Origin of the sequence: Alteromonas sp. ALT199, from assembly GCF_018619335.1 — a bacterium.
Taxonomy (GTDB): domain Bacteria; phylum Pseudomonadota; class Gammaproteobacteria; order Enterobacterales; family Alteromonadaceae; genus Alteromonas.
In genome coordinates, this window is record NZ_JAHHDX010000149.1 from 1 (window position 1) to 57,671 (window position 57,671).

At 43.1% G+C, this 57,671-nt stretch carries 48 protein-coding genes and 1 pseudogene (1 of these 49 running past the window's edge); 30 read left to right on the forward strand and 19 right to left on the reverse strand.

Features of this window, described 5'->3' with window-relative positions:
• From KL866_RS16270 to KL866_RS16290, 5 genes are all read left to right on the forward strand, one after another.
• Positions 1–945 (forward strand): hypothetical protein (locus KL866_RS16270; RefSeq protein WP_214996024.1); only part of this gene is annotated, 945 nt, incomplete at its 5' end.
• 405 nt (positions 946–1,350) lie between these two features.
• On the forward strand, positions 1,351–1,917 hold the full coding sequence (locus KL866_RS16275) for a hypothetical protein (protein WP_214996026.1): 567 nt from the start codon (positions 1,351–1,353) through the stop codon (positions 1,915–1,917).
• Positions 1,918–2,060: 143 nt separating this feature from the next.
• A complete protein-coding gene (locus KL866_RS16280; protein ID WP_214996028.1) occupies positions 2,061–2,813 on the forward strand; it encodes a hypothetical protein in 753 nt (250 codons plus the stop codon).
• Between the two features lie 422 nt (positions 2,814–3,235).
• Entirely contained in the window at positions 3,236–4,036 is an 801-nt protein-coding gene (locus KL866_RS16285; protein ID WP_214996030.1) for a restriction endonuclease, read from the forward strand.
• Positions 4,037–4,122: 86 nt separating this feature from the next.
• Entirely contained in the window at positions 4,123–4,989 is an 867-nt protein-coding gene (locus KL866_RS16290; RefSeq protein ID WP_214996032.1) for a hypothetical protein, read from the forward strand.
• Positions 4,990–5,256: 267 nt separating this feature from the next.
• Here the strand turns inward: KL866_RS16290 and KL866_RS16295 are convergent, their stop codons facing one another.
• Together KL866_RS16295 and KL866_RS16300 are read right to left on the reverse strand one after the other, a co-directional pair.
• A complete protein-coding gene (locus KL866_RS16295; RefSeq protein ID WP_214996034.1) occupies positions 5,257–6,165 on the reverse strand; it encodes an alpha/beta fold hydrolase in 909 nt (302 codons plus the stop codon).
• Positions 6,166–6,246: 81 nt separating this feature from the next.
• Positions 6,247–6,936, reverse strand: coding sequence for a Crp/Fnr family transcriptional regulator (locus KL866_RS16300; protein WP_025255662.1), 690 nt, complete (start codon positions 6,934–6,936; stop codon positions 6,247–6,249).
• 189 nt (positions 6,937–7,125) lie between these two features.
• On the opposite strand from KL866_RS16300, the gene KL866_RS16305 reads away from it, so the two are divergent.
• From KL866_RS16305 to purF, 11 genes are all read left to right on the forward strand, one after another.
• On the forward strand, positions 7,126–7,881 hold the full coding sequence (locus tag KL866_RS16305; RefSeq protein WP_025255661.1) for a class II aldolase/adducin family protein: 756 nt from the start codon (positions 7,126–7,128) through the stop codon (positions 7,879–7,881).
• Positions 7,882–8,120: 239 nt separating this feature from the next.
• Positions 8,121–9,329 carry a 4-phosphoerythronate dehydrogenase gene (locus KL866_RS16310; RefSeq protein WP_214996036.1) on the forward strand — a complete coding sequence of 403 codons (1,209 nt, stop codon included), beginning with the start codon at positions 8,121–8,123 and terminating at the stop codon, positions 9,327–9,329.
• A gap of 26 nt (positions 9,330–9,355) precedes the next feature.
• Entirely contained in the window at positions 9,356–10,372 is a 1,017-nt protein-coding gene (locus tag KL866_RS16315) for an aspartate-semialdehyde dehydrogenase (protein WP_025255659.1), read from the forward strand.
• A 575-nt stretch (positions 10,373–10,947) separates the two neighbouring features.
• Complete coding sequence (locus KL866_RS16320; RefSeq protein ID WP_214996038.1) at positions 10,948–15,408, forward strand: FimV/HubP family polar landmark protein; 4,461 nt, start codon at positions 10,948–10,950, stop codon at positions 15,406–15,408.
• Positions 15,409–15,613: 205 nt separating this feature from the next.
• A complete protein-coding gene (truA, locus tag KL866_RS16325) occupies positions 15,614–16,408 on the forward strand; it encodes a tRNA pseudouridine(38-40) synthase TruA (RefSeq protein ID WP_025255657.1) in 795 nt (264 codons plus the stop codon).
• Between the two features lie 27 nt (positions 16,409–16,435).
• Positions 16,436–17,248 (forward strand): hypothetical protein, encoded by an 813-nt coding sequence (locus KL866_RS16330; RefSeq protein ID WP_214996040.1) that lies wholly within the window; start codon positions 16,436–16,438, stop codon positions 17,246–17,248.
• A gap of 281 nt (positions 17,249–17,529) precedes the next feature.
• Complete coding sequence (accD, locus tag KL866_RS16335) at positions 17,530–18,375, forward strand: acetyl-CoA carboxylase, carboxyltransferase subunit beta (RefSeq protein WP_025255655.1); 846 nt, start codon at positions 17,530–17,532, stop codon at positions 18,373–18,375.
• Positions 18,375–19,706, forward strand: a complete 1,332-nt coding sequence (gene folC, locus KL866_RS16340) for a bifunctional tetrahydrofolate synthase/dihydrofolate synthase (RefSeq protein WP_214996042.1) — start codon at positions 18,375–18,377, stop codon at positions 19,704–19,706. The genes accD and folC overlap by 1 nt, the downstream gene beginning before the upstream one ends.
• 45 nt (positions 19,707–19,751) lie before the next feature.
• Positions 19,752–20,375 (forward strand): SPOR domain-containing protein, encoded by a 624-nt coding sequence (locus KL866_RS16345; RefSeq protein WP_214996044.1) that lies wholly within the window; start codon positions 19,752–19,754, stop codon positions 20,373–20,375.
• 161 nt (positions 20,376–20,536) lie between these two features.
• The gene (locus KL866_RS16350) at positions 20,537–21,025 is read left to right on the forward strand and encodes a CvpA family protein (protein ID WP_025255652.1); all 489 of its coding nucleotides are present in this window, start codon (positions 20,537–20,539) and stop codon (positions 21,023–21,025) included.
• 13 nt (positions 21,026–21,038) lie between these two features.
• Positions 21,039–22,562, forward strand: a complete 1,524-nt coding sequence (gene purF, locus KL866_RS16355; RefSeq protein ID WP_214996046.1) for an amidophosphoribosyltransferase — start codon at positions 21,039–21,041, stop codon at positions 22,560–22,562.
• Positions 22,563–22,648: 86 nt separating this feature from the next.
• On the opposite strand, the gene KL866_RS16360 is transcribed toward purF, so the two are convergent.
• Both KL866_RS16360 and miaE read right to left on the reverse strand, forming a co-directional pair.
• Positions 22,649–23,248, reverse strand: coding sequence for a Yip1 family protein (locus tag KL866_RS16360; RefSeq protein ID WP_025255650.1), 600 nt, complete (start codon positions 23,246–23,248; stop codon positions 22,649–22,651).
• Positions 23,249–23,459: 211 nt separating this feature from the next.
• Positions 23,460–24,242, reverse strand: a complete 783-nt coding sequence (miaE, locus tag KL866_RS16365; protein ID WP_025255649.1) for a tRNA isopentenyl-2-thiomethyl-A-37 hydroxylase MiaE — start codon at positions 24,240–24,242, stop codon at positions 23,460–23,462.
• Positions 24,243–24,438: 196 nt separating this feature from the next.
• On the opposite strand from miaE, the gene KL866_RS16370 reads away from it, so the two are divergent.
• Both KL866_RS16370 and KL866_RS16375 read left to right on the forward strand, forming a co-directional pair.
• Complete coding sequence (locus KL866_RS16370; RefSeq protein WP_025255648.1) at positions 24,439–25,035, forward strand: ACP phosphodiesterase; 597 nt, start codon at positions 24,439–24,441, stop codon at positions 25,033–25,035.
• 332 nt (positions 25,036–25,367) lie between these two features.
• Positions 25,368–26,876, forward strand: a complete 1,509-nt coding sequence (locus KL866_RS16375; RefSeq protein WP_214996118.1) for a S10 family peptidase — start codon at positions 25,368–25,370, stop codon at positions 26,874–26,876.
• Between the two features lie 71 nt (positions 26,877–26,947).
• Here the strand turns inward: KL866_RS16375 and KL866_RS16380 are convergent, their stop codons facing one another.
• Positions 26,948–28,738 carry an ATP-binding protein gene (locus KL866_RS16380; RefSeq protein WP_214996048.1) on the reverse strand — a complete coding sequence of 597 codons (1,791 nt, stop codon included), beginning with the start codon at positions 28,736–28,738 and terminating at the stop codon, positions 26,948–26,950.
• A 117-nt stretch (positions 28,739–28,855) separates the two neighbouring features.
• Between KL866_RS16380 and KL866_RS16385 the strand changes: the two genes are divergently transcribed.
• Positions 28,856–29,272 (forward strand): BLUF domain-containing protein, encoded by a 417-nt coding sequence (locus tag KL866_RS16385; RefSeq protein ID WP_214996050.1) that lies wholly within the window; start codon positions 28,856–28,858, stop codon positions 29,270–29,272.
• A 37-nt stretch (positions 29,273–29,309) separates the two neighbouring features.
• Here KL866_RS16385 and KL866_RS16390 read toward each other — a convergent pair whose 3' ends face one another.
• Entirely contained in the window at positions 29,310–30,251 is a 942-nt protein-coding gene (locus tag KL866_RS16390; RefSeq protein ID WP_214996052.1) for a LysR family transcriptional regulator, read from the reverse strand.
• 99 nt (positions 30,252–30,350) lie between these two features.
• Between KL866_RS16390 and KL866_RS16395 the strand changes: the two genes are divergently transcribed.
• From KL866_RS16395 to KL866_RS16405, 3 genes and pseudogenes are all read left to right on the forward strand, one after another.
• Complete coding sequence (locus tag KL866_RS16395; RefSeq protein ID WP_214996120.1) at positions 30,351–31,364, forward strand: zinc-binding alcohol dehydrogenase family protein; 1,014 nt, start codon at positions 30,351–30,353, stop codon at positions 31,362–31,364.
• 283 nt (positions 31,365–31,647) lie between these two features.
• Positions 31,648–33,716, forward strand: a pseudogene (locus KL866_RS16400) (catalase).
• A gap of 388 nt (positions 33,717–34,104) precedes the next feature.
• Positions 34,105–35,007: an SDR family oxidoreductase gene (locus tag KL866_RS16405; protein ID WP_214996054.1), complete on the forward strand. Its 903-nt coding sequence runs from the start codon at positions 34,105–34,107 to the stop codon at positions 35,005–35,007.
• 107 nt (positions 35,008–35,114) lie between these two features.
• On the opposite strand, the gene KL866_RS16410 is transcribed toward KL866_RS16405, so the two are convergent.
• Together KL866_RS16410 and KL866_RS16415 are read right to left on the reverse strand one after the other, a co-directional pair.
• Positions 35,115–35,765, reverse strand: coding sequence for a peroxiredoxin-like family protein (locus KL866_RS16410; protein ID WP_214996055.1), 651 nt, complete (start codon positions 35,763–35,765; stop codon positions 35,115–35,117).
• Positions 35,766–36,011: 246 nt separating this feature from the next.
• Entirely contained in the window at positions 36,012–37,001 is a 990-nt protein-coding gene (locus KL866_RS16415; protein ID WP_214996057.1) for a YhdH/YhfP family quinone oxidoreductase, read from the reverse strand.
• 199 nt (positions 37,002–37,200) lie between these two features.
• Here KL866_RS16415 and KL866_RS16420 point away from each other — a divergent pair, with 199 nt between their 5' ends.
• On the forward strand, positions 37,201–37,641 hold the full coding sequence (locus KL866_RS16420; protein ID WP_251140114.1) for a helix-turn-helix domain-containing protein: 441 nt from the start codon (positions 37,201–37,203) through the stop codon (positions 37,639–37,641).
• A 140-nt stretch (positions 37,642–37,781) separates the two neighbouring features.
• Here KL866_RS16420 and gtfA read toward each other — a convergent pair whose 3' ends face one another.
• Positions 37,782–39,278 (reverse strand): sucrose phosphorylase, encoded by a 1,497-nt coding sequence (gtfA, locus tag KL866_RS16425; protein ID WP_025255637.1) that lies wholly within the window; start codon positions 39,276–39,278, stop codon positions 37,782–37,784.
• Between the two features lie 386 nt (positions 39,279–39,664).
• Positions 39,665–39,844 (reverse strand): oxidoreductase-like domain-containing protein, encoded by a 180-nt coding sequence (locus KL866_RS16430; RefSeq protein ID WP_025255636.1) that lies wholly within the window; start codon positions 39,842–39,844, stop codon positions 39,665–39,667.
• On the opposite strand from KL866_RS16430, the gene KL866_RS16435 reads away from it, so the two are divergent.
• Positions 39,843–40,007 (forward strand): hypothetical protein, encoded by a 165-nt coding sequence (locus tag KL866_RS16435; RefSeq protein WP_155852422.1) that lies wholly within the window; start codon positions 39,843–39,845, stop codon positions 40,005–40,007. The genes KL866_RS16430 and KL866_RS16435 overlap by 2 nt on opposite strands.
• Positions 40,008–40,050: 43 nt before the next feature.
• On the opposite strand, the gene KL866_RS16440 is transcribed toward KL866_RS16435, so the two are convergent.
• The 4 genes from KL866_RS16440 to KL866_RS16455 all read right to left on the reverse strand — a co-directional run bounded on the left by KL866_RS16440 (position 40,051) and on the right by KL866_RS16455 (position 43,973).
• A complete protein-coding gene (locus KL866_RS16440) occupies positions 40,051–41,820 on the reverse strand; it encodes a flotillin family protein (protein ID WP_214996059.1) in 1,770 nt (589 codons plus the stop codon).
• A gap of 18 nt (positions 41,821–41,838) precedes the next feature.
• Positions 41,839–42,453 (reverse strand): OB-fold-containig protein, encoded by a 615-nt coding sequence (locus KL866_RS16445; protein WP_025255634.1) that lies wholly within the window; start codon positions 42,451–42,453, stop codon positions 41,839–41,841.
• 175 nt (positions 42,454–42,628) lie between these two features.
• On the reverse strand, positions 42,629–43,357 hold the full coding sequence (gene lpxH / locus KL866_RS16450; protein WP_025255633.1) for a UDP-2,3-diacylglucosamine diphosphatase: 729 nt from the start codon (positions 43,355–43,357) through the stop codon (positions 42,629–42,631).
• A gap of 124 nt (positions 43,358–43,481) precedes the next feature.
• Positions 43,482–43,973: a peptidylprolyl isomerase gene (locus KL866_RS16455; protein WP_025255632.1), complete on the reverse strand. Its 492-nt coding sequence runs from the start codon at positions 43,971–43,973 to the stop codon at positions 43,482–43,484.
• A 184-nt stretch (positions 43,974–44,157) separates the two neighbouring features.
• Between KL866_RS16455 and cysS the strand changes: the two genes are divergently transcribed.
• Entirely contained in the window at positions 44,158–45,540 is a 1,383-nt protein-coding gene (cysS, locus tag KL866_RS16460) for a cysteine--tRNA ligase (protein WP_025255631.1), read from the forward strand.
• A 126-nt stretch (positions 45,541–45,666) separates the two neighbouring features.
• Here cysS and ctlX read toward each other — a convergent pair whose 3' ends face one another.
• Positions 45,667–47,676 (reverse strand): citrulline utilization hydrolase CtlX, encoded by a 2,010-nt coding sequence (gene ctlX, locus KL866_RS16465; RefSeq protein WP_214996061.1) that lies wholly within the window; start codon positions 47,674–47,676, stop codon positions 45,667–45,669.
• Positions 47,677–47,899: 223 nt separating this feature from the next.
• On the opposite strand from ctlX, the gene KL866_RS16470 reads away from it, so the two are divergent.
• On the forward strand, positions 47,900–48,334 hold the full coding sequence (locus KL866_RS16470; protein WP_025255630.1) for an Lrp/AsnC family transcriptional regulator: 435 nt from the start codon (positions 47,900–47,902) through the stop codon (positions 48,332–48,334).
• 22 nt (positions 48,335–48,356) lie between these two features.
• Here KL866_RS16470 and KL866_RS16475 read toward each other — a convergent pair whose 3' ends face one another.
• From KL866_RS16475 to gloB, 3 genes are all read right to left on the reverse strand, one after another.
• Positions 48,357–49,394 (reverse strand): hypothetical protein, encoded by a 1,038-nt coding sequence (locus tag KL866_RS16475; protein ID WP_025255629.1) that lies wholly within the window; start codon positions 49,392–49,394, stop codon positions 48,357–48,359.
• Between the two features lie 79 nt (positions 49,395–49,473).
• A complete protein-coding gene (locus tag KL866_RS16480) occupies positions 49,474–51,138 on the reverse strand; it encodes a LysM peptidoglycan-binding domain-containing protein (protein ID WP_025255628.1) in 1,665 nt (554 codons plus the stop codon).
• Between the two features lie 64 nt (positions 51,139–51,202).
• Complete coding sequence (gloB, locus tag KL866_RS16485) at positions 51,203–51,994, reverse strand: hydroxyacylglutathione hydrolase (RefSeq protein ID WP_025255627.1); 792 nt, start codon at positions 51,992–51,994, stop codon at positions 51,203–51,205.
• Positions 51,995–52,078: 84 nt separating this feature from the next.
• Here gloB and KL866_RS16490 point away from each other — a divergent pair, with 84 nt between their 5' ends.
• Entirely contained in the window at positions 52,079–52,936 is an 858-nt protein-coding gene (locus KL866_RS16490) for a class I SAM-dependent methyltransferase (protein ID WP_025255626.1), read from the forward strand.
• Positions 52,937–53,144: 208 nt separating this feature from the next.
• Here KL866_RS16490 and metG read toward each other — a convergent pair whose 3' ends face one another.
• Positions 53,145–55,172 carry a methionine--tRNA ligase gene (gene metG / locus KL866_RS16495; RefSeq protein ID WP_214996063.1) on the reverse strand — a complete coding sequence of 676 codons (2,028 nt, stop codon included), beginning with the start codon at positions 55,170–55,172 and terminating at the stop codon, positions 53,145–53,147.
• A 108-nt stretch (positions 55,173–55,280) separates the two neighbouring features.
• Between metG and apbC the strand changes: the two genes are divergently transcribed.
• The 3 genes from apbC to KL866_RS16510 form a co-directional block, all read left to right on the forward strand.
• The gene (apbC, locus tag KL866_RS16500) at positions 55,281–56,387 is read left to right on the forward strand and encodes an iron-sulfur cluster carrier protein ApbC (protein ID WP_214996066.1); all 1,107 of its coding nucleotides are present in this window, start codon (positions 55,281–55,283) and stop codon (positions 56,385–56,387) included.
• A gap of 226 nt (positions 56,388–56,613) precedes the next feature.
• The gene (gene dcd / locus KL866_RS16505) at positions 56,614–57,207 is read left to right on the forward strand and encodes a dCTP deaminase (RefSeq protein WP_025255623.1); all 594 of its coding nucleotides are present in this window, start codon (positions 56,614–56,616) and stop codon (positions 57,205–57,207) included.
• A gap of 142 nt (positions 57,208–57,349) precedes the next feature.
• Positions 57,350–57,671 carry the beginning of a DASS family sodium-coupled anion symporter gene (locus KL866_RS16510; protein ID WP_214996068.1) on the forward strand. 1,109 nt of this gene lie beyond the right edge of the window, so only the first 322 of its 1,431 coding nucleotides appear in the window; it begins with the start codon at positions 57,350–57,352; the stop codon falls past the right edge of the window.

Consider the following 57,671-nt stretch of genomic DNA (forward strand, 5'->3'; position numbering starts at 1 on the left):
GTTATGGATAACAAAAGCCTCTTTAAACTTTATTCATTCCAACTTTCTATTGGTATACCTTTTCTCATTTCAATTTTTACGGCTCTATACATATTTCTAACATCGGATTTGGAATATGAGTCAGGATATTCTGGCATAAATAACTTAATTGAATTTTATAAAGTTCCTCTCGGAATATTAGCGCTAATTTTTCCAACTGTCGCACTTGTTACTGCCAATCATCGTTCAGAATTGACCTTGAGACAAATTCAAGAGTCGCAAGCCCAAAATGATTTTGCAAATTATTACAAACATTTAGAAGAGTTTAATAAGTATGTTAGTGGATTTGAATCTAAATTTATCGTGTTAGAGGATAGTAAGTTACTTCATGACAAGTTGTTTGGCCATCATATGGAGTTCGCTTCTAATGTAAGCTCTGCTGTCGTAAGAGAGATAAAACTAAACTCAATCGTTTTATACAAAGTGCTTTGCAAAATCAATAACGGGACTTCAAAGAACTTATGTTCGGATGCATTGAGTATTTTATTTGTTTTAGGGCCGCTAACCAAAGATATGGGAGTGCTATTTAGAAATGCTGATTGGGATTATGTCACTGTACCTGAGTCCTTTTGTCTAGATACACCGCAACCATTATTCAATGCATTTAAAACATCAGAACAATTGTTCAACTCTGTTAGAGAGCTTGCTCATTTAATAGAACTTGCTATGTCATTCTCAATGGGTAAAGAAAAAATACCAACACTTCAAGCTATTGCTGGTATGAATACTTCTCAAATGAAAAATGTACGGTTTGAATACGAGACTTCAAGACCATTTGATTCACAACTTAATGTTAAGATGGATGATTGTGGCTCAGAGGGCAAAGAGATTGAGAAAAAAGTTGGAAGTGAGCCTGGGGAGGCACTTTCAGAAGAACAGCTTTTAAAGCTGATTAAAAACCTTTAGTTCTCATGAAAGTACATGTTGTTAAGACAAACTTTAATGTCTGCAATTGGCACAACTCGGAAGTTTAAAGTGTAAAAGCTGAAGATCCGCTCCTTGTCTATTGATGCCTGACGACGCCAGTGATTAGACGGCTACATACGTGAAGCGGAAGTTGGCAATAAGAAAAATTAGCGTCAGCAACGAGCGAATAGTGGAAATAGGTACAGTTAGGAGAATAAATTGACAATCGGAATTGCACTAATTGTTCCGGATGGTGTCATCTTAGTTGCGGACGGTAGGCGAACACACCCACAATCGCCCAATCCAAGTGAAGGCGTAGAAGACAATACGGACAAAGTTGTTTCGTTAACAGATCATGTTTATGCCATACCATTTGGTGTTGTCCAAGCAACAGATTTAGCAACAATGTCTCTTAAGGCGTCGCTTAACCACGACTCATCTCCGGAACATATACGATATGAGACTGACGCGTCAGTCAAGTTGTCATGGAATCAACTTCTAGGAGTATTGGCTTCAGACGTAGATGTTAACCATCCATCTATGCGAGCTGCTCTTATCGTTGGGGGTATATCACGAGACGAAATATTTATTTCTGCTTCATTGCACGGGTCTGGTGTAAATCAGCCCCCTCTATTGCTAAAGAACAACTTTCAATACATATCTCTTGGGGGTGAGCAGCACCGAGCCGACACTCACTTTGCTCAACAACTCAAGGATATTGTGAGAAATCACCCATGGAGTTACTCCGAAGGGCCGTACAATATTTGCACAAAGAAAATTCTTCAGGGGGTAAACAACACTATTCAGCATATTGCAGAACTGGATCCTTCTATAGGTGGAGTTGTAAGATATGCAATTATTAGAAAAGGGTTTCCAGTCATAAAGGGTATCTACAGCTCTGATTACAAAGAGTCTATATCACAAACGGATCCAACGAGACGGCACAGAGGCCGCCCTGATTCATCACGTTAGGCCCGTATAGAGTTAGCTATAAACCAGAAACGTTGGGCTTAAATAAGGATCTTGTCATGAACTCAATAATACTTTCAAAGCTGCTATACCAAAGAGCTGTAGAGAGTTATGTTCCTTCTGATCCCTTTTCACATGGATTAACAGTGTCGTTATTGCAGGATTCTGCTGAGATGCTTGTTTGGGAAATAATCAAGCGCGTAAACGCCAACGTTAAATCGAAAGATGGATTTGTCACCCTAGTAGAAAATCTCGACAAAAATCACTGTGGAATTGATCTTAAGCCCCAGATTTTTGAGCTTAATAATGCAAGGGTAAATTTCAAACACTATGGAAATATTCCATCTAGCATAGACGTCCCCAAATTTATCAACAATTGTCGTGAGTTTTTAAGTCTTAATGCTAGAAAGATTGATGTCGATTTGGAGACAGTCTCTTCGTTTGATCGCGTGCCCTTCCCTAAGATTAGAGAGCGCCTAAAGAAATCTGAGCATTATATAAAAAGCGAAAATGTGCGAGATGCACTAATTGAAAGTAGCATCGCATTCAGTGAACTAGAGAAAATCGCATACTCTAAGATTAACGTCGATGACTATGCCATAGATAGAATGAGAGAGAGTCATGATATATGGCCAGAAGAAAATCAGGATTCAGCACGAGAGTTCACACATTCACTAACTGCCACATTAGAAAATACACTTAATTACATATCGCTTGGTCAGTTTGGTTATAGTCCTGAATATGTACTTTCAGTAAAAAGTATGTGCTACTCAGTAAACCTCTCTGGTACAGAGAAAATACTTGGCGTTACCAGCAACGGTAGGGTGCGCGAGAAAGTAGAGTCCGTGACATTTATTAATAACCTCATCGTTGAAGCATCAAGAAAGCTTGGGTTTTGAATGATAAGTGGCGGCCCAAAAGGCGCTCTTGCCGACCCATCTCTGCCGTCGGTTGAGCTAAAATATTGATCTCCGCTTTTGCAAGATTAATAGTTCTTAAGTCAGGTTGTAGACTTTATCGAAACTTCCGCTTCCGACCAATGGCAGAAATCCAGTGTCAGAAGCCTGAACGTCCGTTCCTTGTCTATTGATGCCTGACGACGCCAGTGATTAGACGGCTACGTACATATAACTGCCGCTCAGAGTGTCGCTGAATGCATCAAGTCGCTTTATTTTGACTCACCAGTTTTGCGAACGCCTAAGTGTATGACTTGGCGCCGTAAAGCTGTACTATGTCAATAGCAATTGACTTTATATGGCTCTTAAGTTTTGCATCATTTAAATGTTAGTGTCATGTAGTAAACAGGCCGAGGATTTAGTACATGAATGTAAGTTCCGATTGGTATCAATTTCAAGAAGAAATATGTGCCTATTTTGAATCAATTGGTGCTTCAGCCAAAACGAACGTTACCGTTCAAGGCGTCCGAACTTCACATGATATAGACGTGTTGGTTAAAAGCAAGTTTTTGGGTGAGGACCTAACTTGGATTGTTGAGGCTAAGAAGTGGAAGAAAAGAGTTAATAAGCTTCAGGTTCTTGGCTTAAGAACTATTGCTGATGATATTGGCGCAGATAAAGCCTTTATCATTTCTGAGGCGGGATTCCAGAAAGGCGCTTATGAGGCCGCTGAAAAAACAAATGTAAAATTGAAAACCTTTGCTGAGCTAAAGCTTGATACAAAAGAACTGGTTGAAGCAGACATCATAAAGACATTTAAAAAACGATTAGAGATTCTGGAGATTAAATATTGGTCACACAGTAAGAAAACAAGGAAGGATTACGATTTGAGAGAAGAGCTTTGGGAGTTCCCAATTAGGTATTCAGGTCAGTTATTACTTAAAACTGCGCATGAAGCTTTGATTGAAGCAGAGAACAAAAGGTATCCAATTAATCTAGAAACCTACCTGCAAGAAAAGCAAGGTGATCTTATAGCTCATAATTTCCAACAACTGTCCAATTGGCTAAATGTTAATCTTAACCATATGGATGAGAAGATTTATCTTGCTGAAGCAAGAATGATCGAAAATGGAGACTTTAATCCAGATATTCGGTTTAAAAATGATAACGAAATGTCCACTGTTGAGATGATGGCTAAAGCTATTGCCACGGCCCGTAATCGATAATGCCAACGAGTCAAAGCCCGCGGGCACAACAATGTTGTGTCGGTGCTTGAGGCTTAAGGTTCAATAACTAGTGAGTAGGAGTATTTTTGGTTACGCCTCTAGATAAAAAAGAATACCAAGAGTCCTTGATTTGGGCGCGGAAAGCTGAGAAAGGAGAGCTTGAGCCAATACCTTGTATTTCTGGTTGGATGGATGTCTGCGGTTTCGGTTCTGCTTTGGAGCTTGGACACTGGGATTTAATCAATCTACAAAAAGGCGGGGTGTTAAACCTGCTGAGCGCTATCTATCAGAGGGCTGGACACCCTTACCTGATTGGAGTGGAGCCAATTCCATACGAAACGGTTCTGGTGATAAATGATGGTATAGCTAGGACGATAGACCTAAATCGTACGGACCTTGCTGATGCAGCGCAGATCATATTTTACCTTCGCGATATTTTCTTCTTACATGCGCATCTCGTTGATTATACGCGGAAGCATGGTTATGGTTTTCGAACTGTTCTTGCTGGAGGGGAAAGGGTTCAATATTCGCCAGAAATATTTACAGGCAACTCCGTGCTGCAGCACGATGAACATAACACTAGTAATTTTGGAAGGGCTCTTCTTAACACAAATTTTTTACATAACCCATCACAGTTTCAAATGAACACAGCCTTCGCTAAGGCGTATTCCATTGATTCACTTGGTAGTAGGAGTGGTTTCTCAGTAGATCGTTGCTATGTCGAGTCATCATTTTGGGAAAAGCTTAGAGGTATACCTTACCTTGATGTGGAGGATGGGGATAATTCGATTTTGCTATATTTTCGTTCTAATCCCGCTTTCGAAATATATACAGATAAAACTATTACTACCTCTTTTAAAGGTATTGATATGCAAGTAAGGCAAGTGGTTCGTGTCAGAGTGGATGAAAGCTTTGAAGGGGAAGAGACTTTCCGTGATATCCCCAAAGCCTAGCTAGCGGCTGCACCGGAGCGTGTTGCCGATGCGATGCGTGTCCAAATCAATCACAGAGAACAGGAATTGACCGTCTGCTCCTTGTCTTAAGCAGACCCTAGAGACGGAAACGAAGTTGCACTGCTCTACACAGTGCGTCACGTACAAATCCATATCTAACTAAGTTAAACCTTAAGCTCAACCTAATATTAATAGAGGGCTACTGTATCATTACTAAGTTTTCGGAAAATAACTACAAGACATTCCACAGCGGAATTCTGGTATTACTTAAAGCTTTTCAGCTAACTTTTGAATTGCTTCAACAACTATTTCTGGTTGCCTTTTGTGAATAGAATGCTGAGGTTCACCTGAAAAAATTATCGTGCTATTGGTAGAGCGAGTGGCAATATTTTCCTGCAAAGTCGCCCATACCAAATCTCTGGTTTTTGTCTTATCGATTTCAGAAGACGCTTTATTTCGAGCTACAACCACCAAAGGCAAATTGCCAAAGTTAGGCGTTAATTCATTTAATTCACTAAGGCTTATTGGAAAGTATTCGGCTTCATCTAAGCTGGTATATTGATGCTTGGTTGTACTTTTTTTGGCTTTTTCTTCTGGATAAGTGTTGGAAAGATACAATCTGGGAATACCGACAGGGGCTGCCCACATTCCAAATTTAAAAAGGTATTTTTGAAGAGAATTCGTTTGAGGCATCTCATCTATCTGATCTTCATGGGCTGAGTCTACCAACACCAAAGCGGCTATATATTCGGGATAGGTGAGGGCATAGCGTTGCATGTTTACCCCGCCAAATGAATGGCCTACAAGGATAATTGGTCCGGTAATATCTTTTTTTTCTAGAACCGAGTGAAGTTCAGCGACAATGACTTTACTGTCTCTTTCGCGCGGGCTTTTTTCACTCCACCCAAGGCCAGCTCTATCATAGGTAATGACCCGAGAAAACTGTGAGACTTCATCTGCTACTTTGTTCCAGACTGATGAGTCATCACCCATACCAGCATCAAAAATAACGGTAACTTTTCCTGTGCCAGAATCCTCGACATAAAGACTGTAGCCACCGACGTTTATCATTTCTCCACGCTTGTCAAAAGAGGTGGAGTCGACATAGCTTGAATATGACTGATAAACAAAACCAACCAATAAAATCAAAACTATGCTGGCAGATAAAATTTTCAATGCGAACTGTCCTTTTCTTTGCGTTTCTACGATTTTAATAATACTCCACAAACTCTTGCGCGATACAGCTAATTCTTTCGGTCAAGTAAACTGGTAACGACTAAACAAAGTATCTGGCTCGGGAATAGTGATTTTCCCGTAATGCCGTTTAACCAAGCCTTCTTGTTGAAGTTCACCTAAAAGCTGATTAACCGTTTGCCTACTGCTATTTATCATTTGCGCCAAAGACTCCTGCGAAAGGGTAAGTGTAATAGCGTTGTTTTTAGGTAAATGCTGACCATAGCTAGTGGTAAGCATCAATAGCCTTTTTACCAGCTGGTGTTTAAGGCTAAGCCCCGCACTTGAGTCAATAAACTGAAACGCACTGCGCACTCGGGTGCATAAAAGTTGAGTAAAATGCGGATACAGTTCTGGGTACTGCTCAAGTAATGCCTTAAACGCGTTTTTTTGAATAATAGCCACGGTGGAGTTTGTCTCACAGAAATTGTCGTGAGTACGGGGGAGGTCGTCAAACATCGATATTTCGCCAAACCAGGTGCCGGGCCCAAGTAACGCAAATAGCATTTCGCGGCCATCTACACCTACCGTAACAACTCTTAATCGACCTTCGCATACCCCGTAGAAACCTACACCGTCTTCACCTTTGGCATGCAGTTGCTGCCCGGCTTTCAAGTGTTTTAGGCGCATCTTTTCGAACATGGCTTCCTGTAAATAAGAAGGGATCGCGCTAAACCACGTAGAGCTAGTCAGAACAGGTTTAAATTTTTCCATTTAACAAATTTCTTACAATGTCGTATATCCGACAGTGTATAGCAATTACTGCGCGTAATGTAGGCGGTAAGAGAAAGTAAATGGAAGTTTCATTGAAGCGCTTGAGATGAAGAGCCTTCAGAAAAGGGCTGACAAGCCTAAATCGACAAATTTCAATGAAATGATTTTAGACATAAAAAGAGTAAAGCTATGACAGATTCAGTAAAGTCGAAGGTAAGCAGTGAAGAATGGCAAACCCGCGTTGACCTTGCCGCGTGTTACCGCGCGGTTGCTATGTATGGGTGGGACGATCTTATTTTTACTCACATTTCTGCTCGTGTACCGGGGCCTGACCATCATTTCTTAATTAACCCTTACGGTTTAATGTTTGATGAAGTTACTGCATCCAGCCTGGTAAAAGTTGACCTTAACGGCAACAAAGTGATGGAAAGCGAGTACGACATTAACCCTGCCGGTTTTACTATTCACAGCGCTGTTCATGAAGCGCGTGATGATGCCAAATGCGTGTTGCATTTGCACACAGCTGAAGGCGTAGCGGTATCTATTTTAGAGGACGGCCTGCAGCCATACTCGCAGCAATCGCTGTTTCCGCTAGCGTCGCTTTCTTATCATGCCTACGAAGGCGTAGCGTTAAACCCAGAAGAAAAAGCACGTCTGGTTCGTGACTTAGGCGATACCCAATTTATGATTTTGCGTAACCATGGGCTTTTAACATGCGCTGATAATATTCCAGATGCCTTTTTGTTTATGTTTATTATGCAGCGCGCCTGTGAAATTCAGCTTAAAGCGCAGGCCACAGGTAAGCCGTTGATTCCAATTCACTCGGCAATTCTAGAGGGAATTCGTGCCCAAGCCGAGCAAGTTACCAGGCAAGCGGGTGGGTCACTGGCGTGGCCGGGCATTAAACGTCGTGTTGAGCGTCGCTTCCCTGGATACGATAAGTGATGGTTTGAAGTTAAACGTTATCTAACATAAAGCTCTAAAAGGGTGAGGTAGACAAAAAGAACGAGCCTAATCGCTCTTGTCTTAAAAGCTATCGTTTTAAACTGATTGTTTGTATTTCGGCCTTATCTTAAATGTTGCAACCAAACCTGTATTAAATGACGTAAATTAAAGCCAATTAAAAGTAAGTAAATTAAGGGCGCTAGGTTACTAAAAGCCTAACTTAAGGTACACTTAGCGCCATGAAAATACTTCTTGAAGATACCATTCCTTTCGGCACGGATTACCTTAACAGCGTAGGTCAAGTTGAAACCTATGCCTGGCAGTCTCTTGTACCAGAAATGTTGCGCGATGTAGATATTCTTGCGCTGCGTTCTACCACTAAAGTTACGCCTGAACTGTTAACGAACGCCAACACGCTTAAGTTTGTGACTACCGCAACGGCAGGGACCAATCATCTAGATAAAATACACTTGGACAAAGTAGGTATTGCACATAGCAGTGCAGCAGGGTGTAATGCCGTTGCAGTTGCCGAGTATGTATTAAGTGTTTTATTGCATGCACAAAAAGCTCAAAAGCTCGACTTGTACAATGTGACAGTAGGGATAGTGGGGGCCGGCAATGTAGGAAGCGCGTTGTCACGTATTTTAACGGCAATAGGTGTTAAACACTGCCTGTACGACCCACCGCTACAGCAAGCGTTAGCGCGAACTGGCGAGACGCTGCATAACGGGCAGTCATTTGTAGATTTAGCACAAATCGCAAAGTGCGACGTTATCTCCCTTCACGTGCCTTTTATCAAAGATGGCGATTATCCAACTTACCAGATGATCGATAAAACTTTTCTTGAAGCATTAACACCTGACCAGCTGCTTATCAATGCATGTCGCGGCGAGGTTATAGATGAAGGAGCGCTACTTAACCTGCTTCAACAAAAACAGGCACCAACGGTGGTGCTCGATGTATTTGATAATGAGCCCGCCATAAACACAGCGCTGTTTGACTACGTTTGGTTCGTTACGCCACATATTGCCGGTCATTCGGTAGAAGGAAAAGTGCGCGGTACACAAATGATTTACGAGCAAATTTGCGACGTAGTGGGCACGGCCCCGGACAAAGAGCTTAGCGATTTTCTTGATAAGACCAACCCAATAGGTGTTGAGTTAGCATCGCCAGAAGCATCTCGCTTATCGGTTGAAGATCTTATTGAGGTATTTCACAAGGTGTACGATGTCGCTTTTGATGACGAAATAACGCGAAACGCTTTTTCATCAGCGTCAAAAGATAACGAAAATACGAAATCTGAAGTAGCGAATACGTTTTCTGCATTGCGCAAGCAATACAGAGTACGTCGCGAGTGCAGCGCCTATGCGTTACAATTGCCAAAGAACACCAGTAAACAAATTCAAAACACTTTCACCCAACTAGGCTTTTCCGTTAGTCTGGTTTAGATATTTTTTTAGGAGCATAAAGCATTATGTCGCAAGCGTTTGACGTAGCGGTACTTGGCGCCACTGGTTTAGTGGGCCAAACCATGATTGAACTATTAGAAGAGCGAGGCTTTCCGGTAAACCGTTTATACCCGCTTGCCAGTAAACGTTCAGCTGGTAGTACTGTATCGTTTAAAGGCGAGGAGATTGAAGTATTAGATGCTGACGACTTCGATTGGTCATTAGTGCAGTTAGGTTTTTTCTCAGCCGGTGGAAGTATCTCAGCAAAATTTGCTCCGCTGGCCGCAGAAGAGGGCTGTATTGTTATCGACAATACTTCAGAGTTTCGTTACGAGCCTGATATCCCTCTGGTAGTGCCAGAAGTTAACGCTCATGCACTGGCAGAGTTTCGCAATAGAAACATAATTGCGAACCCAAACTGCTCAACTATTCAAATGTTGGTAGCACTTCAACCAATCCAAGAAGCGGTTGGTATTGACCGTATTAACGTGTGTACCTACCAGTCAGTGTCTGGTGCAGGTAAAGAAGCAATGGAAGAGCTGGCCAAGCAAACTGCAGGTTTGCTAAATGCGCGCGAAGTGAAGCCAGAATCGTTTAGTCGCCAAATTGCCTTTAACGTTATCCCTCAAATCGACGTTTTCCAAGATAACGACTACACCAAAGAAGAGATGAAAATGCTGTGGGAAACCCAAAAAATCATGGGCGACCAAAGTATTTTAGTAAATGCAACCGCAGTTCGCGTGCCTGTATTTTACGGTCATGCCGAAGCTATTCACCTAGAAACTCGTTCGCCGATAGATGCGCAGCATGTTAAAGAGCTTCTAGCTGATGCACCAGGTGTAACGGTTTACGACAACAATGAGCAGTTTCCAACTCAGGTTAGCAGCGCTAGCGGTAACGACATTGTGCACGTGGGCAGAATTAGAAACGACATTACTCACCCTTGTGGCTTAAATTTATGGGTAGTTTCTGACAATATCCGTAAAGGTGCGGCGACAAACAGCATTCAAATTGCTGAAACGCTAATTCGCGATTACCTGTAAATGGTTCAGCAGAGGTTCTGCCTCTGATTAATCGGATAAGCGCAGGAAAAGGTAAACATTTTTCTGTGCTTGCCGATACGCAAAATAAGCGAGGTGTTTGGTGCGGTTTAAAAAAAACGTGCCTGTTGCACTGTAAAGGAAGTATCGAACGTAGCGAATTTGGTGTGTTTAATGCAATGCAAAGTGTTTAATGCAATTTAACGCTACGAGTAGACAGATCTAAATGCGGTGAATAAGCGGCATTTAGCAAAACTTTAAGCATTAGATTAGACCAATACTACTGTCTAACTAGATCACCCTTAATAACTGGTTTATAGTTTGTAGGGTTAGGAACAGAACAACGTTAAAAACAATAGTCAGTCAGACACTTAGGCGAAGAGTAAGAACTCTAAAAAGCGCAAACAAATCTTACTGCCAGGGTCATAAAGACTGTAAAACGCTAGCTTGATGATTAATGGTTTCAAGGTGGCTTAAGAATAAAAATAAAGGCCAATATATTTTTTTGTAGTGATTGGCTAAAAAATCCGCCCATATGAACCGGGTGGTAAAGACGCTTGAGGGCATATAGGATTGCTATGAAATTGCATTTGACGGGCTTACTTTTACTCACACTTTGTTTGTCTGGCCCTATAATTACTGTTGATGCACAAGAACGCGCTACCTTCTTAAAAGGTCCGAAAGACGCAACTGATCAATATTCGGGTCTAGAGTACGGGCCTATCGACGCTAACGATACCCTGTGGCGTATTGCTGAGCGCTATCGCCAGAACAATAACCTGAGTGTTTATCAGGTTATGACTGCTATCTACGAACTCAACCCCAACGCATTTGAAAATGGCAACTTAAACTTATTGGTAGATGGCGCAGTTTTGAAGCTGCCATCCGAGCGTTATATTGCCAGAATCGACAAAAAAAGAGCACAAATGCGTGCCGAGCAAGACGATAGGGCATTCGCAGAAACGCTTAACAAGCCTGGCAGTAGCGTAAGAAACATTAAGCCCGCATCGCCGTTAGTCAACCAACAAGACCTCACCCAAACGCAAACTGACATTGAGCAAAAGATTACCCGCTTAGACCAGGAACAAACCCGTCAGTTTGATGAATTACGTATGCAATTTGCCGCCTCACTTGAAAACGTTGAGGCAATTTTGAATGAGAACAGACGTCTATACGAGCGTGTTGAAGCCGTAAATGGTGAGCTAGAAACCTTGCGTAGCCAAGTTGAAGGCGACGTTAAGAGCCAGCTTGATATGCAGGTGGCGCTTCAACAAGAACTGCTCGATATGATTAAAGCTGAGCAAGCCCAGCGTGAAGCAGAGAAACAGTCGTCATTTTTAAGTGCACTAACAAGCCCGCTGAGCTTGATTATTGGCTCGGCAATTCTGTCGCTATTGTTGGTAGGTGGCTTAATCATGTGGCTGCTGAAACGCAACAGCAAGCCAGAAGAGACGCCTGCACCTGGCCCTACTATTACGGCCGATAACGATGAAGTACCTGTTCCAGATTCCGATATTGATGACCTTTCCAGTGCATTAGCCCCGGACTTTGATGATAAAGCGGAATTATCAGATGACGACTTGTTTAATGATGACGACTTGCTTGATGATGTGCTTACCTCTGATTTAGAAGAGAGCTTAGACGACGAGTTAGAAACCTTTGCCGATCTAGAAGATGACATGTTAGTGCCAGACGATGGCAGCGATGACTTGTTTGAGGCGGGCGACGATGAGCTTGATCAGAGCGAATTAGACAGCTTGTTTGACGATGATGACTTGTCGGACAAAGTACTAAACGAAAATGACGCAGACGACCTTGAAGGCTTTGACCTTTCTGGGGATGATGACATCTTTGATGGAGATGTCGCAGAAGAAGATAGCCTAGAAGAGTCGGAGTCTGAGACAGCAGCTAATGAAGAAGTAGCATCAGCAGATGACGATGATTTTGATATTGATGACTTGCTTGATGATGTACAAAGCCAGGACACGGTAGAACCTGAAAGTGATGAACTCAATGAATCAGGCGACATAGACCCTGACGACATCCTTGCTGAGGTTAACGCAACTGCCGATTCCGCAAACGTTGATGAAGACGATATCGACGCACTGCTTGCCAACTCGGTTGACGATTTATCCGACGCCGATGAAGCGAAAGAAAGTGCCTCATCTTTACCGAGCGTGGAAGATGAAGACGATAAGCCCGAAATTAGCATTGATGATTTACTTGAAGAGCACGGTGTTGATGCTGGCCTGACCGATGAGCTAGACAGTAACGATGACCTTATCAACGAAGATATGCTGGGCAAACTTGATGACGAGATTAATCAACAAAACAAAGAAATTGATAAAATCACCGACGATTTGCTCAACGAAATAGAGCAGATAGAAATGATGGGTGGTTTAGGTGAGGAAGATGATGAAGAAGAGGATGATCTTGAAGAAGAAATAACTACATCTGCGCCTTCACCGCAGTCTATTCAAAGCCTTGATGCTATTACAGATGATTTAGATGAAATAATCACTGACGAAATTGAAACTGACTTTAGTGACCCTCTATCTGACGATCTTATTGCGGAGTTGCAAGCGGAAGATGAACGTGCCGAAGAGTCTTCAGTTAGTAAAGGTAGTTCAGAAGACAAAGATTCTTCAGTAGAAGAAGATTTAGCAGATGATACCGGATCTGTTTTAAACGAGCTTGAAGAAAGTGCATCAAGCGAATTGCCTTCTCAAGCAGACGACGAGGGCGATTTTGACGACCCATTCACCGATGAGTTGCTTGCCGAGCTTGAAGCAGAGCTGGAAGATGAACCAGAAGTTAGCCCTGAAGCGGGTGATGAAAATGATGATTTTATTGCTTCTGAAAATGAAGATGATTTCAGCGACCCGTTAACTGACGAGTTGCTTGCTGAACTAGAAGCTGAAGAGTCTAAAACCAGTGACGATGTGGAACAGCTGACAGACGAACTACTCTCTGAGCTTGAGTCTGAGATAGAACCTGAAAACGATATAGGTGATGCGTTTGAGCCAGAAATTGAGGCCGAATCTGAGTTTGAGCCAGAACTTGGCACTGAAGTCGAATTAGAAGAAGACGCAGAAGTTGAACCTGAGTTAGAAGCAGAATTAGAATCTGAGCTAGAGCCTGAATCAGAATTAGAGTTCGAAACTGAAGTTGAAGCTCACGCAGAAGACGAAGTAGCGCGTGAAATTGACGCAGAGTCAGCGTTAGAGCCCGAACTTGGCACTGAAGCCGAATTAGAAGAAGACGCAGAAGTTGAACCTGAGTTAGAAGCAGAATTAGAATCTGAGCCAGAGCCTGAATCAGAATTCGAAACTGAGGCTGAAACTCAAGCAGAAGACGAAGTAGCGCCTGAAACTGACGTAGAGTCAGCGTTAGAGCCAGAATTTGGCGCTGAAGTCGATTTAGAAGAAGACGCAGAAGTTGAACCTGAGTTAGAAGCAGAATTAGAATCTGAGCCAGAGCCTGAATCAGAATTAGAGTTCGAAACTGAGGTTGAAGCTCACGCCGAAGACGAAGTAGCGCCTGAAATTGACGCAGAGTCAGCGTTAGAGCCAGAACTTGGCACCGAAGTCGAATTAGAAGAAGACGCTGAAGTTGAACCTGAGTTAGAAACAGAATTAGAATCTGAGCCAGAGCCTGAATCAGAATTAGAATTCGAAACTGAAGTAGAGCTCGGGTCTGAGCTTGAAACTGTCGGTGAAGGTGTCGAAACAAAGGCAGAAGAAACGTCAGACGATCCATTAGATGATGCTATCGAAGCATTTGAAAAACAAATGATGGACGACATTCCTTCACTCGGTCAGATGGATACGGAAGAGTCCTCGCCCCAAGAAACGCCTTTAGCGCAGAATAAACCTGCTGTCGAAGAAGAAACTTTGGAAAATACGCCATCGGAAGAAGGCGTTGACGAATACGACGATAGCCTTTTAAACGCTGCGTATAATGAAATTGACAGCTTTGAATTAGAGCAAGAAGTTGACGGTGTAGACGAAAGCGATAAGTTAACATCAGAGTCTGATGTTAACGAAGACACAAGCTCACCTGAAACATCTAATTCAAACCAACCCGATTCAAACGAAAATAAAGAAGAAGGCTTTAATGAACTTGGTGACGTACCAGGTCTTGATGACTGGCTATCTACTTCGGGTGACGACGATGGGGTTGACGATAACGAAATACTCGACGATTTAGACAGTGCGGAATTCGATGAGCTTCTTCAGAGCCTTGAGTCAGACGATATCGTCGACACCAGTAATATCGACAGTGAAAAGGTGCAGGGAACAAAAGCATCCTCGACAGCGAGTGATGAAGATACTTTCGAACTTGAGCAGGAAGACGATGAAGCTACGTTCGAGTTGGAAGAGAGTGTTGAAAATAATCTTACGTTAAATGAAAACGAAGATTCGTTTGAGCTAGACGACGAGAACGAAGCCTTTGCATTAGATGATGGCGACACTTCCGGGTTAGAACAAAATGATGAAGAAGATACTTTCGAACTAGAAGGTGATGACTCGGAACTTGCATTAGACGATCTTGAAATTCCTGATGATGTGGAGTTAGACATTGCCACACCAACGGAAATTGAAGAGGATGAACAAGGTTCAAGTGACGCCGAAACGGATGAAGTACAAGAGGAAGAGCTTAAGCTCGATAACCCTGACTTGGACCTGGCGGCATTGCTCAGTGATGTTGATGCGGAAAGTGACCCTCAAACGCCACCGGAAGACTTTCTCGACGTAGAAGCATTAATGGATGATGGTGATGATGCGGACGCGATTGACCCGGATAGCCAGTCGCTAGACCTTGATGTTAGCTTATCTGACTTTACGGGCGTGTCTGATGAGGATACGGTTATTGACATAGACAAAGATGCTGGGCAAAACGCTAACTTGGATTTGGCTCGTGCATATATTGAAATGGACGATGCAGATGCTGCAAAAGAGTTACTTGAAGAAGTGATTAAAGAGGGCAGTGAAGAGCAAAAGCAGGAAGCAGCTTCGATTTTAGCGAACATTGCTTAGTTAATCTGTTCGGGTACGTATGACCGCGCAGACGATTGTCGTATATAGCGGCCTGTATATTTAACAAGATATACAGGCCGCTTTTGTTTTAACTGGTGTGAAATCTATTTCTAGGGGCTAAGTGCGTTTTGCGTATTAGTAGCGTTGCATGTTGCAAACGACATGACTACACTTATCGCCTTTTCAGAAACGGGGTAAAAAAGATATGGGGCGAATTGCCTTAGGGATTGAATACGACGGTGCTGCTGTTTTCGGTTGGCAACGCCAGCGCGAAGTACCAAGTGTTCAAGAGCATCTTGAAAAGGCACTATCGACGGTAGCCAATGAACCCATTGAGGTGCAATGCGCTGGACGTACCGATGCAGGTGTACATGCTACGGGGCAAGTGGTTCACTTTAACTGTGATGCACCACGTTCAGAGCGCGCATGGACGCTTGGTGTAAATGCTAATCTGCCTAATTCTGTTGCAGTAACGTGGGCGAAGAACGTTAGCGATGATTTTCATGCACGCTTTTCTGCTACCCATCGTCGCTATCGTTACATAATCCATAATGCAAAAATGCGTCCTGCCATACTGCACGCCGGTGTTACCCATATTCACCGCGAATTAGATGAGAAAAAAATGCATGTGGCCGCACAAGCACTGTTGGGTGAGCAAGATTTCACCTCTTTTCGCGCAGCACTTTGTCAAAGTAAAACGCCATTTCGTAACGTTACCGATGTTAGCGTATATCGCCAGGGACGTTATGTAATTATCGATATTCGGGCAAATGCTTTCTTGCATCACATGGTTCGAAACATTACAGGCGCGCTTGTTGAAATTGGGGCGGGGGAGCAAGATGTAAATTGGATTGCTCACTTATTAAGTCTAAAAGATAGAAGCAAATCGGCAGCCACGGCGAAGCCAAATGGTTTGTACCTGGTAGACGTAACTTATCCTGAAGAGCATAAGCTGCCTAAAGGGCCCTTGGGACCGCTGTTTCTGCCAGATTGCACATAGCACTGTCGAAGTATACAAGGAAGTATTGTGACCACGTTTCAATTTTTATCAAAAACTTTTGGTGTGTTACTGTGTTTAACGGCATTACAGTGCGGTGCCGATATAAAAGATAAAACCCCTAGTTTACTTTTCGCGGTTAACACACCAGGCGCTGCCCCTTATTTATATTATGATGAGAACTCAAAACGCTATGAAGGCATAGTCGTCGATTTTTTTGAGTCGGATGAGCTATCGAATCAGTTTCGTATCGTTTATTTAGACTCGAATCGTGCTAGAAGCGAAGATTTATTAAATTCGTCATCAATAGATTTGTTTTTATCTTCTGAAAGTTGGATAAGTAAACCGAACGACTTTCTGTTTAGCGAAGAGTTGATAAAGCATGACAGCTATATCTACTCAACTTCAAATTTTGACGGACCATTTGTACCGGAGGAGAACTTACCCTCTAGTATTTGTACTAGATACGGCTTTACTTATCCCGTTTTACAGCAGTTCTTCGGGAGAAAAGAAGATAACATTCAAAGGGTTGACTCAAGTAGCCAATTTACAATGGCTATGATGATGTTGAAACGGCGCTGTGACTTTACGATAATGAATGAACATAACGCGCGTGCTGTTATGTTTAACAATACGTTTTGTTCTTCAGAATTCTATCAGTCTCCTAACGTCGTTAGTCGGGCTCGTTTAGTGTTTGTTATTCGTTCTGATTTAAACTTTCTCAAAAATAAAATAGATAGTGCACTGAAGCACTTTGTCGAAAGCGGGCAAAGGCAACTATCGCTAGAACGTCACTCAGGTGTTAATCAGTTTCCAAAAGTTAAATGTCACAGTGCTTGGTGAAACTTGTATTCTATGAATCTCGCCAATAAAAAGTTAAGTAAAAGCTACCAGCGGTTAGCATTGCTGAAGTCGACTGCCAACTTCTAAGACCAGTTTTGTTTTTTCCATTTCGTTGTATTGTGGTCTAATAGCGCGCTATATTAGGTAGTTGTTCAATTGTGTTACGTATTTTTTCTTTGTAATACTGTATGAAACTTAAAAATTTAATGTGTTGTTGGCCACAAGTATGAATAAATATCAATCGTCATGGCCGGCAAACAAAAACAAAGGATTCAATTTCCATGAGCTGGATTCAAAAAATTCTTCCTCGCACGCAAACTTCACACAAAGGTAATGTACCTGAGGGTATTTGGACAAAGTGTGGTTCATGCCAAGCTGTGCTGTACAAAAGCGAACTAGAAAAACTTCAGGAAGTTTGCCCTAAGTGCGACCATCACATGCGCATTACAGCGCGCCGCCGCATTGATGCGTTTTTAGATGATGGCGATCGCGTTGAATTAGGTGCAGAGCACGAGCCTCAAGACATACTTAAGTTTAAAGACTCTAAACGTTACAAAGACCGTATCGTAGCTGCGCAAAAGTCAACAAACGAGAAAGACGCACTTGTGGTAATGCAAGGCAAACTTAAAGGTATGCCTGTAGTGGTTGCTTGTTTTGAGTTTGCGTTTATGGGCGGCTCAATGGCATCAGTAGTAGGCGCGCGTTTCGTTGCCGCTGTTAATGCATGCTTAGAAAATGATATGCCGCTTGTTTGCTTTAGTGCAAGCGGTGGCGCGCGTATGCAAGAAGCGCTAATGTCACTAATGCAAATGGCTAAAACATCTGCAGCCCTTGCTAAAATGAGCAAAAAAGGTCTGCCTTATATTAGCGTGCTTACTGACCCAACAATGGGCGGTGTATCTGCAAGCTTGGCAATGCTTGGCGATGTTAACGTGGCAGAGCCAAAAGCGCTTATCGGCTTCGCGGGCCCTCGCGTAATCGAACAAACAGTAAGAGAAAAGCTACCTGAAGGTTTCCAGCGTAGTGAATTCCTTGTTGAGAAAGGTGCAATTGATATGATTGTTGACCGCAGAGATATGCGTGATAAATTACACAGCTTGTTAGTTAAGTTGCATTATAAGAATTAGTGAATAACGAAAACAATCTAAACACTGGCTCGGCGCCACACATAGAAGAAGCCTCGGCGTCTTCAAATTCGCAAAAAAGCCTGAGCCAGTGGTTATCTTACCTAGAATCTATCCATCCTAGTGCCATCGATATGGGGCTAGACAGAGTAAAAGCTGTGGCTAATGTCATGGCACTGTCGCTTAGTCAGTCACAGGTTATAACTGTTGCAGGCACAAACGGTAAAGGCACAACCTGTCGCTTACTCGAACAAGCCATGTTATCGCAAGGCAAAAGTGTTGCGGTATACAGCTCTCCCCACTTAATCGATTACCGCGAGCGTGTACGTTACAACGGCGAATTACCGCCTGCTAGTGAGTTTGTAGCTGCTTTTGAGATTGTTGAAAAAGCTCGAAAGGAAACTGATGGCGAACCCATTACTTTAACTTACTTCGAGTTCGGTACGCTGGCTGCAATGAAAATGATGCAGTCATGGGCCGTCGATGTAGTCATTCTTGAAGTGGGTCTGGGTGGACGTTTAGACGCTACTAATATCATCGACCCCGATCTTGCCGTTATTACGACTATCGATCTTGACCATCAGGATTGGCTTGGCAATACCCGCGAAAAAATCGCTCGCGAAAAGGCGGGGATTATGCGCAAAAAAGGCAATGCAGTAGTGGGTGAACTGTTCCCACCATCTTCACTTTACGATGTGACTAATGAGTTACAAGCGAATGTAAGTTGGGCTACACAAGACTTCGTATCGGTAGTGGCAAGTGATTATAGTGAGTGGAGTTGGAAAGGTAAAAGCAGCAGCTATACGTCGCTCCCTTATCCTAAAATTCCACTTCAAAACGCAAGCACAGCGTTGGCCGCATTAGAATTGCTAGGCTTACTGCCCGAAGAAGACGTGGTCAAAGATATTCTTGAAAACACTACCATGCCAGGTCGACAGCAGACTATCAGTGAGTCGCCTCTTGTGGTGGTGGATGTCGCCCATAACCCACAAGCTACCACGGCCATGCAAGAGTGGCTAAATCGTTACGATGTGAGCCAGATGCGCGTTGTTGTGGGTATGCTTAAAGATAAATCAATTGCTGAAACCTTGGCGCCACTTTCGGGTCTTAACGCCAAGTGGTACTTAGCTTCAACAAGTGGGCCGCGAGGCTGCAGTGCAGAAGTACTTGAAAATGCACTTGTTAATGCTGGCACAACCATAGAGAATATAGACACGTTTCAAGATGTGACCTCAGCATATCAACGTGCGCTTGCAGATTATCAAACTGGTGAACTTATTCTCGTTTTTGGTTCTTTTGTTACCGTTGCAGACGTACTTGCTGAGCAAAACTAACACGCGCATTGTAAGTAAAACCGTGTATTTAAGCAGGAGAGCACAGTGACATCGGCATTAAAGAATAGACTGGTGGGGACAATTATTGTTGTCGCCCTAGCGGTTATCTTTTTACCAGACTTTCTTGATGGCAAAAAGCAAACGAACAGAGAGCCCTTTGTCTCTGTTCCTGCAAATCCGCCTAAAAAGCCCATCGTAGAGCCTGAATCTTTCCCGTCAGAGCGGGTCGCGAAAGCTGCGGTTCCGGCTGTCGAAATTGAAGATGAAACAGCGTTAGATGAAGAGTTGGTTGCTTCAAGTGCTGATGACAGCCAAAACAATGACGAAGCTACCGTCACTAAAGCGCCAGCCCCAAAAGCCTTTGTTGAAAAGGACAAACTGGCGAGCCAAACGGTTGTTGACACAAAAAGTGCTGGGGCCGACGATGACGCTGGCTGGGTAATACAGTTAGGCAGCTTTCGTCATGAGAAAAACGTAAAAGCCCTGTTGGCAAAGCTTGAAAAAGCAGGTTACCGTGCTTTTAGCCGCAAAATTCAAACAAGCTCTGGCACGCTCAATAAAGTCTTTGTAGGCCCAGATTTAGACAAAAAGAAACTAGATTCGGCACTACCCCATTTAAAAGAACTTACGAAACTCAAAGGTAAGGTCACTACGTTTAAGGTTGATTAGGGCGTATTCTTCCTAGCTTAAGCCACACTAACTGTGATTGGAGTGACAGGGATTGGTATTACAGACTAGTAATATTTCTATCTTCTGTTAGAATGCGCGCCATCTCGCCATAGGCTCGTTGCTTCACAATAAAAAAGCAACATCAACGCAATAAAGAGACGATGAACTGGGTAGACTTTTCCATACTGGGTATCATTGCGGTATCTACCTTAATAAGCCTTATTAGAGGGTTTGTTAAAGAAGCCATTTCGTTAGTGGTGTGGTTTGCTGCACTCTTTATTTCAAGCAACTTCTACGCTGACCTCGCTGTTTACTTCACAGCCATTGACGATCCTTATTTAAAAAACGGTGCTGCAATTGCTGCGCTGTTTATCATAACTCTTATTCTGGGTGGCTTGATCAACTATGTGATTAGCCAACTGGTCCAGGCTACCGGACTATCTGGAACAGATAGAGCCTTGGGTATAGTTTTCGGTGCACTGCGTGGCGTGCTTATTGTTAGCGCATTGCTCTTTTTTATGGATACCTTTACTGGCGCAGCGACTGCAGCATGGTGGCAAGCGTCGGTCCTCATCCCTGAGTTTGGTGTCATCATAGAGTGGTTTTTCAGCTATGTGAAAGACTCCTCTAGTTTTTTAACTCCCGCTTGAATAGGTAACGCACATGTGTGGTATAGTCGGAATAGTTGGTAAAACGCCCGTAGCTCAGTCACTGTACGACGGTCTAACGGTTATTCAGCACCGTGGACAGGATGCCGCAGGCATTATGACTATCGACCAAAATATGTTTAATTTGCGCAAGGCAAATGGCTTGGTTCGAGATGTTTTCCATACCCGCCATATGAAAAGATTGTCTGGCAACATGGGAATTGGTCATGTTCGCTATCCAACCGCGGGTACATCAAGCTCTGCCGAAGCGCAGCCGTTCTATGTAAACTCACCATTTGGTATTGCCTTTGCTCATAACGGTAATTTAACCAATGCTCATGAGTTACAGGAAGAAGTGTTCCGCATTGCACGCCGTCACATTAATACCACGTCAGATTCCGAGCTACTTCTCAACATTCTTGCGCATGAACTTCAGCAAGTTGCGGGTTTAAGCGTAAGCGCTGAACATATTTTTGAAGTGGTTACAAAAGTTCATAAGAAAATTCGTGGTGCCTACGCAGTCGTTGCTGCCATTATCGGTCAGGGTCTTGTTGCGTTTCGTGACCCCCACGGCATACGCCCGCTAGCACTTGGTAAGCGGATGAGCGAGCTCGGCGAAGAGTGGATGGTGGCGTCGGAAAGTGTTGCAATTGATGCTGTTGGCTTCCAGTTTGTGCGCGACGTGATGCCAGGTGAAGCAGTTTTCATTACCGAAGAAGGTCAGCTTCACACCAAGCAGTGCGTAGAAAATCCAGTTACCTCACCGTGTATCTTTGAGTTTGTTTATTTCGCACGCCCAGACAGCTTTATCGACGGTATTTCAGTATATGCATCGCGTGTGAACATGGGCCGTAAACTTGGTGAAAAGATCAAGCGAGAGTGGGCAGACCTTGATATCGACGTGGTTATACCTATTCCAGAGACGTCGATGGATGTGGCGCTTCAAATCGCAAACACGCTAGAATTACCGTATCGCCAAGGCTTCGTTAAAAATCGCTATATTGGCCGCACCTTTATTATGCCTGGCCAAACTATGCGTAAGAAGTCAGTACGCCGTAAGCTAAATGCCATTTCTTCTGAGTTTAAAGGCAAAAGCGTATTACTTGTTGATGACTCTATTGTGCGCGGTACTACGTCAGGTCAAATTATTGAAATGGCACGTGAGTCTGGTGCGAAGAAAGTGTACTTTGCGTCAGCGGCACCTGAAATTCGCTTCCCTAATGTGTACGGTATTGATATGCCATCGGCAAACGAGCTGATTGCTTACGGGCGTGAAATCGATCAAATTGCAGAACTTATTCAAGCTGACGGCTTAATTTTCCAAGATATTTCTGACTTGGTTGAAGCTGTTCGCGAAGAGAACGAAACTATCCAGCGTTTTGAAACATCGGTATTCGATGGCAACTATATTACTGCCGATATCAATCAAGAGTATCTTGAGCGCATTGATATGTCACGGGGGGAGGCAGCAAGAAAAGCACCTGTGGTACAAGCTGAATTGAGTAACCTTGACGTACATAACATTGATGCCGCTGATTAACATCTTTGAAATAAGTTGATAGTGAACGAAAAAAGCCGCTTTTAGAGCGGCTTTTTCATTATCTATCTTGTGTCGAGCTAGAAGCGTTAGTGAACAAATACGGGTCCACCAGTCAATCCCCACACTAACACAGAGCCAGTCATTAAAATAACGAGTAACACTAGTCCACATGTCACTACTGAACTTGAGTAAATAAAGCCTTTATCTTCCGGCATATGCATTAAAATAGGCACGCCGGAATAAAGTAGATAAACTGAATAGCTAATACCGACTAGCAGTGCTGTCATCACTACCCAAAGCTCAGGATAAAGACCTGCGAAGCCCACCATAAATAACGGTGTGGCTGTATAAGCTGCAAGCTCTAATGATTGCGTATAATTTGGCGTAGCATCGAAGGCTTTAGCCAGTTCATGAATTAACACTGCTAAAGCTACTACGCCAGCTATTAAGCCAAAATACATGCCTATGCCCATCATTATGGCGGTACTTTCGCTAAGGCGTATTACGTCACCTGCACCAATACTCCAGCCTGTATGAGCACTGGAATAATACGCCACAAGTGATGGAATAAGCGCTATAAAAGCAATATGGGTAAGTGCGTAAAAATAGGTTTCGTGCTTCGTGTCAATGGTTTGCCACTCATCTCTGGGGTGAGTGTAAATACCAATTAAATGATTCAAAATCATAAAGTCCTGCCTTATTCACCAATGTTGTTATTTTAAGGGAATATTGTTGGGAGGCAGGGAGAACACACGGACAAACCGTAAAACCAAGTAAATACGAACACGGCGCAAAACGCCAAACACTGCCATTAACAATATGTTTACAACTTGAGTGTGCAGCAGAAACGCAAAGCCGTCAATATAAATTGATTAATTTATAAACGGCCATAGGATGCTAGATAAATTGCGGTACGCCAGAGTGAAAACGCAATTCATTGTCATCACCTTCAATGAGATTTTTTTCAACGCAACCAAAGTGAGTAACGCGCTCTGAAATATCAGTCTTGGCGATTTGCTCAGCAAGGGTAAGGTAGTCTTCAAAGTGTCGGGCTTCTGAGCGTAACAGCGACACATAGAATTTGCCTAGATCTTCGGAAACATAAGGGGCAAGCTTGGCAAAACGCTCGCATGAGCGGGCTTCAATGTAGGCACCGCAAATAAGTTTATCAACCAGCTTTTCAGGCTCGTAGGTGCGAACGTTACGTAGTAATCCATTGGCATAACGGCTTGATGTCACTGACTTATACTCAAAGCCTAACTCGTGCATAATTTCTAGGACTTGATAAAAATGGTGAAGCTCTTCTTTAATCAGCATGACCATTTTATCTAGCATGTCTTTTTTAAACGGATCCAAACCTTCAATATTAAACACGCTTTTAGACAGGTGCTTAGTGTTAAGTGATTGCCAATCGCCCTCATGGCGGTAGGTGAAGTCTTCATAGGGCTTCAGCCAGCCAAGCAAAACTTTGCTGGTTTCTTCATCTGCCACATAGCGACGGAGTAAGTACATTGCTGATTGTGCTGCTTTAAGCTCGCAAATTAAGTGATCGGTGAGAATAACCCGAAGGTTTTCTTCTTTCTGCGCTTCGTCAATCCACGACTGCGGCGTCTCGCAATGTAAAAAATCATTGACGGGGGATAGTAGAGAAGCGACTTCAGAAGAAGATATTACAGACATGTTGAAACTCGGTTTTAAGTGCTACGAATTTTCAGTTACATTTGAATTTGTCATACTTCCAACACTAATGTCGACGGGGCAGTTGTCTGCGCCCTAGACTAAGGCTATCCAAATTCGATGCTTCTGAACTGAGCGCTGATTTTACTTGATACCTACAAGCCCTTACAACTTAAAATCGAGGCCGTTAAATTACAAAATGAATTACCTTGCTCACCTTTTTCTAGCACGCCCTACCGCCGACTCTCATTTTGGTAACTTACTTGGCGACTTTAGGCGTGGTGTCGATATAAAAATGTATGGAAAAGCAGTACAGCAGGGCCTTAAAAATCACTACGAGGTAGATAAATTCACCGACAGTCACGAAAGTGTTTTGGCCGCAAAAAAACTATTTGATAAGAGCCGAAGACGGTTTGCGCCTGTGGCGCTCGATATCTACTTCGACCACTTGCTTATAAAGCATTGGTCGACGTACACATCTCAAAGCTTTAGTGATTTTCGAGAGCAAAGCTTCTTTTTGCTCGAGCAGAGATTACCAACTATGCCGAGGGCAATGCAACATAGCGTAGGGCACATGATCACCCACGATTGGTTTGAAGATTATGCTAAAGAAGAGGGTATTGCTAGGGCCATTTCAGTCGTTGCTAAACGAATTCGGTTTGCGAACACTTTTCATCACGTGGTAGATGATATAAGTGCGAATAAAAAGGAAATAGAAGCGAGATTTTTAACATTTTTCCCGGACCTCATCACTCATATAAAAGACAGGGGCCCTGAAAATATCAATAAGGGTTAGCCGCCTTAACAGAAACGTATCGAAGAAATTGGTAGTTCTATCGTTGATTGTTAAGCTCACTTGTTAACAGCGATATAGTCTTAATTGATAGAGTCTCAAATATAGTGCAATGATGGCCTGTATGAAAGACAGGTTAGCTTGCGCTCAAAAAATACAAAACCAAAAACTAACGACACACAAAAGACGAAAAAATGAAAAATCATCTCTTTTTAAATAGAAATACAAGAGACCTGTTATTTAGTCAGGTTAACTCAAAATACAAATCACAGATTCATCATTTACTAGCACGTACTAAGGCAAGCCAACGCCCATTAGCATGGCTTACGGCGGTGATGATTGCTTTTGTCAGTTTAACAGCCAGTGCTTCGGCCGAAGATGCGAGCTCGGCCTCGCACGCTCGTGCGATTAAAATTGATAGTAGTGTAGTAACAGAACATGAAACCAAAATTCTTGGCAAACGCGTAAAGTACAGCGCAACTACAGGTACACAGCCGGTTTGGAACAGTAAAGACGAAGCGGTTGCTACTTTATTTTATACGTACTACCAGCGAACTGACGTTAAAGATAATGCTGAGCGTCCGCTTATTATTTCTTTCAACGGTGGTCCGGGCTCTGCGTCAGTGTGGATGCATGTAGCATACACAGGCCCGCGTATTCTTAACATTGATGACGAAGGTTACCCTGTTCAGCCCTATGGCGTTCAAACTAACCCTTATTCTATTTTAGACGTTGCTGATATTGTATTTGTTAACCCAGTAAATACTGGGTACAGCCGTGTGTTGCCGAAAGCTGATGGCAGTATGCCGTCACAAGATGAACAAAAGAAAATGTTCTTTGGCGTGAACGCCGATATAAGCTATTTGGCCGACTGGGTGAATACCTTTGTAACACGCAATAATCGCTGGCGCTCACCTAAATATCTTATTGGTGAAAGTTACGGTACAACACGAGTTTCAGGCCTAGCATTAGAACTTCAAAACCGCCAGTGGATGTATTTAAATGGCGTTGTACTAGTGTCGCCAACTGACATTGGCATTGAGCGCAATGGGCCGGTAAAAGCCGCCAATAGACTACCTTATTTTGCAGCTGCAGCCTGGTATCACAATAAACTTGAACCAGAACTACAAAATAAAGACTTAAATGAACTCTTACCCGAAGTTGAAGATTTTACTATCAACACGCTTATTCCTGCCCTCGCTAAAGGTGGCTTTATTAGTGATACAGAAAAGCGTGATGTGCTAAAACAAATGGCGCGTTATTCTGGTTTAAGTGAAGCGTCTATTGCACAAAATAACCTAGATGTAAGCACGGTTTTCTTCTGGAAAGACTTACTGCGAGATGAAGGGAAGACCTTAGGCCGTTTAGATAGCCGCTATTTGGGCATAGACGCTAAGCAAAGTGGCGATCGCCCTGACTATTGGGCCGAACTCACCTCATGGCTGCATTCATTCACGCCGGCTATCAATTACTATTTGCGTGAAGAGTTAAATTACAAAACCGATATCAAGTACAGTATGTTCGGAAACGTGCATCCATGGGATAGAAGTAACAACAAAACGGGGGAGAACTTGCGATTGGCGATGGCGCAAAACCCTTATCTGAATGTGATGATTCAAGCTGGCTATTATGATGGTGCAACGAATTACTTCGATGCTAAATACACCATGTGGCAGCTAGATCAAAGTGGTAACCTAAAGGAGCGTTTAAGCTTTAAAGGGTATCGCAGCGGACACATGATGTACCTGCGTCGCGATGATTTAAAACAATCAAACCAAGACTTACGCGAGTTTATTAAAGCCAGCACGCCAAGCAAGGGTGCGCCTGCAATGTACAAGCGCTAATTTATGAACGATGAACAATGATGGCGCGATTGTCGCTATCATTGTTCTTCTATAATAGCCTTTACTTATAGTTAAATGGGCAAAGCGACAGTGAATTCACAATAAACACCTTCTTCAGAATTAAGAGAGATTTTTCCTTTAAGTTTTTTAACTAAGTTAAACGTTACTGACATACCCAACCCAGTGCCTTCTCCTACTTTTTTAGTTGTAAAAAATGGATCAAATATTTTGGATTGATTCTCTTTTGGAATACCTGGCCCGTTATCTCTTATTTTTATAAAAATTTCTTTATTTTCTGAATGTGATGATATCTTTATTTTCGGGTTGCTTGTTTCCGCCTCTATTAAAGCGTCAACGGCATTTTTAATAATGTTTGTAAGAATCTGTTGAAGGTAGCCATTGTGACAATTAAACCGCGTATCTGGGTTAATGGTGGCTTGAATTTCTATTTTATCGTGAGTTATTGGGAGAAGTAGTTTTAGTGTTTGGTTAACAACCGATGCTAAATTGACAGTTGTCCTTCCCGTTTCACCACCGTGAGCAAATACTTGTAGGTCAGCTACAATTTCTCTGACCCTGTTGAGACCTTCGCGAGACTCGTTCACAATTTCTCTCAAGTCTGAATAGATGAAGTCAATATTGGAACGATCTTGATAATCAGATATTTCAGATTTTAACTGCTCTAACTTTGGTGAGTAATCATTGTCTATAGCGTTTAAGAACTGTTCATGCATGGCTTGCATATCAATGATATTGGTAAGGTATTCTTCGATGGAACCGAAATTACTTAGTACAAACGCTAAAGGATTGTTTATCTCGTGCGCAATGCCCGCCGCCAATTGTCCTACAGTAGACATTTTTTCAGAGTAAGCTAACTGATCTTGTGTCTGTTTCAGTTCTACGAGCGTATCTTTTAGTCTTTTATACTGTTTTTTCAAGCGAAGCTCAGACTCTCTACGTTCCAGTAAAATTGTAAGTTGCTCAGACGCTCTCGTTATTACATCTACCTGATGCATAGACACAGAATCCATGTACTCTTCAGGGATTAGAAAAATCATCAATTCATAAACTCGGTCGTAAACAATAAGTGGAAATACTAAGTAACTTCCCAAGCTCCCCTCTAGATGGGCTTCCGTAGATTTCAATTGAGAGTCGGCAGGTAATAAATCTATTTGGGGCTTTTTTTCTATCAAGGCTCTTTTTAAATAGCTAGGGAGTTCTGGCAGCCTAAATGCATCATTCAACGAGCAAACGAAGTTTTCATGGTTAGGGATGGCGTTTTTGATTTTACCTGTACCATCGTTATTAATAGTTATTCGACAATATGCGGAAGCAAAACAAAGGTTCGCCAACGATTCTGTAAACGTTGTAATAAGGTTTGGTAAGTCTTCAGAATACCTAGAAAATCGAGTAACGCACATAAGCAATTCTTTTTCTGCTTTGTGTTGATAATGAATTTTGACGCTTCGCTCCCATTGCTGAATGTTTCTTGCAATTAGTTTCCGGTTAAACAGCTCTTTTTCGGGGGCTAGGTTAATAAATCCATCGACACTGAATTCTTGAATCCACTTAAGCGCATCAAGTTCACGGTTTTGCGAATGAAGAACAAGCAAAATCTTGTCCTGGTCACGTAATCCATTTCTCACATAATCAAGTATTTGGAGAGCAAGTTCCTCTTCTTCATCACTGCTTATTGATAAAAGAATAATGCCAACGTTCTCTTTACGGATTTGTTTCTTTAAACGCCTAAGATTGCTGCTTGATGAAAAATTTTCAGTCAACGCCTCAGCTAGATTACTGACTTGATCATTGGGGGCGCCCACCTGTAATATTTCCACTGAGTGTTGCGTAACATTGAACATTGATATGCCTGAAATTTTCGCTTTTACTCAATAATAGTTTAAATTTAAATAAACGGATTTTTTTGTGCTTACAATAAAGTAAAGAATTTATGGTGGTGTATTAGTGAGGGAAACTAAATGAAATTCGTCCGGTTGATATATTTTAGTCGTGCTACTAGAGACATGAGTTTAGCTGATTTGCGCAGCATTCTTGAGTCTGCTAGAAACAATAATGATGAATTAGAGATTTGTGGCCTGCTTTGCTACGAAAATCGTTATTTTTTGCAAGTGCTAGAAGGTGATCGTGAAGATGTAAATGAGCTATACCTCGATATTGCAGACGATCCTCGCCATGATTGTATTACCATCATTAGTTATCAAGAGCGAAGTAGTATTGGTTTTGGGAAGTGGCAAATGGGGTATGCGGGCGGCTCAAGTGATTTTTATAAGTTATTAAAAGAAAATGGGCAAGTAGAATTTGACCCTACTAGTATGAATCCGCAGCAAGCTGAGTCATTTTTAGAAAAAATGGCTGAATTTCAAACGGAAATCTAAACAGGGACATTCGCTCTCTTTAGTTAACTATGCAATGTTAGATATCTTTTAAAAGAGATCCATCAAAGACGTTTAGTTGACTCAATTTTAACAGTAGATCTTTTGTCTTCACTTTCATTAAATCCCTTAACAACCTAACCGCTGGTGTAATAGACTGGCGGCTTGGGCAAATAAGCCAAAGTTGCGTGGGCTTCGGTTGGTAATCTGGCAATAACGTAACAAGGCGGCCATTTATAATGTCGTCACAACAGTCTAGACTCGATTTAACGGCTACGCCTTTGCCTGCTACCGCCCATCTTCTAACCATTTCACCGTCGTTAGCTGTTCTATTCCCCTTCATCTTTATCTTTAGCGGTTTACCGTCGTGCAAAAACTCCCAGTCGTTATAGACTTTGTCGTGCAATTGATAGAAAAGTCCGTTGTGGGTTTGTAAGTCTTCAAATTTTTCAGGGGCGCCAAGAGTGCTGATGTAAGACGGAGACGCAACGAGTAGTCTAGGTACATCGCAAATTTTAAAGCCATATACACTAGCGTCGTCAGGCGAGCCGTAACGCAGGGCTAAATCGATAGGGTCGCGGTAGAAATCGATATTGCTGTCGTTCAAATTAAGCTTCACGCTTAATTTCTTATTTTCATCCATAAATTCATCTATCCACGGAGCAATAACATTACGGCCAAGATCAGATGACAAGCCTAGTCGAAGCTCACCCTCAATAACGCCAGTTTCGGCCTTCAAGTTCTGCGTTGCGTTTGCCAGCATCGACATGGCTTGTTCGCAGGTTGGCAAGAAGCGCTCACCAGCAGAAGAAAGCCTAAGTGATCGGGTTGTGCGTACAAACAGTTCAGCGCCAAGAGCCTGCTCAACACGTTTAACCGCCGCACTCGCCGTAGCGGTGCGCATGTTTAAATGTGTTGCTGCAGCGGTAATGTTTCTAAATTCGGCTACTTTTATTACAACATTTAAGTCATCGAGTAACATGATTTTCAAAAACCGTTTGATAATGTTTCTTGTATTGTGCTGTTTAACATAAATTATTTAAGCTTACAATGTAGTTATTAATTAAAGGAGAGCAGAATGATGAAAGCGATCGGTTATACCCAGTCACGAGATATTAACGAACCTAACGCACTAAGTAATTTACAAGTAGCTAAACCTAGCGCGTCGGGTAGAGATTTATTAGTGAAAATAAACGCAATAGCGGTAAATCCTGTTGATTACAAAATTCGTCAACGCGTAAACCCAGAAGAAAACAAGCCTAAGGTTCTAGGCTGGGACGCCGTAGGTGAAGTTGTTGAAATTGGCGCTGATGTCTCCGAGTTTGCTGTGGGTGATAGAGTCTATTACGCAGGTGACCTTACCAGGGATGGTTCAAATGCAGAGTTTCAGTTGGTCGACGAACGTATTGTGGGTAAAGCACCTACATCTTTGTCAGACAGTGAAGCTGCGGCTCTTCCGCTAACTACCATCACTGCTTACGAATTATTGTTTGACCATCTTTCCCTTAAACAGCAGGACGAAAAAAGCGACGAAGTGGTACTTGTTGTAGGTGCAGCAGGAGGCGTGGGCTCTATCATGCTTCAGCTTCTCAAAACGCTTACGGGGGCAACTGTGATTGCTACCGCATCCCGTGAAAGCTCGAAAAATTGGGTACAGGAATTAGGTGCCGATTATGTGGTTGACCACAGTAAACCCATGGCAGAGCAAATAAAAGCGCTAAACATTGGTGAAGTAACGCATGTCGCAAGTTTAAATAACACCCACCAGTATATCGATACCTATGTGGAAGTTATGAAGCCTAAAGGCAAACTTGCGCTAATTGACGACCCAGAAAGTTTAGATGTAGCAAAGCTTAAACAAAAGAGCTTGTCGTTACACTGGGAGTTCATGTTCACCCGCTCTATGTTTGAAACCGATGATATGGCAAAACAAAGTCGTCTTCTCACTCACGTAGCGGGCCTTATCGATGAAGGCAAGATCAAGACTACAGTAGGCAAACACTTGGGGAAAATTAATGCTGCCAACCTAATAGAGGCGCACAAAACCCTGGAAGAGGGGCGCGCAATTGGTAAGCTTGTACTAGAAGGTTTCTAGCCTTTTACTTCCATTTACCTCATTAGTTAATTCGCTTTTCTCAATGATAAATAAAAAGCGAATTTGACGTATTGGCTTAGGGTGAAGCGACTACCCTAAGCCTTGCCCCAATCATGTAAAACTTTCTAGCCTTTTTGTAAAAGTGACGACTTAATTAGCCGTTGTTTTATTAAGTTTCTGATAGTTATCAATTTTATCCATGGAATCTAACTTGCTGTAAGTGTTACGCATAGCATTAAAAACAATGTGAAATGTGTTCAATCTTAAACGACAAGGAAAAATCATGGCTGAATCATTTAAATATGAAGGCAACAAGGGAAAGGGCGGCGAATTACATCAAAAGGCGGGAGATGGTTATCCGACTATGACAACAGCCCAAGGCTGTCCTGTGCATGATGATCAGAACTCTTTGAAAGCTGGCGTACGCGGACCAACAGTTTTAGAAGACCACGTAATGCGTGAGAAGATATTTCATTTTGACCATGAGCGCATACCAGAAAGAGTCGTTCATGCAAGGGGCTATGGCGCCCACGGTTACTTTGAAACGTATGAGTCACTTTCGGATATAACTTGCGCCGATATTTTTCAAGAAAAAGGCAAAAAGACCCCAGTATTCACTAGATTTTCTACCGTAGCGGGTAACCAAGGTTCTCCAGATTTAGCGCGAGATGTACGTGGTTTTGCTGTTAAATTTTATACCCAAGAGGGTAATTGGGATTTAGTTGGCAACAACATTCCTGTTTTCTTCATCCAAGATGCTATCAAGTTTCCAGATCTAATTCACTCGGCTAAACAGGAGCCTGACCGAGGTTTTCCACAAGCGCAAACCGCACACGATAACTTCTGGGATTTCACAAGTTTGAGCCCAGAGTCTGTTCACATGCTTATGTGGGCTATGTCAGACCGCGCCATTCCCCGTTCATTCCGATTTATGGAAGGTTTCGGTGTTCATACTTTCAAGCTGATAAATGCTAAGGGTGAAATGAAATATGTGAAGTTTCATTGGAAACCGAAGCAGGGCATGCAGTCAGTTGTGTGGAACGAAGCTCTGAAAATCAACGGTGCTGATCCAGATTTTCACCGACGAGATCTGTGGAACTCTATTCTTGCTGGTGACTTCCCAGAATGGGAGTTAGGTATGCAGATATTCGACCAAGAGTTTGCAGATAATTTTGAATTTGACGTTTTGGACGCAACTAAGCTTATTCCAGAAGAGCAAGTACCAGTTAAAATTGTAGGTAAAATGGTACTTAATAAGGTGGTAGATAACTTCTTCGCTGAAACTGAGCAAGTTGCATTTTGTACACAAAACATTGTGCCTGGTATAGATTTTACCAACGACCCACTACTACAGGGGCGTAATTTCTCTTATCTAGATACGCAGCTAAAACGTTTGGTAGTACCAATTTCACTCATCTACCCATTAATGCGCCAAAATGCCCAATGCGACACTTCCAGCAAGACGGCCACATGGCGATGCATAATCCGAAAGGGCGCGCCAATTACGAACCAAATTCGTGGGAAGCTGATGAAGACAATCCGCGCGCGTGTCCTGCTCATGGATTTCAGTCACATAATGAAGAGGTTTCTGGTGAAAAGGTTAGACATCGTTCAGAAACTTTTGCAGATCATTACAGCCAAGCTCGTCAGTTTTATATTAGTCAAACTGAAACCGAGAAAGAACATATTCGCGATGCATTCGCTTTTGAGTTATCCAAAGTAGAGCGTTTAGCCATTCGTGAAAGAGTTGTTTCACATCTGCTAAATGTTGATAAGGATTTAGCTAAAGCGGTTGCTGAAGCGCTAGGTTTTAGCGAAATGCCAGAGCCAGCAGAGGCTGCAATGGAAACTAGAGAAGATCTTGCTGAATCTGATGCGTTAAGTATTTTAAAGAATGCGCCTGATACATTTAAAGGCAGAAAGCTGGGTATTTTAGTGAGCGATGACCTTGACGGTGAATTACTTGGCAACGTAAAAACCGCCTTAGATAATGAAGGCGCTATGTACGAAATAGTTGCACCGCAGATTGGCGGCGTTACTTGCGATAAAGGCAAATCGGTAGATGCACAGCAGAAGGTCGATGGCGGACCGTCAGTATTGTACGATGCAGTGCTATTATTGATGTCTAAGTCGGGAGCCGAAAAGTTCGCAGGCAAGCCTGAAGCAAAAGACTTTGTGTCGGATGCATTTGCTCACAACAAGTTTATAGGCTACACAGATGCTGCGATGCCACTTATTAAGGCCGTTGGCTTAGATAGCATGATGGACGAAGGTTTTGTTGACCTTAAACAAAACTCAGCAGACAAATTTATTAAGACATTACGTGGTGTTCGTTACTGGGCCAGATCTTAATTCAGCACTTGCAGTTTTTAAGAAACAGTAGGGCGCTTTTTTAAGCGCCCTTATTTATTATGTGTTCCGCCCTGACACTACCTGATCCTGCACTACGTTGAGATAAAGAACACTTCTTTATCACGACATCAAGCATCTCTAAACCCCAGCGGTTCTGTACTTATTTTTCAATGGTACGAATGTTTTACTGACAACGTTATCTTAAATCAGTTTTACTGTTATCTATATTCTAAAAGTGGAAGTTAAATTCTAACATTGTTGTTATATTTCAATTGTCTATGTCTTTTTGAATACTTTTTGGTGAAGTGAGCGAATCTTCAATACCTTGTCCCTTCGGCATGGGTCATGCACCCATAAGTGTGTGTATTTTCATTAAGGAGGAACAATTATGTCAAAGCAAGACCAATACACAATGACCGACCCTCGTACTCAATATGATAACGATGGAACCCATTACAACGATGACCAACCTGATCCTGCATTAGATAAAAATTTAGACCCCTCAGCTGATCATGGCGAAGATACTTATCGAGGGAGCGATAGGTTGAAGGGGCGAAAAGCGCTGGTAACTGGTGGAGACTCTGGCATAGGTAGAGCAGTTGCTATCGCTTTTGCCAGAGAAGGCGCTGACGTCGTCATTAATTACCTTCCCTCTGAACAGGAAGATGGTGATAAAACCGTTGCCATTCTAGAAGAGGCTGGCGTAAAAGCTAAGGGTATAGCCGGAGACATTAAAAACGAAGACTTCTGTGTTTCCCTTGTGGAAGAGGCGAACACTTTTTTGAACGGTCTCGATATTCTTGTAAATAACGCTGGCAAGCAGAAGTTTGTGGAAAATATTGAGGATATCACTACCGAGCAATTTCGAACGACGTTCGAAACCAACGTTTTTGCCATGTTTTGGATTACTAAAGCGGCGGCTAAATATATGCCACCAGGTGGTAGCATCATCAATTCTACATCTATTCAGAGCTATCAGCCCTCACCCGGCCTTCTGGATTATTCATCAACTAAAGGTGCCATTACTTCGTTTACCAAATCGTGCGCCAAAATGTTGATAGAAAAAGGCATTAGAGTGAACGGCGTTGCCCCTGGGCCCATTTGGACACCCATACAACAAAGTGGAGGGCAAGCGCCGAGTAAGCTTCCTAAGTTTGGTGAAGATACGCCTATAGGCCGTGCAGGGCAGCCCGCAGAACTTGCGCCAGCTTATGTGTATTTAGCGTCTCAGGAATCTAGCTATGTTACTGCCGAAATATTAGGAGTAACAGGTGGAAAACATCTTCCGTAATAGTGTTTAAAAAGGGATTTTATTTACTAGAGAGATATTATTAAACAAAGGGGCGTAATATAACGTCCCTTTTTCAAAATTATTACCTGTACACAAACACTGCGAGTCTATTTAACTCTTTGAAGGGCATCTATAATTTCCTTAGGTTCGGCTCTCGTTCTATAATCCACATCAACGTAGCGCCAAATAACTTCGCCATTTTTATTTAAGACAAATGTTGCGGGTATAGGAAGGATATTGCTATTGCCATTATTGATTACTTCCAAATCAAGTTGGCGGTCGTTACGCATATGCTCAAGTAAAAATTCTGGCACTTCCCACGCAACGCCAAAGGTAGCAGCAACTTTAGCCCCCTGATCAGATAAGACAGTGAAAGGTAACTCTTTTATCTGCTCCGCGTTTAAACTGCTGTCTGGGCTTTCTGGACTGATGGCAACAAGTTCTGCACCTAGAGCTTTAATTTCATCATTAATTTTTTGCAGTGCGTTTAGCTGTAAGTTGCAATAGGGACACCAGCTGCCTCGATAGAATGTGAGTACCAGAGCTCCTTTATTTAGCGCCTCGGATAGCTGAAATGACTCTCCCTTGGCAGAGGGAAGCGTGAAGTCTGGCGCAGTGCATTTAATATCAAGCGCCTTTTCACCTTGCTGGAATGTGCGCGCCTTTTCGATTTCTCTGTCAACACCCTCCATAAAGGCAGGGTTGTTTTTTCGTCCTGCGTCCACTTTAGCTTGAGTTTGCGATTTAAGAGATGTCATAGAGTATCTAACCTTATTTTATTGTTTTAGCTGCTATAAACTAGTGCTAATGAGTTAACTAAGTATTCGATAGTTGACAGGTAATACCCTTATTTGTTCCTCGTTACTATAATGTTGTAGCACCTTTGCGATAAATGCCAGGCAGGCTCGGCTGTCAGCATAAACACTGTTATGTTTCTATAGATATCGCGTTATTTTAGATAATGGCACAAGGCTGCCATTGCGACAGCCTCTTCGTTCAACAGGCTAAAGTTTTACTAATGTTCTGCCCGACAGTTCACCTTTTAAAATGGCGTCTATTTTCTGACTTACTTCGTCTAAAGACACTTCTTCAGTTAAATCGTCGAGACATTCTAATTTCCACTCGCTTGCTAATTTATCCCAAAGCCTTAACCTAGGCGGCATGGGGCATTGCACTGAGTCGATACCTAGCAAAGACACGCCGCGTAAGATAAATGGAAATACACTTACACTGAGGTCGGCAGAAGCGGTAAGGCCGCAACATGTTACGGTACCGCCGTATTGTGTTGCTTTAATAGCCTGTGCTAAATATTCTCCGCCTACCGTATCGACAGCGCCAGCGTATAACTCTTTTAACATAGGGCGTTCTTTATTTGCTAATAATTCGTCTCGAGTTATGACCTTACTCGCACCAAGCGCCTTTAAGAATGACTCATGCTCTTTTTTTCCAGTACATGCTACTACTGAATAGCCAGCTTTAGCTAACAACGCAACAGCGACCGAGCCAACGCCACCCGTAGCGCCAGTGACTAAAATATCGCCTTTACCCGGTGTTACGTCATGTTCAACTAACCCTTGTACCGATAAACCAGCGGTAAACCCTGCAGTCCCAATGACCATAGACTCCCTTAACGTAAGCCCATCTGGCTTAGCTACTGCCCACTCACTTGGAATTTTAATGTACTCACCAAAGCCGCCAGCGGTATTCATTCCAAGGTCATAGCCTGTAACAATAACTTCATCGCCTTCTTTGAAGCGGTTATCATCACATGACACTACTGTGCCTGCAGCATCAATGCCGGGGGTGTGAGGAAAGTTTCTGCTAACGCCAGGGTTGCCCGTGGCAGACAACGCATCTTTATAGTTGAGTGATGAATATTCTACTTTGATGAGCAGTGAGCCTTCTGGCAAGTCATCCAGCGAGCGCTCAGTTACTCCACGCTTAAACGATTTATCTTCTTGTTTTTCTACAAGCAAAGCCTTAAACGATGTCATATCAGTCTCCGATGGTCGAAAGTTACGCTACCCATTGTGACGATATATTATATTTGCGCAAGTATGCACTTTTTAGTAGGGTAGTACCCAAAATGATACTATTGCTTTTTGGCGGGTGCTCGGCTCTGTTTTACTCGTATTAGTAATACGGCCTGATACCAAAGAAACGTTAACTACGTGATAAAGATAAGAGAAAAATATGACGGTGAATTTAAAAAGTGTTGAGGACGTGGCCGGAGAAGTAACGCCAAACATTAAGAGTAGTGAAGCTTTAAATCGCCAGAAACAAACCTGTAGTCAGGCCATTGGTGAAAATGCGAGCGATCCAAGTCAATACATTTGCGGTGTCGCAGTCTCCTTAGAGATAATAGGCGGCAAGTGGAAAGGAGTTATTTTATGGCATCTTTGTCATAAAACACTGCGCTTCAGTCAATTGCGTAGGCGATTGCAAGGCGTTACCCAAAAAATGCTAACACAGCAGTTAAGAGAATTAGAACGCGATGGCTTGGTTAACCGCAAAGTATATGCCGAAGTGCCCCCTCGTGTTGAATATTCTCTTACAGAGCTAGGTCGCACTCTAGAGCCAACTCTTCGTCAGCTATGTGATTGGGGTAGGGCGTATAACGATGACTACAGATAAATAGTTTACTGTTCATCGTGGCGTAAGATGCAGTCAACTTGGGGTTTTAGGGCTCACAACGCTGAGAAACGACATTTAAAAAAGCGAGTACCGAGTGAAATCACAGCAGTGCTCGCCCTTATAGTAGCGTTTTATATGATTTAAGCGATTAACGAACCAATAGATAATACGCTTTCTTCACCATCAGCAACGGTCATAATAGTCGCCTTCATCACGCTGAAATTTACGCGTAGTGACGCTGTATTGTTGCCATGTACCCAAGTCAGTACCAAAACCTTATCGCTGTAGTTTACGTCAAACTCACCATTAAAGGCATCGCTTTCGTTTCTAAGCGTTATTAGCTGCATTAAGCCTTTAACTACTGGCTTTTTAATAGCCTCTTCGACCATCGCGGTAGACAAGTAAGGGCGGTTGATGTCGCGTCCCACATTGGTTTTAGCGAGTAGCTCCATGTCGTTGTGAGCCGCAAGCAATCCGCCGTAGTAAACCTGAGGAATCCCCGGACTAAAGAACTGAATGGCGCGTGCAATCAAATAGGCAAAGTCATCCTTACCTAATGCATCGTAATAGGTACAATTTACCTGATATAGGTCTACGTTATTTGCCGCTGCTCCTGTGGCTTTCTTAGACTCGCCGTTGGAGTTTTCGTGTATTTGCTCGACTAGTGCGTTAATTGCATCAGCATTAAGAAGGCCTGGTTTGTCACCACTTGCGCCTACATCGACAATGCCGATGCCATCGTGGGTATCAAGCACGGTAAAACAATTACGAGGCGAAATAGAAAGCCAGTACGCCAATGCCTCTGCGTTTTTAGTAAATAAGGTGTGCAGTACAAGCGGAGGCAAAGCAAAGTCGTAGACGCTGTCGCAACGTGCGGCAATATCAATTTGAGTCTGATAGTGGCTGTGTATTTCTACTAAGCACTGCATGCCCATACCACGAGCGCGGTTTGATAACTCTTCAATAAATTCAAAGGTTTCTTCAAGCATAAAGCAGTTAGAACCTGCACGCTTAATTGCATAGCCTGCCGCGTCTAAGCGTATAAGATCAACATTACTTTCAGTAAACGACTGAAGAATAGACGATAGATAGTCTTTGCCCAACTGTGACTCTACATCAATGTCGATTTGATTAGAGGTAAAGGTAGTCCAGAATGGTACTGTTTCTGGGTTACTAGTTTCTGTGCCTACTTCATAATCACTAAAAAATGGTGTTGGGCGAGGGCGGAATACTTGCGCTATCTGCTCGTCGATTTGAACGGGGTTATTACCCTTAAAAATATCTTCTTTTGTTAAAAACAGTGGCCAATAGGTAGATTCGCGTCCGTTCGCTAGCACGTCTTTAAATGCTTCACTTTGTCCTGACATGTGGTTAACAATGAGATCGGCCATAATATCGACTGACTCGCCAAGCTTTTTAATGTTGTTCCAGTCGCCTAAGCGCTCATCGACACAAGTGTGATCTATTGGGTCGAAGCCTGCGTCTTCACCATCGTAAGGATAATAAAAAGGAAGGATATGAACACCGGTAAACAGGCCGTTTAATGGGCCTTCAAGTATGCTTGTAAGGCTTTCGATGTTGCCATCGCCTAGTCGGTCTGCATACGTGATTAGTTGAACGCCATTGCGTATAGACATGATAATTCTCCAAAATTCAGCATGCGTTGGCTCGTACTGTTTTATTGTTTCGCGAGTACACATTACTTCGAACTAAGCACTACCAATCTGTCAGGTTCAAACTTGATTATGTAATGGGTTTAGCTTAATTCTTAATCTTCCACTGTTGACTAACCAAACAAGGTTGAGGCACACAAAGAAAACAAACTTAATCGATTAAGTTAAAATAGCAGTAGAAAGGATATTTGTAAATGAGAAGTTTAAAAATGAAACGGGCTCAGCGGCTGTGCTGTTGCTTGATTGACGCGCATTTCGCGAAAACTCAACGTATCGAAAGAAGCTTTAAAGGAAGCTATTCAGCTTGTAATGCTTGAGGATACAGTAATTTTAAATCTTTCTATCACGAGTTAGTCTTGCGTCCTAATGTTTATTTGCTCCACGTTATCTAACGCTTCAAATTCTCGTTTTGCCTCTTTCCACTTAGCTAATTTTTCGTAGTAAACGTCCCAAATACATGGGCAGCAGGAGCCGCCGCCACAACAGTCGTCTCTTAATGGTTTCTCAGGTTCTTCAGGTAGCGACTTCATGGAAATAACCCTTGTCTTCTTTCCTCAAAAAAAAACTTCATGCGCTAAGAGTTTTCTTTATGTTCAACGTCACGCGCAAGCGCTGGAAGTTGAAATTACAAAGTATGATGGTACTCGCAAAAACGCTCAAAAACAAAAAGCCCTGTTAAATAACAGGGCTTAGCTCATTTTAGTGCGCTATTTTACTAAGTTTATACTAGTAAGCGTTATTCAGTAGGTTGGCCGTCCTGCGCTGTATGGCTATTTAGGTTTTCTGGTGCAGCAACAACTGGCTTAGGCTTAACTGCACCGGCTTTAGCCAGTATATCGCTATTGCCAGTAACCAAGTCTGCTAAAGAGCCATTGTCGGCATCGACTAAACCTACTTCACGCAGCATAGAATCTACCAGTGGGGCGTTAGCACGATAGCTCAGTGCGGCTTGTGTTACTTGCTCAGCTAAACCACTACCCGCAGTAGCAACGGTGTGATCGCCTTTCGCGCCACTACCTTGGCCATAACCTTGTAAAATTTTAATGCCTTCAATGTTTTCAAGAGGCTTAACCGCTTGCTCAACAAGTTCAGGCAATATCTTAAGCATCGCAAGGGCTTTTTGTAGCTCAATTTGTTCGGTCTTGAGCGTATTCTCAGCTTCGTAAAGGGCTTGTTTACCTTGTGCTTCAACGGCAAGCACTTTCTCGTCCGCATCGGCTTGCAGCATTTTAGCATCGGCTGCAGCTTTGGCTTCTGTAAGAATTGCGGCAGCAGAATTTTCAGCCGCTTCTTTCTTAGCCTGTGCTTCAACGGTTATGCCCACAGCTTCACGCTCCGCTTCTTTACGAGCATCGATAACTTCAATTTGTTTCTTACGCTCAGCTTCTGCTACCGATTTAGCGGTAAGTACAGCTTCTTCTTTTTCTACTTTTTGCTTTTCAGCTTCCGCGGCTTTAGCGCGTGCAGCAGACTCTTCTTCTGACTTAGTAGCAACTGCAATTTGTTTTACTTGCTCAGAAACCTCAACTTCTTGCTGCTGGCGAATACGCGCTTGTTCTAACGCTTGGCGTTTAGCAATTTCCTGAGTTTCTATTTCACGAGACTTTTCAATTTCAGCCGCCTCGATAGCTCGGTTTTTAGCAATTTCAGCTTCGCGCTCTTCTCGTTCTTTCATTTCACGTTGCTTAGCAATTTCGGCTTTTTGCTCTTGGCGTTTGAAAGCAAGTACTTGTTCTTGCGCTAAGCGCGCCTCTTCTTCATCGCGTTTTACATCTAGAGATTGCTTCTCGGCGGCCAAGTTACGCTGCTCAATGAAAATACGGTTTTCTTGCTGAATGTCGTTCGTTTCTTTGCGCTTTTCTTCAATGATTTTAGTCAATCGAGCGCGACCTTCGGCATCGAATGCATTGTTTTCATTGAAGAACTGGAGGTCTGTCTGATCAAACCCAGTTAAACTTACCGATTCAAGTTCTAAACCGTTCTTCTCAAGGTCGTTAGCCACACTTTGCTGAACCTTTTGTACAAAGTCAGCGCGCTGTTCGTGCATTTCAGTCATGCTCATTTCAGCAGCTACGGCACGCAGTACATCAACAAATTTTGACTCCATTAATTTTTTAACTTCTTCAGCGCGGGTGGTGCGCGTGCCTAATGTCTGTGCTGCCATTGAAATGCCGTTGGAATTAGGCGCTACACGCAAATAGAAGTCTGCTTTTACGTCTACACGCATTCGATCTTTGGTGATTAACGCGTCTTTTTGAATTTTCTCCACTTCTATACGAAGGGTATTCATGTTCACCGGAATAATTTCGTGGACGACAGGAAGTACAATAGCACCACCGTCTTTAATTACTTTCTCACCGCCTAGACCGGTTCTTACGAACGCAGTTTCTTTAGTAGCCCGGGTGTAGAGTTTGGCAAAAATAAGGCCAATAACGATAAGCCCTACAACGATAGCACCGGCAATAAAGAGTATTGACGGCAAGCTAGATGGTTGAATTGTATCCATACTTTTATCTCTTTTAAGTTATAGGTAGCGGGTTGCTAACCAGCTGTGTTGATTTTTCTGCACTAAAATGACGCGCTCTCCCTGTGCGAACAATTCTTCATCTTCGAACGGCTCTACTAACACAAAATGAGGCTGAGAATAATGGTCGGTAAATTTTGCTTCTGCCGGATTACCACGGCTTGCTTTGCCAATAGTGATTTCCGCCACGGAACCGATAAAATCTTCGCTATTGACTGCACTAGACTCCACGCTTGGCAATACGCTTGCAAAGATTTTTACGGTTTTAGCAGTAATCAGTAACCCTATTAAAAAGGCGAGGGGAACAGACATAAGTGCTGGTAAAGTAAAGCTTAGTACACTAGCTGTAATGCCATTTAAAATCAGACCAATAAGTCCGAATAACGTAAGCAAAACAACTAAATATATAAGAAAAGGGACTTTGTTGATGTTTAACCAGTTGGCTACTGACGTGCTTAAAAAGCCTTCGCCGTCCAGCTCAGCAAAGTCGTCGCCAAGCCCTAATAGGCTTGCGCCAAAAATAGTACTAACAAGCTCTAGTATGAAAACAAAAAATACGGCTATAAGCGCAATACTAAACCAGAAATTTGAAGGGGAAAGAAGAACATCTGTCATTTACACCGTCCATGATGACTAACTTGCTTTTCTTCTTTATACCACAGAACAAAAATTAAGCCAGCGCGTAACACATGTACTTTGGGTTAGTTTGTAAGAAATGATGATCGGCAAAACGCCAGCATTGTCTAGATGGCTTGAAAGGAGAGGATGCGTTAAATCGTTTGAAAGACCGTTATTTACTAAAGTTATGTTGCTGTAGCATCACGTCGTTTTCTGTAACCTTTAAAACGCTACCTTGATCGTACCAATCACCCAATACAATGCGAGTCGCAAGTTTACCATTAGCTTCAAGGCTGTGGATGTTTGGTCTGTGAGTATGACCATGGATCATGCGCTGCACGCCCCATTTTTCCATCACCTTTACCACTTCTTCAGGGGTGACATCCATGATGTCTGGTTTAAGGTTTTGCTGTTTGGCCTTACTTTCTGCGCGGCCGTTATCGGCAACACGCTGTCTATACCATAACGGTAGGGCAAGCATTAAGCGAGGCCACCACCACCCACGAGATTTCTTGCGAAACTTTTGATAGGCAACGTCACGAGTACATAGTTCGTCACCATGAGTCAGCAAGGTGGGTGTACCGTATAAATCTACGACCTCTTGTTCGTTTAACAGTGTCATGCCCGCTTTTGTAAGCCACTTTTCCCGTATGGCAAAATCGCGATTGCCGTGAATAAAGTAGATAGGGCAGTGCTGACTGACTTCCTTGAAAGCTGTCGCTATAGCAGTGTTAAAAGGCGTAACGTTGTCGTCGCCAATCCATACTTCAAATAAGTCGCCTAAAACATAAAGTGCATCGGCATTAATGGCATCTTCTTTTAAAAAGCGCATTAAGCATTCTGTAATATCAGGACGGTCTGCACTTAAATGTAAATCGGCAATGAAGTAAGTAAACGACATAACTCTTCTTAGTGTGGTTTAAAAAGCCGCGATAAAATAACGCGGCTTGCTTTTAACTCAGTGCTTTTAGCATGTTATGAAAAACATGCCAGCCAAGCACTTGGGCTGCTATTTAAGCATCTATTTAAGCAACAACTGCTTTTTCGATGATAACTGGCTCAACAGGTACGTCCTGGTGATAGCCGTTGTTGCCTGTTTTAACCGCTTTAATCTTTTCAACAACATCCATACCTTCAGTTACTTTGCCGAACGCGCAGTAGCCCCAACCGTTTGCATTCTTGCCAGAATGGTTAAGGAAGTCGTTGTTGTTTACGTTAATAAAAAACTGTGCGGTAGCTGAGTGTGGGTCTTGAGTACGCGCCATCGCGATGGTACCTACTTCATTTGCAACACCGTTGTCAGCTTCGTTTTCGATAGGTTCTTTAGTATCTTTTTGCTCCATCTCAGGTGTAAAACCGCCACCTTGAACCATAAAGTTGTTAATTACACGGTGAAAGATAGTGTTGTCGAAAAAGCCATCTTCTACGTAAGAAAGAAAGTTAGCTACTGTTTTAGGTGCTTTATCTTCAAAAAGCTCTAGGGTGATGTCACCGAAATTTGTTTTTAACGTAACCATTGTGGTTTGTCCTTTGTGTTAGCGTATATGTAAAGTGGGGGCATTTTAGCGCAAAACGAGTCGATAGCGCAAAGCAACGTCGATTGCAGATTAAGGCAATATCGCTGCAAAAGGCTTGTACCATTTAAATCGTGACAGTGCTAAACTTTGCGCCCCAAAATTATGACAAATAGGAAATATAGACATGCTACATCTTTACAATACCCGAACCCGTGAAAAAGCGAAGTTTGTTCCGCTTCAAGAAGGGAAAGTGGGTTTGTATGTGTGTGGTATTACTGTTTATGACCTAAGTCATATGGGTCATGCCCGCACCTACTTAAGTTTCGATGTTTTAGTACGCTACTTGCGTCATCTTGGTTTAGATGTGAAGTACGTGCGTAACATCACGGATATTGACGATAAAATTATTGCTCGCGCCAATGAGAATGGCGAAAGCTTTGAAGCGCTAACAGCGCGTACTATCGCAATGATGCACGAAGACTTTGCGGCCATTAATTTGCTTGAGCCAGACGTAGAGCCGACAGTAAGTGGCCACATGGATGAGATTATTGAAATTATCCAACGTCTTATGGACAAAGGTTACGCCTATCAAGCTAAAAGCGGCGATGTGCTATTTGACGTAAGCAAGTATGAAGATTACGGCAAATTAAGTAAACAAGACCTCGATCAGCTTAAAGCCGGTGCCCGTGTTGAAGTGGCAGCAGGTAAAGATGACCCGCTTGATTTTGTACTATGGAAAACCACCAAACCTGGTGAGCCAGCGTGGCAGTCGCCATGGGGCGAGGGGCGTCCGGGCTGGCACATTGAGTGTTCTGCAATGAACCACAAGCACCTTGGCGCGCACTTTGATATTCATGGCGGTGGTTCAGATTTAACCTTCCCGCACCATGAAAATGAAGTAGCTCAGTCGTGCTGCGCATACGATACGCCGTATGTAAACGTATGGATGCACGCGGGTATGGTTCAGGTTAATGATGAAAAAATGTCTAAGTCGTTAGGCAACTTCTTTACCTTGCGTGATGTGCTTAAAGAGCACGATTCAGAAACCTTGCGTTTCTTTTTGATGTCGGCCCACTACCGCAGTCAGTTAAGCTACTCACAAGATAACATCACACAAGCGAAAGCAGCCCTTGAACGTTTGTATACTGCGCTGCGTGATGTTGTAGTAGACGAGAGTACAGACCTTAGCTACGGTGGTTATTTAGCACGTTTTGAAGCTGCTATGGATGATGACCTTAACGTACCTGAAGCCTTTTCTGTATTGTTCGATGTGGCACGCGAGCTTAACCGCCAAAAAGACAATGCTGAAGAAGCAGGCAAACTGGCAGCGGTTCTTAAAGGGCTAGGTGCTATTTTAGGTATGCTTCAGAGCGACCCTGATACTTTCCTTAAAGGTGGCGAGGGCAACGATGACGAAGCAGCTGAAATTGAAGCCTTGATTAAACAACGTAACGACGCTCGTGCTGCTAAAGACTGGGCAGCCGCAGATGCCGCACGCGACGCACTAAATGCAAAAGGCGTAGTGCTAGAAGACGGCCCAAGCGGTACGACATGGCGAAAAGCTTAACTACTTGTCACTTTATTTAGAGAGTAAAAAGGCCCACTTCATTATAGTGGGCCTTTTCATTGGTGATTGAGGTATTTAGAAATGGTGCTCGTCAACGCGATGCCACTTAAAACACCTTATTTAAAGTTAGAGTTCAGAAAGTAAAATTGTGTCGCCGCAGTTGACGTTCAATGCTTGCGCCGCCTTACGTGAGATTACAACGATATCCCCTTGTTTATTAACTTTTGCTACCATGGCATAAAACGGTTGGCTAAGGGTTGCAATAAGACTAGTGCTGCCTTGAGTAACCTTGTTTGCGACTTCTATCTGAACTTGTCTTATCATTTGAACTGTTTTAAGGCCTGCTATTTCAGCCTCCATACTTGGGGCCCCATCAAAAATATCGATGTAATTGGTGAACTTAAAGCCTTCTTTTTCTAATAGAGCCATAGCAGGTCGGCCATCATCATGTGGCCTTCCTATAGCAGCTTTCGCGTCTTCAGGGAGCATGTTCACATACAGCGGAAGTTTTGGCATTAAATCGGCAATAAACTGGTTGCCGTTCACAGCTCCGTATAAGTCTGCTTCAGCATAAGTCATAGGAAAAAAGTGGCGACCAACGGCTTCCCAAAAAGGAGATTGCCCTTTTTTGTCAACGTAACCGCGTAGGTCAGCCATTACGTTTTTAGGGAATACACTTTGATGTAATCCCATGAACAAATAGCGAACTTTAGTCAGTAGTTTACCGTTAACACCTTTTCTGTACTCTGGTAAGAGAAAAAGTGACGCAACTTCTGCATAGCCCTCGTAATGATGGCTTAAATGCAAGACTTCATGGGAGTAGTGTGCATTTATCGTGGTGTTTCGTTGAGTGACTTTTTCTCGCTTATAGCTGTAAAAGCTATCCTCTTTTCCTAGTTCACCGAAAATAGCAGAAGTACCTATCAGCACTTTGCTTTCCAAATCTTCTAATACGAACAACAGATACTCAGGCCTCTCGTTGCGATATAGTTTTTCTGCCTCTTGTAAAGAACGCTTTAGTTTCGCATCAAGAGTCTCGGCATCTGGAGGGAACGTGGTCATGCCAGGTGACGCGGCCTTTGCTAGCATTAATAAGTTATCTAAGTCACCCTCCTGAACCAAACGTATGCGTACGTTTGGTTCTTTATCTTGCTCTCTAGCATGGTGCACTGTTTTTACACTGCGACCTTGCTTGCGTGAAAGGTGAATGTCAGCCATCATACAGCGCACAGAACCCCCGGCCATTTCAATAGTAGGTACAGCGATAGGCAAAAGGGTTAAGTGTGCCGGAAGTTGAGCGATTTGATGGTTATTTAGCGACTTGTGAGCGGTTTTCGACAATACCAAAAAAGTCTGCCCGTGTTCGTTTAGTAGCTCTAAACAGTTCCCTGCAAACGCGTTTACTTGCTCTTCGCTAATATGAACGATGGCTTTACCGGTTTCTTGAAGTGTTGAAATTACCTTGCCTTTATCTTCTGGTGCGATCATGTCGCTCGCTACTATAGCGAAGTCACTTCCCACCGACATCATCACGTTGGTGTGATAAACCGAGTCTCCATTGCTATCATAAGCGTTGAAACATATGGGTGTTATACCAATAAGGTCACAGGCCTTTTTTACAGCCTCTCTGTTCGCTCTTTGAGAAAGGCATACGTATGCTAGGTTATTAAAGTGGTCAATAACCATCGCCCCGGTTCCTTCAACAATAAGTCCATTCTTTTCGAAAGCCGATAAGTCTCTTCGATTTTTTACATCAAAATTACGTGAAAGGTATGACAATACATCCTCCCTCCGTTCAGCTCTGCGGTTTTCGCAATACATAGGGTAGGTCACTGTTAAACCATTAGAATGCGTACTTAGCCAGTTGTTCGGAAATATGGCGTCTGGTGTATTCGGGTCTGTCGCCTCAAATACGCTAACAGTTATGCGGTTGCTTTCGAGTATTTGTACCATCGCATCAAACTCGCTTGTTGCCTGCTGTGCAATTGCTTTAAGCGCAGTTTGGTTGTCAGGTAATGGCTGTTGAAAGCGGTTGTCATTGGCAGTTTGTTCATTTGGTCGGAAGGCAAGGGGCCGAACCATAAGTACATGTTGTGGAATACTTGCTTCGCTGGTAGACGCCGTAATTAGTGACATAATGATTCTTTAAAGTAGGCTTAATAACTTGGTTTCAAAACAGCCATTTTAAAGTGGCATTCTTCGTTGAACCATTTGCAAGGTGATACAATATGTCATTTAATATGAGCATAGTGCTCAAGTTATAATGCATATTGTTTGTGCGTGTTGGTTGTATTTTCGATAGGCGCATTTGGCAACTTGATATCGTATTGGCTTTAAAAATAATCGATGGAGAAAATTGGTGTTCGTCGAACTAGATGCTAAAGACAGAGAACTGTTGAATATATTAAAGCGCGATGCACGTACGCCAATTACCGTTTTGGCCCAAGTACTGTCTTTGTCTAGAAATACGGTTCAAAAGCGCATAGACAGGTTGGTTGGAAAAGGCGTTATAGAAGCGTTTACAATTCGCGTAAATGAACAGCTTCAGCCAGATAAAATAAAGGCGCTGATGTCTGTGGAATTAGAGGGCTTAAGCACCATACAGTTAATGGGCAAACTTCGAAATATTGACGGGGTGGAAAGGTTTCACACAACTAATGGTAATTGGGATTTGCTTATTGTTATTACCGCCGAGAGTCTAGCCCATTTAGACAATATATTGAAAAAAGTGAGGGGTATTCAAGGCGTACTTAATAGTGAGACAAGTATTATTTTGTCGACAACCGAAAAGTAAAAGAGCATTTAGACGCCTTTTACTATTTATTTATGTTGGGGTTATCGGTTGGCATTGCTGCCTCTTTTTGGGCTAAATGTGATTTCCAACGCTGCTGTGCGACGTGCGCCTTCACCAGTTCTAAACATTCATTTACAACGTTTAACACCTCTTTATCAAGTGCATCAGCGGTTGGGGTATAGTCATGCATGCCTACTGAGATGAAGTGATCTATTCGCTCTGCGTCTAAATCACTTAACAGGTTTACTAGCGATGTAGTAACTATGTCAGTAACCGATTCTTCCAACGTATTTTCAATGGTTTTGCCAATAACTGGTAGATAGTGCAGGGAAGAGACTTGTGCATTACTTCTAACCGCTTTTCCCACGCTTTTTCGTACGTGCTCTCGAATCACCTCACCATGTTCTTCACTTTGAATAGATTGGCCTAAATGGTTAACTACGCCAGCCATCCACTGCGTTATCACAGGTCGACGAGGCGCTAGCACCTTCGCATTAATGTCGTCGAGCAAGGGGGAACCTGCCGAAATATCTTTTTGCGCATCGCTTAGTACCTTAACAACAATCCGGTCGCTAAGTTCTTCAACAAACACGTCGTAATAAAAGGCAAAAAAGCGAAAGACTGCGGTTTGGTTTAAATCGATAATTTCGAACTTGTGCAAACGGTGCAGTATGGAGAATATTCGCAAGAAGCGAAATAGACGAGTAGGGCCCGTTGGAATTAAGCCAATAATGTCGTACCAATGCAAAAACGGGAAGAAGTACCAGCGTAAATGTTCTTTACGAACAATAGCAACAGCCCAACGAAAGCAGAACTCGGTAAAGAAAATAGCAATAAAGACTAAATCGACCAACAAAAAGTTGGCGTGAATTGGGTCGTAAGCGTTAAGAAAAGCGGGGAAATATGTACCTAAAAGACCGTATACAAAGTCTGTAGCATATAGAGCATCGAAAATAAGCCACGCTAGATTTACGAACAGTATACCTAGCATGACTAAATCTAAAATTAACCAAGGCGTTTCGTGACTATTTCGCAAATTTTCTCGGTTAATTCTTAGCATTTCCATATCCTTTTCGTGATTTAAAGCATGACATGATCGCTTGAAGGAAAACGCGTTGATGCTAATTTACGTTAAGACACTAGCTCGATGCGTTCAACCTTGTCACGTCCACATACAGTTTAAGCCTTTGACCGGGTTGCAGATAGCGCTTAGTGTTAAGCGAGTTCCACTTGCCAATGTCGCTTACCTTAACATTGTATTTGCTGGCGATACGGGATAACGAGTCACCGTTTCTTACCGTGTAGGTTAGTTTTTTGGTAACCCCGGCTTGCGCTTTGCCTTTCTGCCAAATAACCAAAGTTTTTCCTGGGCGAAGCGTATCACCCGGTGCCATGCCGTTCCATTTAGCTAACTGCTTAGTACTTACTTTGTACTTACGCGCAATATCCCATAGCGTATCACCGGATTTAACGGTGTGACGCACTTTTTGCTGAGACGAGTTGCTATTTTGTAAGCTGGCTAAACGCTGTTCTTGCGATAAGGTGTAACTGTTCAGTTCTTGAAGAGCGACGGGCACCATGATCGCTTGGCCTATGCGGATCATTGATGAGTCTAACTCATTTATTCTTTTCAGCACTTTCACTGTGGTGTGGTACTGCTTTGCAATTTTACCTAAGCTATCGCCAGACTTAACGGTGTGGCGTACCCAGTTAAGACGCTCTTTTTGATCAATTTTAGCAAGAGCTTGCGAGAATGCCGCAGCTTTCCCTAACGGTAACACTAGCCTATGCGGACCATCTGGGGATGTTGCCCAACGGTTAAAACCAGGGTTGAGCGCGTGCAATTCTTTTAAAGACATACCTGCCAGATCAGCTGCGAAGGCTAAATCGACCTGAGAGCCTATATCTACAACTTCGATTACCGCTACGTTTTCTACTTCCGGCCAAGAGTAGGCGTACTCATCCTTATTTTTAAGAATATCGGCAAGTGCAAGCAGTTTTGGCACGTACGCTCGGGTTTCTCTGGGTAAGTTTAAATTCCAAAAATCGGTAGGCTTACCGGCACGTTTATTTGCCTTGATTGCACGTTGAACACGACCTTCACCGCTGTTATAAGCCGCTAGAGCGTGTAACCAATTACCGTCAAACATGTTGTTTAGGTAAGTAAGGTAATCAAGGGCACCTTTCGTTGAAGCTACCACATCACGGCGGCCATCGTACCACCAGTTCTGTGGCATGCCGAAACGTTTACCTGTGCCTGGAATAAATTGCCACATACCAGCAGCGCGACCGTGTGAGTAAGCGAAGGGATCAAACGCACTTTCTACAATAGGTAAAAGCACGAGTTCCATAGGCATGTTGCGCTTTTCGATTTCTTCAACAATATAATAAAGAAAGGGTTTAGCACGTTTAACAACGCGGGACATATACTCAGGATGCTTTAAATACCACTTTCTTTGGGCGCTAATACGACTGTCGTCGGGTACCGCTAAAGCAAAGTTGGCGCTAGCTCGCGCCCATACATCAGTAATCACTGCTTCTGTATATATATCGGGTGCCTCAGTTAGCTTTGCACCTTCGTCTAACGTATCGTCGTTAGGGTGAACAACATCGATAACCCCGTCTCTTGTTATTTCGCAATCTGCTATGGTTTCTTCGGTGTTATAAATGTCGCTACACGATTCTAATGCCGTATTTTCATTATTTTCTAATTGTGCACTGTCGTTATTATTATCGGTTAACTGACAACCGGTTAAACCTATCGCCAAAATCAAGGGCGATAGAGGGAAAAACTTCAACTGCATATATGAAGAAACCTTGTGGAGCGCTGCAAATCGTCAATGTTACGATAAACAGCGTGTTAATGCATCAAAACTCATCTTTCCAGCGGCGAACTGCAGCAAAAACTGCTACATCGTCAACTAGCTTATTTTCGCAATAGGCTTCGGCAGTAGTTTTCACAGAAAGTTCATGGGCTCTTAAAAATGGATTTATGTTTTTCTGCTCTTTAAGGTTACTCGGCAAGGTGGGAAGGTTTTGTGACCGCTTTTCCGCTACCCAGTCTGCATAGCTGTTTAATGCCTTATTATCAGGTTCTACAGCTAATGCAAACTTTACATTTGCCTGAGTGTATTCATGGGTACAGTAAACTATTGTGCTGTCAGGCAACCGCTTAAGTTTGTTTAACGAGTGATACATTTGTTCAGGCGAACCTTCAAATAAGCGACCGCATCCAGCAGAAAACAGTGTATCGCCGCAAAATAAGGCACCATGACCAAAGAAGGCGATATGATCAAGTGTGTGTCCAGGTACTTCCATCACCTGAAACGACAAGTTTAAAATAGGCAGTGATACGGTGTCGCCTTGAGCCACTGATTTAGTTATACCTCGAATATGATTGCCGCGAGGACCTATTATGGGAAGGTCGGGCACTGCTGTAGCTAGCTTAGAAATGCCGCCGGTGTGGTCTTGGTGATGGTGGGTAATGAGCACCGCACTTAGCGTAAGACCTTTCGTATTTAAGTACGATAAAACAGGTTCCGCATCACCGGGGTCCACAACGATGGCGTTAGTATTATTATGAATGCACCAAATATAGTTGTCAGTAAAAGCGGGGATAGGATGAATTGTTACATCTGAAGGAAGCGTTTCTGCCGTCATAAGAGTACCTGCTTGTGTAGGTAGAATTATGCGTTACTATAGGGACTTGTGAACAGCAGAGCAACCTAAGAGCGCGCAGTGTTAATGAGATCGGCCTTTAGAGCCAAACCGCCTCGCTACCCTACAAGTTGGGATGATTTCCCCGCAGGTGAGCATATCCGCGATGCCGTGAATACAGTGTGTAGCGATTATGCTGAGCGCATATTTGGGTATCACTTTGCTAAGTTAGGCACGTTAAGTGCCGAAATTAATCTAAATACTAGCCCTATAAGGCATCACATCAACCAAGTGCCATTTGATAACCAATTTGGCCGCCAGTTAGACGTTAATGCCGCGTCTAATGTTACTTCAGACAATAATGTTGCATCCTCACAATTACAGGGTGAAAGCCGCGAATCAACTATTAGTAGAGAAAATACCGTTGTAGGGCAATCACATTCCTTACCTTTCTCTGAAAATAGTATTGACGGCTTTTTATTGGCTAACGAGTTAGATTTCGCCCAAGACCCTCACGAGATATTGAGAGAGGTCGACCGCGTTATTACGCAAAACGGTTACGTCATTATCAGTGGTTTTAACCCTTTAAGCCTTGCCGGTATCGCCAAGTTTTTACCCGTTAAGCGCGGAAATATTTTGCACGATGCACGTTTTTTTACATCTTATCGGATTAAAGATTGGCTTCAGTTACTTGGTTTTGAAATTGTTGAGCAGCGCCAAGTGCTGTTTTCTACGCTATTCTTTCAGCAAAGGTGGAAAGGCGCCGCTAAGCTTCAGCACTATTTAGCGTCTTATTTGCCCTGGTGTAGCGCTGTGTACGTGATACTGGCTAAAAAACGAGTCATCCCTATGACTGCGATAAAACCTAAACGCAATTTAAAACCGCGTTTTTCAGCGGTAGGGGCAAGTGCAAGAACGTCTGCGGTAAATCGTTCAGGCCGCTAATTCTAAAAGCTAGTCATTTCTTAAAGTGAAAGCTAGTAAAAAAGCAGCGAAGCCGCTCATTAAAACTGAGTTACATTTCGCGACACAAAATATTAAGCACATAAAAAGAACCACATAAAAAAGCCACGAAAGGTCTAATCCCACCGTGGCTTTGTTGTTTAGAAGGGCCGAAGCCCAATCCTAAAGCATAGTTCTTATTTTTATTGGCTTACTTAACGCGCATACCTGGCTTTGCGCCTTCGTGCGGCTCAAGAATGTATAGTTCGTCACCGCCAGGGCCTGCGGCCAGTACCATGCCTTCACTCATACCAAAGCGCATCTTACGAGGGGCTAGGTTCGCCACCATTACCGTATGCTTGCCAATAAGTGCTTCTGGTGAATAGGCTGACTTAATACCAGCAAAAACTTGCTTAGTTTCACCGCCTAAATCTAGCTCTAAACGTAGAAGCTTATCTGCTTTTTCTACGTGCTCTGCGTTAGCAATGCGTGCAATACGTAAATCTACCTTCGCGAAATCATCAAACGAGATAGTGTCGCTGATAGGGTCTTTAGCAAGCGGGCTGTCTGGGTCGATAGCCGGTGTTGCTGGCGCTAGGCTTTCTTTTGAATCTTCAACCATGGCGTCGATTTTCTCCATTTCTACACGCTGCATCATCGGCTTAAATTTGTTGATGGCGTGGCCTTTCAATAGGGTTTGCAGTGAATTCCAGTCAAACGAGTCATTTAGGAACACTTCTGCTTTTTCTGCAAGTACCGGTAGTACAGGCTTTAAGTAAATAACCAACAGACGGAACATGTTAATACCGAGCGAGCACACATCGTGTGTGAACTGCTGCTTAGTCTCGTCTTTAATAGTTACCCAAGGTGCGTTGTTGTCAATGAACTGGTTTGCTTTGTCTGCAAGGGCCATAATTTCACGCACGGCTTGGTGGTACTTACGCTTCTCAAATAGTGCGGCAATGGTTTCAGATGCGTTTTGAAACTCAGCAATAAGCTCTGGCTCAATCACGTTATCAGACAATTTGCCGTCGAAACGCTTAGTGATGAAACTTGCACAGCGACTTGCGATGTTAACAACTTTGCCAACTAGGTCTGAATTCACTTTCTGCGCGAAGTCAGTAAAGTTAAGGTCGATGTCGGTAACACCGTCGCCCAACTTAGAGGCGAAATAGTAACGCAAATATTCTGGGTTTAGGTGGTCAAGGTAGGTACGGCCTTTAATAAAGGTACCGCGCGACTTTGACATTTTCGCACCGTTTACGGTTACAAAACCATGAATATTCACGCCAGTCGGCTTACGGTATCCCGCGCCTTCTAGCATGGCAGGCCAAAAAAGGCAGTGGAAGTAGGTAATGTCTTTACCAATAAAGTGGTATAGCTCAGCGTCTGAGTCGGCTTTCCAGAAATCATCGAACTCTAGATTGTTCTGGTCGCAGAAGTTTTTGAAACTTGCCATGTAGCCAACTGGCGCGTCTACCCAAACGTAGAAGAACTTGTTAGGTGCACCTGGAATTTCAAAACCAAAATACGGCGCATCACGGCTGATATCCCACTGCTGAAGACCTTCAGTGAACCATTCTTGTAATTTGTTTGCCATTTCTTCTTGAAGGGTACCTGAGCGGATCCACTCTTTTAACATGCCTTCAAATTTAGGCAGGTCGAAGAAGAAGTGTTCTGATTCACGAAGTACCGGTGTTGCACCAGACACTACGCTGCGTGGATTTTTAACTTCAGTTGGGCTGTAAGTTGCACCACATACGTCACAGCTATCGCCGTTTTGATCTTCTGCGCCACAGCTTGGACAAGTTCCCTTAACGAAACGATCCGGTAGGAACATTTCTTTTTCAGGGTCGAACAATTGGTTAATGGTGCGCTTGCTGATGTAACCGGCGTTATCTAAACGAGTGTAAATTTCTTCACACAACGCCTTGTTTTCTGGCGAATGGGTTACATAGTAGTTGTCGTAATCAACGTGAAAATCAACAAGGTCTTGATGGTGTTCAGCACGGGTTCTAGCCACCATTTCTTCAGGCGTAATGCCAAGCTCTTGGGCTTTAAGCATAACCGGTGTACCGTGTGCATCGTCGGCGCAAACACTGTAACATTCGTTTCCGCGAAGGCGCTGAAAACGAGTCCAGATGTCGGTTTGAATGTGTTCTAGCAAATGACCTAAGTGAATAGAGCCATTCGCGTATGGCAACGCACTGGTTACCAGAATTCGGCGTTTTTCTGACATAATGACGTTATTGATTCTTTGCGTTTCAAAATGGCTGCAAATACTAGCGGAAAACCGCGTTTTTTGCATTACGTAATTCACACAATTCTACTACTAGTAAGGCATTTTATGTTCTTTTCTCGCAAAGCAGAGTCGGTAACTCACAAAGTTGCTGGTATTTTGGCCAAGTATTTTTCGCTAGACGTAGAAGATACCTTGCCTTGGTGTGCTTTCAGCCAGCCAGAAAATGAAGATGCGGGCGTTTCGGTTACTTTGCCATTTTGTATTGCTACTCAGTTAGACGCGCTTAAACAAGAAGTGCTTAACCAACTTAAAGGTAAGCTAGGCGCTGAGAAGCTTACTTTTAAGCAAAACGTAGCCAGTGGGGAAACAGAAGTTGCTCCTGTGACTAACATCAAAAATATTATTGCGGTAGCCTCTGGCAAAGGTGGTGTGGGTAAGTCTACAACCAGTATCAACCTTGCGTTTGCCCTTATGCAAGAAGGCGCGAAAGTAGGTGTTTTAGATGCCGACATTTACGGGCCGTCTATCCCTATAATGCTGGGCAACCCTAACGCACACCCTGAAAGTGAAGACAATAAGCACATGCAGCCGCTTATGGCACATGGTGTGGTGGCAAACTCTATCGGTTATTTAGTACCGCAAGAAGACGCGGCCGTATGGCGCGGGCCTATGGCAAGCAGGGCGTTAAAGCAATTATTAGATGAAACCTTGTGGCCCGTACTCGACTACTTAATTGTTGATATGCCGCCGGGTACCGGCGATATTCAGCTTACCATGGCTCAACAAGTGCCGCTAACGGCTTCTGTGGTGGTAACAACACCGCAGGACTTAGCGCTGGCCGATGCCCAAAAAGGCATAAGTATGTTTGAAAAAGTTAACGTGCCGGTACTTGGGCTTATTGAAAACATGAGCTATTACCAATGTAGGGCATGCGGTACTAAAGACTATGTGTTTTCAAAAGACGGTGGCGAGGCACTGGCTGAGCGCCACGGTTTACCTCTTTTAGGGCAATTGCCGCTTGATATTCATATTCGCGAGCATGGCGATGCCGGCACGCCTTTGTTAATTACCTCGCCTGAGAGTGCCCTGAGTGAAAGCTACCGTGAAGCTGCGCGGGCTCTGTCTATGCAATTGGCCCTTACTGTTAAGCCACGCAAAGGGGCGGTTAAACACATTAAAGGCGACCCAATTGGCATTGTTGGTAAACAATAATTAGCAAAAAGAACAGCTAGGTATAAACCTGTTGGCAGAGAAAGTAGCAAAAGTTCAGTTGGGCGCACGGTTATCGGTGAATTGAGGCTCGGTTCTGTTCCTAAAATTTGAAATTAAGTAAATCTTTATCAAAATTGTGCAAAAGCAGATAAAACAAGCCTTTGAGCAGTTGAATGCATGCGGTGACATACGCATAATAGCGACCTAACGAAATGAGGAATACACCATGCGCTTGTGCGACCGCGATATCTATCAACATCTTCAAGATGGAAAAATTAAAATTGACCCTACACCTAATTACGATCAAATAAGTGGTGTAACGGTAGATATTCGTCTAGGTAATAAATTTCGTGTGTTTGAAGATCATCAGGCGCCTTTTATCGATTTAAGTGGTCCAAAAGCGCAGGTACAAGAGGCGCTCGACCATGTGATGAGCGACGAAATAGTGTTGGAAGAGGGTAAGGCCTTTTTTCTACACCCAGGCGAGCTTGCGCTTGCTATTACGCATGAATCAGTAACCTTGCCAGACAATATTGTTGGCTGGCTAGACGGGCGGTCTTCTCTTGCACGATTGGGGTTGATGGTGCACGTAACCGCGCATAGAATCGATCCGGGCTGGTCTGGCAACATCGTTCTTGAGTTCTACAACAGCGGTAAGTTACCGTTAGCGCTTCGCCCAAAAATGAAAATTGGCGCACTTAGTTTCGAAGTACTATCAGCGTCAGCTGAAAAGCCTTATAACGCAAGAGTGGATGCAAAATACAAAGGCCAAGACGGTGCAGTAGCAAGCCGCATTTCGTCTGACGACGAAAGAAAATAGCTAAACATTTACAAAAGAAAAAGCGCAATTCTATTAAAAGCTTAGTGCGTTTCCTTCAATTTACTGATAGAAATTATAAAAGCAAATAATTAGGGTTAATAACCCGCTTATATAATAAAGCTATCAGTAAAAGGGAAGCGCAATGCACACTACCCCCTCTTCAGAAAATCAAAAGCGAAAGCCAACACGTAAAAACAGTATTATCTTTTTTGCGCTTATGGTCTCGGCGTTAAGCGGCCTAGGCCTGTGGTCAGTTGACCAGCCCAGTGAAATTGTATTCACAGCCTCTATCACACTATTCGTCGCTATATTATGGGTGACCGAGGCGTTGCCTATACCGGCAACATCACTTTTGCCTTTTGCACTGTTCCCTTTGTTTGGGGTGTTGTCTCACAGCGAAGCTGCATCGTCTCTTGGAAGCCACGTTATCATTCTATTAATGGCTGCTTTCATGCTGTCTAAAG

Excerpts from the sequence above, each read along its gene's own strand:
- KL866_RS16275 (WP_214996026.1), top strand. The coding sequence starts at position 1,351 with ATGTCTCTTAAGGCGTCGCTTAACCACGACTCATCTCCGGAACATATA.
- KL866_RS16285 (WP_214996030.1), top strand. The coding sequence starts at position 3,236 with ATGAATGTAAGTTCCGATTGGTATCAATTTCAAGAAGAAATATGTGCC.
- KL866_RS16300 (WP_025255662.1), bottom strand. The coding sequence starts at position 6,936 with ATGGAAAAATTTAAACCTGTTCTGACTAGCTCTACGTGGTTTAGCGCG.
- KL866_RS16305 (WP_025255661.1), top strand. The coding sequence starts at position 7,126 with ATGACAGATTCAGTAAAGTCGAAGGTAAGCAGTGAAGAATGGCAAACC.
- KL866_RS16310 (WP_214996036.1), top strand. The coding sequence starts at position 8,121 with ATGAAAATACTTCTTGAAGATACCATTCCTTTCGGCACGGATTACCTT.
- KL866_RS16315 (WP_025255659.1), top strand. The coding sequence starts at position 9,356 with ATGTCGCAAGCGTTTGACGTAGCGGTACTTGGCGCCACTGGTTTAGTG.
- KL866_RS16320 (WP_214996038.1), top strand. The coding sequence starts at position 10,948 with ATGAAATTGCATTTGACGGGCTTACTTTTACTCACACTTTGTTTGTCT.
- truA (WP_025255657.1), top strand. The coding sequence starts at position 15,614 with ATGGGGCGAATTGCCTTAGGGATTGAATACGACGGTGCTGCTGTTTTC.
- accD (WP_025255655.1), top strand. The coding sequence starts at position 17,530 with ATGAGCTGGATTCAAAAAATTCTTCCTCGCACGCAAACTTCACACAAA.
- KL866_RS16350 (WP_025255652.1), top strand. The coding sequence starts at position 20,537 with ATGAACTGGGTAGACTTTTCCATACTGGGTATCATTGCGGTATCTACC.
- purF (WP_214996046.1), top strand. The coding sequence starts at position 21,039 with ATGTGTGGTATAGTCGGAATAGTTGGTAAAACGCCCGTAGCTCAGTCA.
- KL866_RS16360 (WP_025255650.1), bottom strand. The coding sequence starts at position 23,248 with ATGATTTTGAATCATTTAATTGGTATTTACACTCACCCCAGAGATGAG.
- miaE (WP_025255649.1), bottom strand. The coding sequence starts at position 24,242 with ATGTCTGTAATATCTTCTTCTGAAGTCGCTTCTCTACTATCCCCCGTC.
- KL866_RS16370 (WP_025255648.1), top strand. The coding sequence starts at position 24,439 with ATGAATTACCTTGCTCACCTTTTTCTAGCACGCCCTACCGCCGACTCT.
- KL866_RS16375 (WP_214996118.1), top strand. The coding sequence starts at position 25,368 with ATGATTGCTTTTGTCAGTTTAACAGCCAGTGCTTCGGCCGAAGATGCG.
- KL866_RS16380 (WP_214996048.1), bottom strand. The coding sequence starts at position 28,738 with ATGTTCAATGTTACGCAACACTCAGTGGAAATATTACAGGTGGGCGCC.
- KL866_RS16385 (WP_214996050.1), top strand. The coding sequence starts at position 28,856 with ATGAAATTCGTCCGGTTGATATATTTTAGTCGTGCTACTAGAGACATG.
- KL866_RS16390 (WP_214996052.1), bottom strand. The coding sequence starts at position 30,251 with ATGTTACTCGATGACTTAAATGTTGTAATAAAAGTAGCCGAATTTAGA.
- KL866_RS16395 (WP_214996120.1), top strand. The coding sequence starts at position 30,351 with ATGAAAGCGATCGGTTATACCCAGTCACGAGATATTAACGAACCTAAC.
- KL866_RS16405 (WP_214996054.1), top strand. The coding sequence starts at position 34,105 with ATGTCAAAGCAAGACCAATACACAATGACCGACCCTCGTACTCAATAT.
- KL866_RS16410 (WP_214996055.1), bottom strand. The coding sequence starts at position 35,765 with ATGACATCTCTTAAATCGCAAACTCAAGCTAAAGTGGACGCAGGACGA.
- KL866_RS16415 (WP_214996057.1), bottom strand. The coding sequence starts at position 37,001 with ATGACATCGTTTAAGGCTTTGCTTGTAGAAAAACAAGAAGATAAATCG.
- KL866_RS16420 (WP_251140114.1), top strand. The coding sequence starts at position 37,201 with ATGACGGTGAATTTAAAAAGTGTTGAGGACGTGGCCGGAGAAGTAACG.
- gtfA (WP_025255637.1), bottom strand. The coding sequence starts at position 39,278 with ATGTCTATACGCAATGGCGTTCAACTAATCACGTATGCAGACCGACTA.
- KL866_RS16435 (WP_155852422.1), top strand. The coding sequence starts at position 39,843 with ATGGAAATAACCCTTGTCTTCTTTCCTCAAAAAAAAACTTCATGCGCT.
- KL866_RS16430 (WP_025255636.1), bottom strand. The coding sequence starts at position 39,844 with ATGAAGTCGCTACCTGAAGAACCTGAGAAACCATTAAGAGACGACTGT.
- KL866_RS16440 (WP_214996059.1), bottom strand. The coding sequence starts at position 41,820 with ATGGATACAATTCAACCATCTAGCTTGCCGTCAATACTCTTTATTGCC.
- KL866_RS16445 (WP_025255634.1), bottom strand. The coding sequence starts at position 42,453 with ATGACAGATGTTCTTCTTTCCCCTTCAAATTTCTGGTTTAGTATTGCG.
- lpxH (WP_025255633.1), bottom strand. The coding sequence starts at position 43,357 with ATGTCGTTTACTTACTTCATTGCCGATTTACATTTAAGTGCAGACCGT.
- KL866_RS16455 (WP_025255632.1), bottom strand. The coding sequence starts at position 43,973 with ATGGTTACGTTAAAAACAAATTTCGGTGACATCACCCTAGAGCTTTTT.
- cysS (WP_025255631.1), top strand. The coding sequence starts at position 44,158 with ATGCTACATCTTTACAATACCCGAACCCGTGAAAAAGCGAAGTTTGTT.
- ctlX (WP_214996061.1), bottom strand. The coding sequence starts at position 47,676 with ATGTCACTAATTACGGCGTCTACCAGCGAAGCAAGTATTCCACAACAT.
- KL866_RS16475 (WP_025255629.1), bottom strand. The coding sequence starts at position 49,394 with ATGCTAAGAATTAACCGAGAAAATTTGCGAAATAGTCACGAAACGCCT.
- KL866_RS16480 (WP_025255628.1), bottom strand. The coding sequence starts at position 51,138 with ATGCAGTTGAAGTTTTTCCCTCTATCGCCCTTGATTTTGGCGATAGGT.
- gloB (WP_025255627.1), bottom strand. The coding sequence starts at position 51,994 with ATGACGGCAGAAACGCTTCCTTCAGATGTAACAATTCATCCTATCCCC.
- KL866_RS16490 (WP_025255626.1), top strand. The coding sequence starts at position 52,079 with ATGAGATCGGCCTTTAGAGCCAAACCGCCTCGCTACCCTACAAGTTGG.
- metG (WP_214996063.1), bottom strand. The coding sequence starts at position 55,172 with ATGTCAGAAAAACGCCGAATTCTGGTAACCAGTGCGTTGCCATACGCG.
- apbC (WP_214996066.1), top strand. The coding sequence starts at position 55,281 with ATGTTCTTTTCTCGCAAAGCAGAGTCGGTAACTCACAAAGTTGCTGGT.
- dcd (WP_025255623.1), top strand. The coding sequence starts at position 56,614 with ATGCGCTTGTGCGACCGCGATATCTATCAACATCTTCAAGATGGAAAA.